Annotated in this window: 63 protein-coding genes and 1 pseudogene (1 of these 64 running past the window's edge); 8 read left to right on the top strand and 56 right to left on the bottom strand. The window is 70.0% G+C overall.

The annotated features are described in order from the left end of the window. Positions 1 to 43: 43 nt before the first annotated feature. On the bottom strand, positions 44 to 904 hold the full coding sequence (locus tag ACZ418_RS05435) for a polysaccharide deacetylase family protein (protein ID WP_468357265.1): 861 nt from the start codon (positions 902 to 904) through the stop codon (positions 44 to 46). Beyond that, complete coding sequence (locus tag ACZ418_RS05430; RefSeq protein WP_468357262.1) at positions 901 to 1,848, bottom strand: polysaccharide deacetylase family protein; 948 nt, start codon at positions 1,846 to 1,848, stop codon at positions 901 to 903. The genes ACZ418_RS05435 and ACZ418_RS05430 overlap by 4 nt, the downstream gene beginning before the upstream one ends. Before the next feature lie 90 nt (positions 1,849 to 1,938). Between ACZ418_RS05430 and ACZ418_RS05425 the strand changes: the two genes are divergently transcribed. Beyond that, entirely contained in the window at positions 1,939 to 3,126 is a 1,188-nt protein-coding gene (locus ACZ418_RS05425) for a THUMP-like domain-containing protein (RefSeq protein ID WP_468357259.1), read from the top strand. Here ACZ418_RS05425 and ACZ418_RS05420 read toward each other — a convergent pair. From ACZ418_RS05420 to ACZ418_RS05395, 6 genes and pseudogenes are all read right to left on the bottom strand, one after another. Further along, positions 3,110 to 5,110, bottom strand: a complete 2,001-nt coding sequence (locus ACZ418_RS05420; RefSeq protein ID WP_468357256.1) for a cell wall-binding repeat-containing protein — start codon at positions 5,108 to 5,110, stop codon at positions 3,110 to 3,112. The two genes, ACZ418_RS05425 and ACZ418_RS05420, sit on opposite strands and share 17 nt — an antisense overlap. Positions 5,111 to 5,199: 89 nt before the next feature. Next, positions 5,200 to 6,477: an RNA polymerase sigma factor gene (locus ACZ418_RS05415; RefSeq protein WP_468357253.1), complete on the bottom strand. Its 1,278-nt coding sequence runs from the start codon at positions 6,475 to 6,477 to the stop codon at positions 5,200 to 5,202. Between the two features lie 42 nt (positions 6,478 to 6,519). Then, positions 6,520 to 6,876, bottom strand: a complete 357-nt coding sequence (locus ACZ418_RS05410; RefSeq protein WP_468357250.1) for a YciI family protein — start codon at positions 6,874 to 6,876, stop codon at positions 6,520 to 6,522. Positions 6,877 to 7,011: 135 nt separating this feature from the next. After that, positions 7,012 to 8,052, bottom strand: a complete 1,041-nt coding sequence (locus ACZ418_RS05405; RefSeq protein ID WP_468358861.1) for an LCP family protein — start codon at positions 8,050 to 8,052, stop codon at positions 7,012 to 7,014. Between the two features lie 76 nt (positions 8,053 to 8,128). Then, positions 8,129 to 8,305, bottom strand: a pseudogene (locus tag ACZ418_RS05400) (cellulose binding domain-containing protein); the annotation flags it as partial. Between the two features lie 121 nt (positions 8,306 to 8,426). Next, positions 8,427 to 9,458, bottom strand: coding sequence for a LacI family DNA-binding transcriptional regulator (locus ACZ418_RS05395; RefSeq protein ID WP_468357246.1), 1,032 nt, complete (start codon positions 9,456 to 9,458; stop codon positions 8,427 to 8,429). A 130-nt stretch (positions 9,459 to 9,588) separates the two neighbouring features. Between ACZ418_RS05395 and ACZ418_RS05390 the strand changes: the two genes are divergently transcribed. Both ACZ418_RS05390 and ACZ418_RS05385 read left to right on the top strand, forming a co-directional pair. Continuing rightward, positions 9,589 to 11,898: a beta-xylosidase/alpha-l-arabinosidase gene (locus tag ACZ418_RS05390; RefSeq protein WP_468357243.1), complete on the top strand. Its 2,310-nt coding sequence runs from the start codon at positions 9,589 to 9,591 to the stop codon at positions 11,896 to 11,898. Positions 11,899 to 12,076: 178 nt separating this feature from the next. Then, positions 12,077 to 12,925: a COG4705 family protein gene (locus ACZ418_RS05385; protein WP_468357241.1), complete on the top strand. Its 849-nt coding sequence runs from the start codon at positions 12,077 to 12,079 to the stop codon at positions 12,923 to 12,925. A 186-nt stretch (positions 12,926 to 13,111) separates the two neighbouring features. On the opposite strand, the gene ACZ418_RS05380 is transcribed toward ACZ418_RS05385, so the two are convergent. From ACZ418_RS05380 to tsaB, 4 genes are read right to left on the bottom strand one after another with little or no spacing between them, the layout of a single operon-like run. Further along, positions 13,112 to 13,369 (bottom strand): hypothetical protein, encoded by a 258-nt coding sequence (locus tag ACZ418_RS05380; RefSeq protein WP_468357238.1) that lies wholly within the window; start codon positions 13,367 to 13,369, stop codon positions 13,112 to 13,114. Beyond that, positions 13,366 to 14,463 (bottom strand): tRNA (adenosine(37)-N6)-threonylcarbamoyltransferase complex transferase subunit TsaD, encoded by a 1,098-nt coding sequence (gene tsaD, locus ACZ418_RS05375; RefSeq protein ID WP_468357235.1) that lies wholly within the window; start codon positions 14,461 to 14,463, stop codon positions 13,366 to 13,368. The genes ACZ418_RS05380 and tsaD overlap by 4 nt, the downstream gene beginning before the upstream one ends. Next, a complete protein-coding gene (gene rimI, locus ACZ418_RS05370) occupies positions 14,456 to 14,941 on the bottom strand; it encodes a ribosomal protein S18-alanine N-acetyltransferase (RefSeq protein ID WP_468358858.1) in 486 nt (161 codons plus the stop codon). Before rimI ends, tsaD begins: the two co-directional genes overlap by 8 nt. A 17-nt stretch (positions 14,942 to 14,958) precedes the next feature. Then, complete coding sequence (gene tsaB, locus ACZ418_RS05365) at positions 14,959 to 15,615, bottom strand: tRNA (adenosine(37)-N6)-threonylcarbamoyltransferase complex dimerization subunit type 1 TsaB (RefSeq protein ID WP_468357232.1); 657 nt, start codon at positions 15,613 to 15,615, stop codon at positions 14,959 to 14,961. A gap of 126 nt (positions 15,616 to 15,741) precedes the next feature. Between tsaB and ACZ418_RS05360 the strand changes: the two genes are divergently transcribed. Further along, positions 15,742 to 16,290 (top strand): hypothetical protein, encoded by a 549-nt coding sequence (locus tag ACZ418_RS05360; protein WP_468357229.1) that lies wholly within the window; start codon positions 15,742 to 15,744, stop codon positions 16,288 to 16,290. 357 nt (positions 16,291 to 16,647) lie between these two features. Here ACZ418_RS05360 and tsaE read toward each other — a convergent pair whose 3' ends face one another. The 6 genes from tsaE to ACZ418_RS05330 form a co-directional block, all read right to left on the bottom strand. Next, complete coding sequence (gene tsaE, locus ACZ418_RS05355) at positions 16,648 to 17,193, bottom strand: tRNA (adenosine(37)-N6)-threonylcarbamoyltransferase complex ATPase subunit type 1 TsaE (RefSeq protein ID WP_468357226.1); 546 nt, start codon at positions 17,191 to 17,193, stop codon at positions 16,648 to 16,650. Continuing rightward, positions 17,159 to 18,418, bottom strand: coding sequence for an alpha/beta fold hydrolase (locus ACZ418_RS05350; RefSeq protein WP_468358855.1), 1,260 nt, complete (start codon positions 18,416 to 18,418; stop codon positions 17,159 to 17,161). The genes tsaE and ACZ418_RS05350 overlap by 35 nt, the downstream gene beginning before the upstream one ends. A 206-nt stretch (positions 18,419 to 18,624) precedes the next feature. Next, complete coding sequence (alr, locus tag ACZ418_RS05345; protein ID WP_468357223.1) at positions 18,625 to 19,788, bottom strand: alanine racemase; 1,164 nt, start codon at positions 19,786 to 19,788, stop codon at positions 18,625 to 18,627. Positions 19,789 to 19,849: 61 nt separating this feature from the next. After that, entirely contained in the window at positions 19,850 to 20,770 is a 921-nt protein-coding gene (locus ACZ418_RS05340; protein WP_468357220.1) for a L,D-transpeptidase family protein, read from the bottom strand. A gap of 163 nt (positions 20,771 to 20,933) precedes the next feature. Then, a complete protein-coding gene (locus tag ACZ418_RS05335; protein WP_468357217.1) occupies positions 20,934 to 22,367 on the bottom strand; it encodes an NAD(P)H-hydrate dehydratase in 1,434 nt (477 codons plus the stop codon). Between the two features lie 45 nt (positions 22,368 to 22,412). Further along, on the bottom strand, positions 22,413 to 22,784 hold the full coding sequence (locus ACZ418_RS05330; protein WP_365580314.1) for a holo-ACP synthase: 372 nt from the start codon (positions 22,782 to 22,784) through the stop codon (positions 22,413 to 22,415). Positions 22,785 to 22,876: 92 nt separating this feature from the next. Between ACZ418_RS05330 and ACZ418_RS05325 the strand changes: the two genes are divergently transcribed. After that, a complete protein-coding gene (locus tag ACZ418_RS05325) occupies positions 22,877 to 23,656 on the top strand; it encodes an SDR family NAD(P)-dependent oxidoreductase (RefSeq protein WP_468357214.1) in 780 nt (259 codons plus the stop codon). A gap of 57 nt (positions 23,657 to 23,713) precedes the next feature. On the opposite strand, the gene glmS is transcribed toward ACZ418_RS05325, so the two are convergent. Beyond that, the gene (gene glmS, locus ACZ418_RS05320) at positions 23,714 to 25,561 is read right to left on the bottom strand and encodes a glutamine--fructose-6-phosphate transaminase (isomerizing) (protein ID WP_468357212.1); all 1,848 of its coding nucleotides are present in this window, start codon (positions 25,559 to 25,561) and stop codon (positions 23,714 to 23,716) included. Between the two features lie 131 nt (positions 25,562 to 25,692). On the opposite strand from glmS, the gene ACZ418_RS05315 reads away from it, so the two are divergent. Both ACZ418_RS05315 and coaA read left to right on the top strand, forming a co-directional pair. After that, positions 25,693 to 26,976 (top strand): hypothetical protein, encoded by a 1,284-nt coding sequence (locus tag ACZ418_RS05315; RefSeq protein ID WP_468357209.1) that lies wholly within the window; start codon positions 25,693 to 25,695, stop codon positions 26,974 to 26,976. An 89-nt stretch (positions 26,977 to 27,065) separates the two neighbouring features. Further along, positions 27,066 to 28,034 carry a type I pantothenate kinase gene (gene coaA, locus ACZ418_RS05310; RefSeq protein WP_468358853.1) on the top strand — a complete coding sequence of 323 codons (969 nt, stop codon included), beginning with the start codon at positions 27,066 to 27,068 and terminating at the stop codon, positions 28,032 to 28,034. A gap of 44 nt (positions 28,035 to 28,078) precedes the next feature. On the opposite strand, the gene glmM is transcribed toward coaA, so the two are convergent. From glmM to rplM, 3 genes are all read right to left on the bottom strand, one after another. Then, entirely contained in the window at positions 28,079 to 29,437 is a 1,359-nt protein-coding gene (glmM, locus tag ACZ418_RS05305; protein WP_468357206.1) for a phosphoglucosamine mutase, read from the bottom strand. 146 nt (positions 29,438 to 29,583) lie between these two features. Next, the gene (gene rpsI, locus ACZ418_RS05300) at positions 29,584 to 30,096 is read right to left on the bottom strand and encodes a 30S ribosomal protein S9 (protein WP_145879486.1); all 513 of its coding nucleotides are present in this window, start codon (positions 30,094 to 30,096) and stop codon (positions 29,584 to 29,586) included. Positions 30,097 to 30,138: 42 nt separating this feature from the next. Then, on the bottom strand, positions 30,139 to 30,582 hold the full coding sequence (gene rplM / locus ACZ418_RS05295; RefSeq protein WP_189978663.1) for a 50S ribosomal protein L13: 444 nt from the start codon (positions 30,580 to 30,582) through the stop codon (positions 30,139 to 30,141). 257 nt (positions 30,583 to 30,839) lie between these two features. Here rplM and ACZ418_RS05290 point away from each other — a divergent pair, with 257 nt between their 5' ends. Beyond that, positions 30,840 to 31,715, top strand: a complete 876-nt coding sequence (locus tag ACZ418_RS05290) for a hypothetical protein (RefSeq protein ID WP_468357203.1) — start codon at positions 30,840 to 30,842, stop codon at positions 31,713 to 31,715. Here the strand turns inward: ACZ418_RS05290 and ACZ418_RS05285 are convergent. The 34 genes from ACZ418_RS05285 to rplW form a co-directional block, all read right to left on the bottom strand. Next, positions 31,660 to 32,226 (bottom strand): GtrA family protein, encoded by a 567-nt coding sequence (locus ACZ418_RS05285; RefSeq protein WP_468357200.1) that lies wholly within the window; start codon positions 32,224 to 32,226, stop codon positions 31,660 to 31,662. The two genes, ACZ418_RS05290 and ACZ418_RS05285, sit on opposite strands and share 56 nt — an antisense overlap. A 7-nt stretch (positions 32,227 to 32,233) precedes the next feature. After that, on the bottom strand, positions 32,234 to 32,989 hold the full coding sequence (locus tag ACZ418_RS05280; RefSeq protein WP_468357197.1) for a polyprenol monophosphomannose synthase: 756 nt from the start codon (positions 32,987 to 32,989) through the stop codon (positions 32,234 to 32,236). Then, positions 32,990 to 34,294: a UDP-glucose dehydrogenase family protein gene (locus ACZ418_RS05275; protein WP_468357194.1), complete on the bottom strand. Its 1,305-nt coding sequence runs from the start codon at positions 34,292 to 34,294 to the stop codon at positions 32,990 to 32,992. Positions 34,295 to 34,333: 39 nt separating this feature from the next. Next, positions 34,334 to 36,106: a glycosyltransferase family 39 protein gene (locus ACZ418_RS05270; protein WP_468357191.1), complete on the bottom strand. Its 1,773-nt coding sequence runs from the start codon at positions 36,104 to 36,106 to the stop codon at positions 34,334 to 34,336. After that, the gene (locus ACZ418_RS05265) at positions 36,103 to 37,125 is read right to left on the bottom strand and encodes a glycoside hydrolase family 26 protein (protein ID WP_468357188.1); all 1,023 of its coding nucleotides are present in this window, start codon (positions 37,123 to 37,125) and stop codon (positions 36,103 to 36,105) included. Before ACZ418_RS05265 ends, ACZ418_RS05270 begins: the two co-directional genes overlap by 4 nt. Further along, the gene (locus tag ACZ418_RS05260) at positions 37,125 to 38,540 is read right to left on the bottom strand and encodes a glycosyltransferase family 2 protein (protein ID WP_468358850.1); all 1,416 of its coding nucleotides are present in this window, start codon (positions 38,538 to 38,540) and stop codon (positions 37,125 to 37,127) included. The genes ACZ418_RS05265 and ACZ418_RS05260 overlap by 1 nt, the downstream gene beginning before the upstream one ends. Positions 38,541 to 38,954: 414 nt before the next feature. Beyond that, positions 38,955 to 39,806 (bottom strand): tRNA pseudouridine(38-40) synthase TruA, encoded by an 852-nt coding sequence (truA, locus tag ACZ418_RS05255; RefSeq protein ID WP_468357185.1) that lies wholly within the window; start codon positions 39,804 to 39,806, stop codon positions 38,955 to 38,957. 74 nt (positions 39,807 to 39,880) lie between these two features. Beyond that, complete coding sequence (gene rplQ / locus ACZ418_RS05250; protein ID WP_468357182.1) at positions 39,881 to 40,375, bottom strand: 50S ribosomal protein L17; 495 nt, start codon at positions 40,373 to 40,375, stop codon at positions 39,881 to 39,883. A 117-nt stretch (positions 40,376 to 40,492) separates the two neighbouring features. Continuing rightward, positions 40,493 to 41,515, bottom strand: a complete 1,023-nt coding sequence (locus ACZ418_RS05245) for a DNA-directed RNA polymerase subunit alpha (protein ID WP_003966937.1) — start codon at positions 41,513 to 41,515, stop codon at positions 40,493 to 40,495. A gap of 151 nt (positions 41,516 to 41,666) precedes the next feature. After that, positions 41,667 to 42,071 carry a 30S ribosomal protein S11 gene (gene rpsK / locus ACZ418_RS05240; protein WP_003956432.1) on the bottom strand — a complete coding sequence of 135 codons (405 nt, stop codon included), beginning with the start codon at positions 42,069 to 42,071 and terminating at the stop codon, positions 41,667 to 41,669. A 65-nt stretch (positions 42,072 to 42,136) separates the two neighbouring features. Then, complete coding sequence (gene rpsM / locus ACZ418_RS05235) at positions 42,137 to 42,517, bottom strand: 30S ribosomal protein S13 (protein WP_009300593.1); 381 nt, start codon at positions 42,515 to 42,517, stop codon at positions 42,137 to 42,139. Positions 42,518 to 42,708: 191 nt separating this feature from the next. Further along, complete coding sequence (gene rpmJ, locus ACZ418_RS05230; protein WP_003998809.1) at positions 42,709 to 42,822, bottom strand: 50S ribosomal protein L36; 114 nt, start codon at positions 42,820 to 42,822, stop codon at positions 42,709 to 42,711. 59 nt (positions 42,823 to 42,881) lie between these two features. After that, complete coding sequence (gene infA / locus ACZ418_RS05225; protein ID WP_003948620.1) at positions 42,882 to 43,103, bottom strand: translation initiation factor IF-1; 222 nt, start codon at positions 43,101 to 43,103, stop codon at positions 42,882 to 42,884. Between the two features lie 147 nt (positions 43,104 to 43,250). After that, positions 43,251 to 44,087, bottom strand: coding sequence for a type I methionyl aminopeptidase (gene map / locus ACZ418_RS05220; protein WP_468357179.1), 837 nt, complete (start codon positions 44,085 to 44,087; stop codon positions 43,251 to 43,253). Between the two features lie 99 nt (positions 44,088 to 44,186). Further along, positions 44,187 to 44,849, bottom strand: a complete 663-nt coding sequence (locus ACZ418_RS05215) for an adenylate kinase (protein ID WP_468357176.1) — start codon at positions 44,847 to 44,849, stop codon at positions 44,187 to 44,189. Then, on the bottom strand, positions 44,849 to 46,162 hold the full coding sequence (gene secY, locus ACZ418_RS05210; RefSeq protein WP_468357173.1) for a preprotein translocase subunit SecY: 1,314 nt from the start codon (positions 46,160 to 46,162) through the stop codon (positions 44,849 to 44,851). Before secY ends, ACZ418_RS05215 begins: the two co-directional genes overlap by 1 nt. Before the next feature lie 243 nt (positions 46,163 to 46,405). Beyond that, positions 46,406 to 46,861, bottom strand: a complete 456-nt coding sequence (gene rplO / locus ACZ418_RS05205) for a 50S ribosomal protein L15 (protein ID WP_468357170.1) — start codon at positions 46,859 to 46,861, stop codon at positions 46,406 to 46,408. A 2-nt stretch (positions 46,862 to 46,863) separates the two neighbouring features. Next, positions 46,864 to 47,046, bottom strand: a complete 183-nt coding sequence (rpmD, locus tag ACZ418_RS05200) for a 50S ribosomal protein L30 (protein WP_003998814.1) — start codon at positions 47,044 to 47,046, stop codon at positions 46,864 to 46,866. 2 nt (positions 47,047 to 47,048) lie between these two features. Next, complete coding sequence (gene rpsE / locus ACZ418_RS05195) at positions 47,049 to 47,654, bottom strand: 30S ribosomal protein S5 (protein ID WP_009190144.1); 606 nt, start codon at positions 47,652 to 47,654, stop codon at positions 47,049 to 47,051. A 36-nt stretch (positions 47,655 to 47,690) separates the two neighbouring features. Continuing rightward, positions 47,691 to 48,074 carry a 50S ribosomal protein L18 gene (rplR, locus tag ACZ418_RS05190; RefSeq protein WP_030641198.1) on the bottom strand — a complete coding sequence of 128 codons (384 nt, stop codon included), beginning with the start codon at positions 48,072 to 48,074 and terminating at the stop codon, positions 47,691 to 47,693. Between the two features lie 3 nt (positions 48,075 to 48,077). Further along, positions 48,078 to 48,617 carry a 50S ribosomal protein L6 gene (gene rplF, locus ACZ418_RS05185; protein WP_468357167.1) on the bottom strand — a complete coding sequence of 180 codons (540 nt, stop codon included), beginning with the start codon at positions 48,615 to 48,617 and terminating at the stop codon, positions 48,078 to 48,080. A gap of 24 nt (positions 48,618 to 48,641) precedes the next feature. Then, positions 48,642 to 49,040, bottom strand: coding sequence for a 30S ribosomal protein S8 (gene rpsH / locus ACZ418_RS05180; RefSeq protein ID WP_014674378.1), 399 nt, complete (start codon positions 49,038 to 49,040; stop codon positions 48,642 to 48,644). A 213-nt stretch (positions 49,041 to 49,253) separates the two neighbouring features. Beyond that, complete coding sequence (locus tag ACZ418_RS05175; RefSeq protein ID WP_003948630.1) at positions 49,254 to 49,439, bottom strand: type Z 30S ribosomal protein S14; 186 nt, start codon at positions 49,437 to 49,439, stop codon at positions 49,254 to 49,256. Positions 49,440 to 49,444: 5 nt separating this feature from the next. Continuing rightward, a complete protein-coding gene (gene rplE, locus ACZ418_RS05170; protein ID WP_061920719.1) occupies positions 49,445 to 50,002 on the bottom strand; it encodes a 50S ribosomal protein L5 in 558 nt (185 codons plus the stop codon). Continuing rightward, positions 50,002 to 50,325: a 50S ribosomal protein L24 gene (gene rplX / locus ACZ418_RS05165; RefSeq protein ID WP_350962687.1), complete on the bottom strand. Its 324-nt coding sequence runs from the start codon at positions 50,323 to 50,325 to the stop codon at positions 50,002 to 50,004. Before rplX ends, rplE begins: the two co-directional genes overlap by 1 nt. A 2-nt stretch (positions 50,326 to 50,327) precedes the next feature. Beyond that, positions 50,328 to 50,696: a 50S ribosomal protein L14 gene (gene rplN / locus ACZ418_RS05160; protein ID WP_003998823.1), complete on the bottom strand. Its 369-nt coding sequence runs from the start codon at positions 50,694 to 50,696 to the stop codon at positions 50,328 to 50,330. Positions 50,697 to 50,796: 100 nt separating this feature from the next. Then, positions 50,797 to 51,084 (bottom strand): 30S ribosomal protein S17, encoded by a 288-nt coding sequence (rpsQ, locus tag ACZ418_RS05155; protein ID WP_055706472.1) that lies wholly within the window; start codon positions 51,082 to 51,084, stop codon positions 50,797 to 50,799. Then, complete coding sequence (gene rpmC / locus ACZ418_RS05150; RefSeq protein WP_007494763.1) at positions 51,084 to 51,308, bottom strand: 50S ribosomal protein L29; 225 nt, start codon at positions 51,306 to 51,308, stop codon at positions 51,084 to 51,086. Before rpmC ends, rpsQ begins: the two co-directional genes overlap by 1 nt. Then, positions 51,308 to 51,727, bottom strand: a complete 420-nt coding sequence (gene rplP, locus ACZ418_RS05145) for a 50S ribosomal protein L16 (RefSeq protein WP_030967307.1) — start codon at positions 51,725 to 51,727, stop codon at positions 51,308 to 51,310. The genes rpmC and rplP overlap by 1 nt, the downstream gene beginning before the upstream one ends. Positions 51,728 to 51,732: 5 nt before the next feature. Next, positions 51,733 to 52,551: a 30S ribosomal protein S3 gene (gene rpsC / locus ACZ418_RS05140; protein WP_055706471.1), complete on the bottom strand. Its 819-nt coding sequence runs from the start codon at positions 52,549 to 52,551 to the stop codon at positions 51,733 to 51,735. Beyond that, positions 52,551 to 52,898, bottom strand: a complete 348-nt coding sequence (rplV, locus tag ACZ418_RS05135; protein ID WP_351143382.1) for a 50S ribosomal protein L22 — start codon at positions 52,896 to 52,898, stop codon at positions 52,551 to 52,553. The genes rpsC and rplV overlap by 1 nt, the downstream gene beginning before the upstream one ends. 45 nt (positions 52,899 to 52,943) lie before the next feature. Next, positions 52,944 to 53,225: a 30S ribosomal protein S19 gene (gene rpsS / locus ACZ418_RS05130; protein ID WP_009190133.1), complete on the bottom strand. Its 282-nt coding sequence runs from the start codon at positions 53,223 to 53,225 to the stop codon at positions 52,944 to 52,946. 12 nt (positions 53,226 to 53,237) lie between these two features. Further along, positions 53,238 to 54,074: a 50S ribosomal protein L2 gene (gene rplB, locus ACZ418_RS05125; RefSeq protein WP_070026315.1), complete on the bottom strand. Its 837-nt coding sequence runs from the start codon at positions 54,072 to 54,074 to the stop codon at positions 53,238 to 53,240. Positions 54,075 to 54,112: 38 nt separating this feature from the next. Next, positions 54,113 to 54,253 carry the 3' portion of a 50S ribosomal protein L23 gene (rplW, locus tag ACZ418_RS05120; protein ID WP_103812796.1) on the bottom strand. The gene runs 279 nt beyond the window's last position, so only the last 141 of its 420 coding nucleotides appear in the window; its start codon lies beyond the right edge, outside the window — the gene reads right to left on this strand; the stop codon is at positions 54,113 to 54,115.

The raw sequence follows: 54,253 nt of genomic DNA, 5'->3' as shown, positions 1-54,253 counted from the left end.
GCCGGGTTACTGGTGTGCCGGTGTCGCGCCGCCGTCCTGGGGGCTACAGGTAGTCCTCCAACCGTCCCACCGTCAGCCCCCTCTGCTGCACCCTCCGCAGCACCCGCGCCGTGCGCTCCCGCAGGCTCGGCCCCGTCGTCTCGTCCGGGCCGACCAGGATGATGTCGCCGGGGCGCAGGTGGTGTTCGCCGTGGGTGTAGACGAGGTCGGTCGGGGTCATCGCGGCGCGCCAGAGGACGACCGTGGAGATGCCGCAGCCGGCCGCCGCGCGCAGGGTGGCGGTGTCGTACGAGCCGTACGGCGGGCGGAAGAGGCGGGGGGTGAGGCCGAGGCGGGCCCTGAGCCGGTCCTGCTGGCCGCAGATCTCGGCGCGCTGTCCGGCGTACGGCAGTCCGGCGAGCGCACGATGGTCGAGGGTGTGGTTCTGGATGCCGGCGCCGAGCCGGTGCAGACGGGCGAAGTGGCCGTAGGCGGGGCCGGCGATGCTGTCGGTGAGGAACATGCTGACCGGCAGCCGGAGTTCGCGGACCATGTCGACGAAGCGGGGGTCCTTCTCGGCGCCGTCGTCGTAGGTGAGGAACACGACCCGGTCGCGGGTGGGGACGTGGTCCACGACGCCGGGCAGGGCACCGCCCCCGGCCTGCGGGGTGAGGACGAGGGGGCGGGCGGCGGGCCTCGGTGGGCGGGCGAGGGGCTCCGTCAGGCCCCAGCGGCGGTAGGTCTGGTCGGGGCCCGGCCCGCGCGGGCGCACTCCTTCGGCGGCCTTCTTGCCGAGGCGTTCGATGGGGTCGACGGACTGGGCGCAGCCGGTGAGGAGCAGGGCCGTGGCGAGGAGCGCGACGGAGTACCGGCCCGGGCGGCGCCGCCGGGAGCCGGCTCTCCGGTACCCCGCCCCCGGCCTCACAGGTAGTCCTCCAGGCGAGCCACGGCGTAGCCCTCGCGGGTGACCTTGTTCAGGAAGCGGCGCATGTCGTCGACCATCGTGCCGTTCCAGTCGGAGCGGCCGCGGAAGTGGGTGAGGACGATGTCGCCGCGGCGCATCTTCTGGTCGTCCTCGCGGTACTCCCAGTGGTCGACGTAGACCTCCTCGTTCCAGATCGGGGCGTACTTGATGCCGCAGGCCTTGGCGGCGCGCAGGGTGTCCTGGTCGTAGTTGCCGTAAGGGGGCCGGAAGACCGTCGGGCGCCTGCCGAACTGCTTCTCCATGATGTCCTGCATGCCGCAGATCTCGGCCTTCTGGTCCTCGTAGGACAGACCTGGCAGATAGGGGTGGTGCAGGGTGTGGTTGTCGAGGGTGTGCCCGTAGGACTGCATCCTGCGGAAGTAGCCGTAGTCGTCCTTGACCAGGTAGTCGCTGAGGAAGGCGGTGTACGGGATCTTCAGGTCCTCCATCATCCGCAGGAATCCGGGGTCCTTCTCGGAGCCGTCGTCGATGGTGAGGAAGACGATCTTCTGCTCGGTGGGGATCGTGGTGAAGACCGGGGGCAGGTCCCAGTCCTCCTGGTGGCTCACCTCGAAGCCGGCCCGCGCGGTGATCTCCGGTTTCGTCCCGGGTGGCGGTGGTGGCGTCAGCGGGGCCTCCGCCAGCCCCCAGCGTCTGGCCGCCGCGACCAGGCGGGCGTGTTCGGCCGCCTGGCGGGCCTGGGGGCTCAGGGCCTGTGCGGGGCCGCCCCGGCCGGACGCGGGGCGGGCCGCGTCGGGGCCGGCCTGGCTGGACGGGGAGCGGGTCGTCTCGGGCCCGGCGCAGCTGGACAGAACGGCGGAACAGGCCAGCGCGGCGGCTGCGCAGCCGAGGACCAGACGTCCACGACAGGCCTGATTCTTATCGTTTTGTACGACGGCTCCCATGGTGTCGGATCCTTCCAGGCCGGCATCCGGAGCCCGGGCCGACACCGCCGCCGGAGGCGCACGATCCACCGCCTGGCCCACAATGACCCGGTGAACGACCTCGCTCTTCTCCTCACCCCCGAAGGCCGTGCCCTCCTCGACGAGGTCCGCGACACCGCGTCGGCCGACGAACTCGCCGTCGCCACCCGGCTGCGCCGCGACCACCCCGCCGAGCTGGTGTCGGCCGCGCTCGGCCAGGCCCGGCTGCGGCAGCGGGCGGCGGCGAAGTTCGGGGCGGCGGACGCGGGGCGGATGTTCTTCACGCCGAACGGGGTCGAGCAGTCGACCCGGGCCGGCGTCGCCGCCTACCGGGCCGAGCGGTTCACGAAGCTGGGCGTGACCTCGGTCGCCGACCTGTGCTGCGGGATCGGCGGGGACGCGATCGCGTTCGCCCGGGCGGGGATCCGGGTGCTCGCCGTGGACCGGGATCCGGTGACCGCCGCCGTGGCGCGGGCGAACGCCGAGGCGCTGGGGCTGGGCGAGCTGATCGAGGTCCGCGAGGCGGACGTCACCGAGGTGGACACGGGCGGCTACGACGCCGTGTTCGTGGACCCCGCCAGGCGGGGCGGGCGCGGCAGGATCTTCGACCCGGAGGTCTACTCCCCGCCCCTCTCCTGGGCGATCGAGGCCGCCCGCACGGCACCCCGCGCGGCGCTGAAGGTGGCGCCCGGCATTCCGCACGAGGCGGTGCCCACCGATGCCGAGGCCGAGTGGATCTCGGACGGCGGGGACGTCAAGGAGGCGGTGGTGTGGTTCGGCACCGAGCCGGGCGCGGTGCGCGCCACCCTGCTGCCCGGCCCGCGCACCCTCCTCGGCAAGGGGCTGCCCGACCCGGCGGTCCGGCCGGTGGGGCGCTATCTGTACGAGCCCGACGGCGCCGTCATCCGCGCCCATCTGGTCGCCGAGGTGGCCGAGCACCTGGACGGCGGGCTGATCGACCCCACCATCGCCTATGTCACCGCCGACGAACTGCGCCCCACGGCGTACGCCTGCGCCTACGAGATCACCGACCAGCTCCCGTTCAACGTCAAGAAGTTGAAGGCCCTGCTGCGCGAGCGCGAGGTCGGCACGCTGACCGTGAAGAAGCGCGGGTCGGCCGTAGAGCCGGAGGAACTGCGCAGGAAGGTCAAGCCGCAGGGGCCGAACGCGGCGACCGTGTTCCTCACCCGGGTCGCGGGGGCGCCGACCATGCTGATCGGGGCCCCCGCGACACCGCCCGCGGCTACTGCGCTGCCGTAGTGCGCAGCGCGCCGAGGTCGGGCGAGACCGTGGTCGCCCGCTGCGGGGTGGCCGGCGAACTCGTCGCCGGCTCCAGGCCGTTGTAGTACGGCGTGTACGTCCACTGGCTGCTGCTCGCGCTGACCGCGGTGCCCGCGGAGTTCAGCGCCGCGGTGGACACCGAGCCGGTGCCGCCGAAGGCCGCCACGCCGTTGATGTTCGCGGCGCCCTTGACCAGGTAGGACTTGGTGTCGGCGGACAGCGAGTCCACGGACGTCCACAGCAGCGGGCCGAAGACGTTCATCGCCGAGGCGGCCGTGGTGCCACCGCGCCAGCTGTCGGTGGAGGCGAGGGCCACATTGCTCGGGCCGGCCCACCAGAAGCGGGCGAGGGCGGCGGCGGTGCCCTCGTTGGTGCTCGCCGTGACCGGGTAGTAGGTGTACGTCGACGGCCAGTTGGAGAAGTACGTGTGCGTGAGCGCGTACTTCGCCGAGGCACCGACCGGGATCATGTAGGTGTTCCGCGGGTCCAGACCGTCGAGGTACGACTTCACGGACGAGGTCAGCGAGTTGCCGTCGTTGAGCACGACGACCGCCTTGCTGCTCGTGCCGTCCGCGCCGGCGGCCGACGCGGCGGCGAGCGCCGAGTGGTAGTCGGTGCCGGTGGCGATGAAGACGTAGTCCGGGGTACTGGTGACCGACTTGGCGACCGCGACCGACGTCGAGTAGCGGGAGGTGCCCGCCAGCCGCTTCGGGGTGAAGCCGAGCGAGCTGACCTTGGAGGCGACGGTGCTGCTCAGGATCGACGTGCCGCCGATCAGATAGACGCTCGCACCCGGCTTGAGGATCCGCTTGAGCTCGGTCTGCACCGACGAGTCCAGCGCGCTGCCGGAGGTCATGAGGACCGGGCCGTGCTTCTTGCCCGCGAGGGCGGGCGCGGTCAGCGCGTACGCCTGGCTGTCCTTGGAGACCAGGACGGCGGAGGAGGCGTTCATCAGGCCCGGCTCGCTCTGGCCGAGGGTGTTCCAGGTCCAGCGGGAGGCGGCGATGTTGGTGCCGTAGACATCGGCGCCCCAGACCCGGCCGACGGCGTTCTTGCGCAGGGGCTGCCAGGCGAGGTCCCACTTGGCGGTGGTCGGCGAGTCGTAGAGGACCTTGGTGGTGTTCGAGGCCAGGTCCAGGACCTGGTCCTGCAGCGAGCCCGAGGTCGTCGTCAGCTCGTACGCCAGCCGGGTGCCGTCGGGCGACCAGGCGGGCTTGGCGATGGTGCCGGTCTCGTCGGGCAGCAGCGCGGTGACCGTGCCGTCGGCCACGTTCACCGTGTACAGCTTGCCGCCGACGGTGTAGGCGACCTTGGTGCCGTCCGGGGAGATGGCCGGGGCGTTCGCCTTTCCGGTGACCAGCTGCTTGAGGCCGCCGGTCGTGCCGTCGTACAGCCACACGGCGCCGAAGCGGGTGTCGCCGCTGCACGTGCTGCCCGAGCGGATGAACGCCAGCTTGCCGTCGAGGGCGCCGCTGGGCTGGCTGTCGCAGCCCTCCTGCGCGCTGGCGAACAGGTGCTGCTGGGTGCGGCTGCCGTCGGACGGGGCGACCCGCAGCCGCCCGCTGAGCGTGAAGACGACCTCGCTGCCACCCCACCAGAAGGTCGGGTCGTCGGCGAGGATCGAGTTGGTGGTGTTGACCGGCAGCTCCACCGGCCCGGTGAAGTCGTGGCCGACGACGTTGACGCGGCCGGTCGACTGGTTGACGTAGGCCATGCGGCTGCCGTCGGGCGACCAGGCGGGCTTCATGGCGTTCTTCACCCGGACCACGGGCGCGGTGCCGTCCTCGTACAGCTGCGAGACGGTGCCGTCCATGTCGGCGGTCAGGATGCCGTCGGTCGCGGTCCAGCCGGAGGCACCGGCCGACGCGCCCGGGGCCAGCGCCACGGCGGTGCCGGCGGCCAGCGCCGTGGCGACGGAGAGCGCGACGACTCTGCGCCGCGCGGAGGAACTGAGATACGACAAAGGGTGTACCCCCCACAGGTAGTGGATGATGCTGCCCGCCTGCGGAAGGTGACACGCAGGTTGCGTGGCAGCCGCGTAACTGTAAACCCTCAGTGATCAGGAAGGGAATGCGCTTTCGCGAGCAACAGCTGCCGCTCGCGTTCGTTGCGCGTGAGGGACACGGCCCGCTCGAACTCCGTCCGGGCCTCCGCCGTACGACCGAGGCGGGCCAGCAGGTCGCCGCGGACGCTGGGCAGCAGGTGGTAGTCGCGCAGGGCGGGTTCGGCGGTCAGGGCGTCCACCAGTTTCAGGCCCTCGGCCGGGCCGTCGGCCATCGACACGGCGACCGCGCGGTTCAGCTCGACGACCGGGGACGGGGCGCGGGCGGCCAGCAGGCCGTACAGGGTGGCGATGGCCCGCCAGTCGGTCTCCGCGTAGTGGTAGGCGTGCGCGTGGCAGGCGGCGATGGCCGCCTGGAGGGCGTACGGGCCCGGGGCGCCGGTCGCGGTGGCGCCGGCCCGGTCCAGGGCGCGGATGCCGCGGGCGATGAGCATGCGGTTCCAGCGCCGGCGGTTCTGGTCCTTGAGGAGGACGGGTGCGCCGTCGGGGCCGGTACGGGCGGCCGTGCGGGACGCCTGGAACTCCAGCAGCGCGGTCAGCCCGTGCACCTCCGGCTCCTTGGGCATGAGCGCGGACAGCACGCGGGCCAGGCGCAGCGCGTCCTCGCACAGGCCGGGGCGGAGCAGGTCGTCACCGGCGGTGGCCGCGTACCCCTCGTTGAAGATCAGGTAGATGACGTCCAGGACGGAGCCGAGGCGGGCCTCGCGGTCGGGGCCGTAGGGCACCTCGAAGGCGACGTTCTTCTTCGCCAGGGTGCGCTTGGCGCGCACGATGCGCTGGGCGATCGTCGGCTCCGGCACGAGGTAGGCGCGGGCGATCTCGGCCGTGCTCAGGCCGCCGAGCAGGCGCAGGGTGAGCGCGATGCGGGCCTCGGGCGACAGCACCGGGTGGCAGGCGGTGAAGACGAGCCGGAGCAGGTCGTCGTCGATGTCGTCCGGGTCGGCGGGCTCGTCGTAAGCCGGCGGGGTCGTCCGGAGGTCGTGGCCGATCTCGGCGAGCTTGCGGGCGTAGGTCTCGCGGCGCCGGATCAGATCGACCGCGCGGTGCCGGGCGGTCGCCATGAGCCAGGCGCCGGGGTTGTCGGGCACGCCGTCGCGGGGCCACTGCTCCAGGGCGGCGACCAGCGCGTCCTGCGCCAGTTCCTCGGCGATGCCGACGTCCCGGACGATCCGGGCGACACCGGCGATGACCCGGGGCGACTCCAGGCGGAAGACGGTCTCGATGGCATGGGCGGTGCCGGGCTGTGCCGGGGTGGGCTGTGGTTCCACAGCCCACCATGCAACACCGCCGTAGGACACGGCGCCAGGCACTCAGCCCTCGGCGATCTCCCGCACCTCACAGGTCACGGTCCAGAAGTCCTCGTGCACCTGCAGGAACCGCTTGGCCCACTCCAGGGCCTCGGCCTTGTCCTTGCACTGCATGATCGCGTAGCCGCCGATGGCCTCCTTGGTCTCGGTGAACGGCCCGTCGGTGACGGAGATCTTGCCGCCCTCCCAGCGCACCCGGGTGCCCTGGGCGGACGGGGTGAGCCCGGCGGTGTCGAGCATGACGCCGGCCTTGGTGACCTCCTCGATCAGCTCGCCCATCCGCTGCATGAGTTCGGGGCTGGGGCCCTCGGCGGGGGCGGAGGACTCGTCGATACGCACGAGCGACAGATAGCGGGGCATGGTGGCTCCTCCGGTCGGGCGGCGGGGCCTCTCCCCGCCGCTCACCCATGCGTCGAACGGCAGACACCCGGATCGACACACTCACCGAAGATTTTTCCGAGGGACCTTCCCGCTCGTCGTCAGGGCCGTACCGGCTCAGCGCAGGGACGCCCACAGCCTGCTTGCCGCCGGCTCGTTCGCGATCACCCGGTTGTGGTCGGAGGGGGCGGCGACCACCGGCATCATCACCGTCCTGACGTGGTCGGCCGTGAGGCCCTTCAGGCTCTGGCCGAGCCGCGTCAGCTCGCCCAGGGAGTCCAGGCCGGTGTCCGTGGTGAGGCTCGCGGTCACCGCGTCGGCGACCCGGTACAGCCTGGCCGGGTCGGTGAGCAGGTTCGTGCCGGCCATCTGCTCCAACAGGGCCTTGACCAGCATCTGTTGCAGCCCTATGCGGCCGAGGTCGCTGCCGTCGCCTATGCCGTGCCGGGTACGGGCGAGCGCGAGGGCCTGCTTGCCGTCGAGGTGGTGGGGGCCGGCCTTCAGGTGGAGATGGCTCTGGTCGTCGTCGATGTTCTGTGTCGTGGTCACGTCGACGCCGCCGAGCGCGTCGACCAGCTTGGCGAAGCCGGAGAAGTCGATCTCGATGTAGTGGTCCATGCGGACGTTCGTGATCGACTCGACGGTCTTCACCGCGCACACCGGCCCGCCCACCGCGTAGGCGCTGTTGAACATCGCGCCGTGGGCCACCGCCGTCGAGCCGCCGGAGGCGAGCGGGCAGGACGGGCGGGTGACGAGGGTGTCGCGCGGGATGCTGACCACGGTGGCCTTCGTACGGCCCGCGTCGAGGTGCACGACCATCGCCGTGTCCGAGCGGGCGCCGGAGCTGTGGCCGCCGCCGAGCTCCTGGTCGGCCTTGCCGCTGCGCGAGTCCGAGCCGAGGACCAGGATGTTCAGGGAGCCGGTCGGCAGCGGGGAGGCGGTGGCCGCGGGGGCGATCACGGCCTTCGCGGGCCGGTCGTCGCCGAGCGCGCTGTCGATGTCGACGCTTTTGATGTTGTGGTTGAGGTGCCAGTAGGCCCAGCCCACCGCGGCCGTGCCCAGCACCAGGGCGCCCGCCAGGGTGAGGCCGACGATCTTCAGCGCCCTTGACCGCCGGCCCACCGGTCTGCCCGCGTCGCCGTGCTCCTCGTGTCGCATCACGCGAGGAACGTAAGTCCGAATTATTAGGGGACTGTTAGCGGAAGCCGTGAGAATCGGCTTTCTTCGGAAATTCTCATCCCAGCGTCACCGTGGGTGCTGGATCGCTGTCGCTCCAGGACGCGTTGAAGCCGAGCGTCACCGAACCGCCCTCCGGCACCGGCCCGTTGTACGAGGCGTTGGTGCACGACACCGTCGCGCCCGACTGGGCGCAGGTGGCGTTCCAGGCCTGGGCGATCTGCTGGCCCACCCCGTCGATCGGGACGCCCTGCACCTAGGCCACTCCGAAAGTTTCGATCCAGCAAGCGATTGGCTTCGGAGGAGTGTGGGGGCGCCCACCCACCCGTCAATACGTCAGCTTCCGGCCAACGCCGTCACACGGTCGGCGGCGCGGCCGTGCTGCTGCGCACGACGAGGCTGGTCGCCAGTTCCACCCGGGTCGCCGCCCGCTCCTCCGGCGCGCGCCCCAGCTCCAGCACCAGCCGGGCGGCGGCCTCGGCCATCTCGGTCAGCGGCTGCCGTACGGTCGTCAGCGGCGGGCCGACCCAGCGGGCCACCGGCAGGTCGTCGAAGCCGACCACACTGAGGTCCTCCGGGATGCGCAGGCCCAGCTCACGGGCGGCCTCGTACAGGCCGAGCGCCTGCAGGTCGTTGCCCGCGAACACGGCCGTCGGCCGGTCGGGGCGGCGCAGCAGCTCCAGGCCCAGCCGGTAGCCCGCGTCGTGGTGGAAGTCGCCGGCCACGATCAGCGAGGGGTCGACGGGCAGGCCGGCCGTCTCCAGGGCGGCGCGGTAGCCGTCGAGGCGGGCCCGGCTGCACATCATCCTCGACGGGCCGCTGATCGCACCGATCCGGGTGTGGCCGAACTCGACCAGGTGGCGCGTGGCGGCGAGCCCGCCCTGCCAGTTGGTGGCGCCGATGGACGGCACGTCCGGGCCCGGGTCACCGGCCGGGTCCATCACCACGAACGGGATGGAACGGCTGGTCAGCAGCGCCCGCTGGGACTCGTCCAGCCCGGACAGCACCAGCACCACCCCGTGCGGACGGCGCGCGGCCACCTGGTCGGCCCAGGTCCGGCCCGGGGTGAGCCGGCCGGCCGACTCGGACAGCACGACGCTCAGCCCGGCGTCCCGGGCCACGTTCTCCACGCCCCGGATCACCTCCAGCGCCCAGGCGCTCTCCAGCTCGTGGAAGACCAGGTCGATCAGCGGGGAGCGGGACGCCTCGGCGCGGCGGCGCCGGTAGCCGTAGGCGCGCAGCAGTTCCTCGACCCGGGTGCGGGTCGCGGGGGCGACATCGGCGCGGCCGTTGAGCACCTTCGAAACAGTCGGAGCCGACACCCCGGCCTCACGGGCGATCTCGGCGAGGGTCGCCGTCTGCGTTTCTGTGGGCTTCGAAGGCTTCATGCCCGCGATCGTATCGTCGCGGCCCCCCTTGACGAAGGCCTGCGCGCGCCATAGGTTCCCGGAACATTCGATGTCTTCTTCGAAACATTCGGGAACATTCGTGAGCGACAGTCAGAGTGACGGGAGTTCCATGACCACCGCTCCTTGGCGTGACCCCGCCCTGCCCGCCGACGCCCGCGTGAGCGACCTGCTCTCCCGGATGACCCTTCAGGAGAAGGCCGCCCAGCTGTACGGCGTGTGGGTGGGCGCCGCTGCGGACGGCGACGGGGTCGCCCCGCTGCAGCGCGAGATGACCGCCGACTTCGACTGGGACGAGCTGATCGCCCACGGTCTCGGCCAGCTGACCCGCTCCTTCGGCACCGCCCCCGTGGACCCGCCGCTCGGTGCGCAGGCCCTGGCCCGCGCCCAGCGCCGGATCGCCGCCGCCGGCCGCTTCGGCATCCCGGCCGTCGCCCACGAGGAGTGCCTGGCCGGCTTCACCGCCTGGCGTGCGACGGCGTACCCGGTGCCGCTCGCCTGGGGCGCGGCCTTCGACCCCGACCTGGTGGCGGAGATGGGCCGGCGCATCGGCCGCGACCTGCGCGCCTGCGGCGTCCACCAGGGCCTCGCCCCCGTCCTGGACGTGGTCCGCGACCCCCGCTGGGGCCGGGTGGAGGAGACGATCGGCGAGGACCCGTACCTGGTCGGCACGATCGGCACGGCCTATGTCCGCGGCCTGGAGTCGGCCGGGGTCGTCGCCACCCTCAAGCACTTCGCCGGGTACGCGTCCTCGGCGGGCGCCCGGAACCTGGCGCCGGTCCGGGCGGGCGTCCGGGAGTTCGCGGACGTCACCCTGCCCCCCTTCGAGATGGCGCTGCGCGAGGGCGGGGCCCGCTCGGTGATGGCGGCCTACACCGAGACCGACGGCGTGCCCGCCTCCGCCGACCGGCGCCTGCTGACCGAGCTGCTGCGCGAGGAGTGGGGGTTCACCGGCACGGTGGTCGCCGACTACTTCGGCATCGGGTTCCTTGAGACCCTGCACCGGGTCGCGGCGGACGAGGCGGAGGCGGCGCACCGGGCGCTGGCCGCGGGCATCGACGTCGAGCTGCCGACCCTGAAGTGCTACGGCACCCCGCTCGTCACCGCCGTACGCGAGGGCCGCATCCCGGAGTCGCTGGTGGACCGGGCGGCCCGGCGGGTGCTGCTGCAGAAGTGCGAGCTGGGCCTGCTGGACCCGGACTGGCGGCCGGAGCCGCAGGGCCCGGTGGACCTGGACTCGGCGGAGAACCGGGCCGTGGCCCGGCGGCTGGCCGAGGAGTCGGTGGTGCTGCTGGACAACCCCGGCGGACTGCTGCCGCTGGCCCCCGACACCCGGATCGCGGTGGTCGGCCCGCGCGCGGCGGACGCGCTCGCCATGCTCGGCTGCTACTCCTTCCCCGCCCACGTCCTCACCCACCACCCCGACGTGCCGCTCGGCATCGAGATCCCCACGGTCCTGGACGCCCTGCGCACCGAACTCCCGGATGCCAAGGTCACGTTCGCCGAAGGCTGCGAGGTCTCCGACCCGGACACGGCCGGCTTCGCGGAGGCGGTGGCGCGGGCGGCGGAGGCGGACGTGTGCGTGGCGGTGCTCGGCGACCGGGCGGGCCTGTTCGGCCGGGGCACCTCGGGCGAGGGCTGCGATGTGACCGATCTCCAACTGCCAGGAGTCCAAGCCGAGTTGCTGGACCGTCTGGTGGCGACGGGCGTCCCGGTGGTGCTGGTCCTGCTGACCGGGCGGCCGTACGCCCTGGGCCGCTGGCACGGCCGGCTCGGCGCGGTCGTCCAGGCCTTCTTCCCCGGCGAGGAGGGAGGGCCTGCGGTGGCCGGGGTGCTGTCCGGCCGGGTGAACCCCTCCGGGCGCCTCCCGGTGAGCGTGCCGCGCGTGCCCGGCGGCCAGCCCTGGACCTATCTCCAGCCCCCGCTGGGCCTGGCCGGCGAGGTCAGCAGCCTGGACCCGACCCCGCTGTACCCCTTCGGTCACGGCCGCTCGTACACGACGTTCGCCTGGGAGGACGTGCACGCCCCCGAGGCCGAGATCCCGACGGACGGCGCCTACGACCTCTCCGTCACCGTCCGCAACACCGGCGGCCGCTTTGGCGCCGAGGTGGTCCAGCTGTATCTGCACGACCCGGTGGCGAGCGTGACCCGGCCCGACGTACGCCTGATCGGGTACCGGCGGATGGAGCTGCCGCCTGGCGCGTCCCGTCGGCTGACCTTCCGCTTCCACGCCGACCTGTCCTCGTTCACGGACCGCACGGGGGCACGGGTGGTGGAGCCGGGCGCGCTGGAGCTGCGGCTGGCCGCGTCGAGCACGGATGTACGGCACACGGCCCGGATCCGGCTGACCGGGCCGGTCCGGGTGGTCGGGCCCGAGCGGCGACTGCGGTGCGATGTGGTGGTGTCCCGGGGAACTGATTGAACCTCAGGGGCCGGGTGGAACGTATTGAGTCGCGGCGGAAGCACAGTGACCGCGCTTCCACAAGACCCCTGACACGGGCTTTCAGGATGCTTTCAGGTTGCCCCTGACAGGGTCGTTGATCACCTGACACCCCCTCACAGGAGCAATCTTGACGACGTCCTCGACGACGAAATCCGTCATGAAGAAACTGCCCGAGGTCACCCTCGCGTTCTGGGTCATGAAGATCGCGGCGACGACCCTGGGCGAGACCGCCGGCGACCTGTTCGCCCAGACGCTCAAACTCGGCTACTTCCTCACCACCATCGCCCTGTTCCTGGTCTTCGTGGTGACGCTGGTGGTCCAGCTGCGCTCCGCGCGCTACAACCCGTTCTTCTACTGGACCGTGATCCTGTCGACCTCCATGGCCGGCACCACCATGTCCGACTTCATGAACCGGGACGCCAGCGAGAAGTACCTCTCCAACGGCGCGACACGCCTCGGCTGGGGCCCGCAGGGGCTGGGCCTCGGCTACCCGGAGGGCGCCGCGATCCTGATCTCGATCCTGCTGCTGATCTTCCTCGGCTGGAAGCTGAGCGGGATGACCTTCCAGATCACCGAGATCGTCACCTTCCGGGGCGAGGCTCTGTTCTGGTCGGCGATCCTGGTCTCCAACACCCTCGGCACCTCGATGGGCGACTTCCTGTCCGACAGCTCGGGCCTGGGCTATCTGGGCGGCGCGGCCCTGGTGACCGGCGTGCTGCTCGTCCTGGTCGCCCTGATGAAGGTCCCCGCCGTGCCGAACGTCCTGCTGTTCTGGATCGCGTTCGTGCTGACCCGCCCGCTCGGTGCCACGGCCGGCGACCTGCTGACCAAGCCGGTCGCCAAGGGCGGCCTCGACCTCGGTACGGCCGGTTCCTCTGCGGTGCTGCTCGCGGTGCTGTTCGGCCTGATGGGATACGCGCATCTGCAGGAACGGCGGGCCACCGCCCCGGAGTTCGCAGGCCCCGAGGGGGAAGCGGTCAAGCCGCAGGAGGCCGGGCGCCGATAACGCGAAACCCCGCCCCGGGAGTACCGGGGCGGGGTTCGTCTGGAGCGCCGGGCAGGCCTTGCACCTGCATTTCCCCGCAGGAAGCGGGGCGTCTTTCCTTGGACCACCAACGCACTGCGTCCGGGCCGTTCTTCCGGCCGTTCGCTGTGTGATGATCATAGCGCAGGTCGGGGGGACCTTGGCAACTCAGGCCTCGGCCACCGACTCGAACCGCCACCGGTGCACCGGCCGGGTCACCCACTCGGGCGCGGGCTCCGGCAGTTCGGGGATCCCGGCGTCGTACGGCGCGTCCCACCAGGTGACGACCAGCACCCGGTCCTCGGGCGCGCGGAAGGTCTCCCGGCGCAACGGCTCCGGGGCCAGCGGCTGTTCAAGCACCCAGGCCAGCAGTTCCTCGCCCCGGCCTGCGACGGCCCGGGCCTCCCACATCAGCGCGACGGTCACGAGTACAGGTTCTCCTTGCTGACCTCGTGCACATGGTCGTGGTTGCCCGGGACGTGCGCCTCCGTGACCGGCAGCGAGGAGTCTGCCGACAGGTCCAGGCTGGAGGCGACCCGGTTACGGGCGACCATCTCGGCGCCGAGCGCGGCCACCATCGCACCGTTGTCCGTGCACAGCTTGGGGCGGGGCACCCGCAGCCGGATGCCGGCCTTCTCGCAGCGCTCCTGGGCGAGGGCGCGCAGCCGGGAGTTGGCCGCGACACCGCCGCCGATCATCAGGTGGTCGACGCCCTCGTCCTTGCAGGCGCGGACGGCCTTGCGGGTCAGGACGTCGACGACGGCCTCCTGGAAGGAGGCGGCCACATCGCGGACCGGGACCTCCTCGCCGACCGCGCGCCTGGCCTCGATCCAGCGGGCCACGGCCGTCTTCAGACCGGAGAAGGAGAAGTCGTACGCCGGGTCGCGCGGGCCGGTCAGGCCGCGCGGGAAGGCGATCGCCTCCGGGTCGCCCTCGCGCGCGTACCGGTCGATGACCGGGCCGCCCGGGAAGCCCAGGTTCAGCACCCGGGCGATCTTGTCGAAGGCCTCGCCGGCCGCGTCGTCGATGGTCGCGCCCATCGGGCGGACGTCGGAGGTGATGTCCTCCGACAGCAGCAGCGAGGAGTGGCCGCCGGAGACCAGCAGGGCCATGGTCGGCTCGGGCAGCGGGCCGTGCTCCAGCTGGTCGACGCAGATGTGCGAGGCGAGGTGGTTGACGCCGTACAGGGGCTTGCCGAGGGCGTAGGCGTACGCCTTGGCCGCCGAGACGCCGACGAGCAGGGCGCCCGCGAGGCCGGGCCCCGCGGTCACGGCGATGCCGTCGAGGTCCCTGGCGGAGACACCGGCCTCCTTCAGCGCGCGGTCGATCGTCGGGACCATCGCCTCCAGGTGCGCCCGGGACGCCACCTCGGGGACGACACCGCCGAAGCGGGCGTGCTCGTCGACGCTGGAGGCGACGGCGTCCGCCAGCAGGGTGGTGCCGCGGACGATGCCGACGCCGGTCTCGTCGCAGGAGGTCTCGATGCCGAGTACGAGAGGCTCGTCGCGTGAGTCAGTCATTGCTCTCGGTTTCCTGTACTGGTGAACGTACTGATGAAGAAGGGTCGCTCAGGCGCATCACCAGGGCGTCCACGTTGCCCGGCTGGTAGTAGCCGCGGCGGAAGCCGATCGGCTCGAAGCCGAAGCGCTCGTAGAGCTTCTGCGCGCGGACGTTGTCGACCCGGCATTCGAGCATCACCTCGTGACACTCGAAGGCGGTGGCCGCGCGCAGCAACTCGGTCAGCAGCCGGGCACCGAGGCCGGTGCCCTGCTGGTCGCGGGCCACGGCGATGGTCTGGATGTCGCCCTGATCACCGGCGGCGACCAGCCCGGCGTAGCCGACGATACGGCCGTCGGTCTCGGCCACGAGATAGCGCCGGGTCGCCTCGGCGCCCCGGGAGTGGGCCAGCTCGGACCAGAACATGCCCCGGGACCAGGCGTCCTCGGGGAACAGGTCCTTCTCCAGCTCCAGGACCGGGTCGATGTCCCACCAGCGCATCTCGCGCAGTCGTACGGTCACTTCGGGGTGACCACCTTGTAGTTCTTGGGAACCTGGGCGTCCGGGCGGCGCAGATACAGCGGCCGGGGTGCCGGCAGCTCCTCACCGGCGGCCAGTTTCTCCACGGCGAGCGAGGCGAGGGCCGCGGCCGAGACGTGCTCGGGCTCGTGGGCGCTCGGGAACGTGTCCGGGTAGAGCAGCGCGCCCGCGCCGACCGCCGGGAGCCCGGCGACCTGCTCGGCGATGTCGCCGGGACGGTCCACGGCCGGTTCGGTCAGCCGGGTCCGCGAGTCGGCGTACGTCGCCCAGTAGACCTCCTTGCGCCGGGCGTCGGTCGCCACGACGAAGGGGCCCTTCTCCATGTCGGCGGCGTAGGCGAGGCCGTCCAGCGTGCACACGCCGTGGACGGGGACGCCGAGCGCCAGACCGAAGGTGTCGGCGGTCATGAGGCCGACGCGCAGGCCGGTGTAGGGGCCGGGGCCGATGCCGACGACGATGCCGGTGACGGCGTCCAGCCCGAGCCCGGTCTCGGCGAGCACACGGTCCACGGCCGGCAGCAGCAGCTCTCCGTGCCGGCGCGCGTCCACCTGGCTCGACGAGGCGACGACGTCCGTGCCGTCGTGCAGCGCGACGGTGACGGCGGGTGTTGCGGTATCCAGAGCGAGCAAGAGCACGCGAACAGCCTACGGCGCCCGCGCCGCATGCATCGCCGTCCTGGGCGTACGGTCACCGGCTGCTACGGTCTGTACGAAGTACGACATATCGCGCGAGGCGTATCGCAGGGCAGAGGTGGGGCGCACGTGGCAGGGACCAGCTCGGTGATCGTGGCCGGCCTGACCGCGGCGGCCCTCGGCGCCGTCGGCCTCCTCGCCTGCCAGGCCCAGGCGAACGCGCCGGCGAGCCTGAGCGGCAGGCCCGGCCCGAACGCCGCCCCCTCGGCGAGCGCCGGCCAGGCCGCCCGGCACAGCCCGACCGCGGTGCCGGGCGGGTCCGGCACGGGTGAACGGGTCGTGTACTCGGTGGACGACGACCGGGTCTGGCTGGTCGACCGCGGGAACCGGATGGAGCGCAGCTTCAAGGTCGACCCCGGCACGGTCGACCCGCTGCCGGGCTCCTACTGGGTCACGTCCCGGTCGAGCGCGACCACCGGCACGGACGGTGTCCCGGTCGAGCACGTGGTCCGGTTCACCACCGTGGACGGGTTGACCATCGGATTCAGCGCGGCGGTCGCTCCGCGGGCGGCTGCCGGCCCGAATGTGCGGACCGGGGGGATTCGGGAGACCCGGGTCGACGGGGATGCGATGTGGATGTTCGCGACGATCGGCATGAAGGTCGTGGTGATTCGCTGAGCGCCGTGCCGCCTTGTGTCATCCGGCGTCTGCGGGTTCGTTGCGGCTGGTCGCGTTCGTTGTGGCTGGTCGCGCCCGCCCGCCGGGAGCCGCATGGTCGACACGGTCCCGCGCCCCTTCGGGGCGCTCCTCAGGGGCCCGGGGTGGACAGGAAACCGCCCTCGCCGCCTCGCATGATGCCAGGAGGTCGCGCATGGACACGGCGATGGGACCGGACTCGGTCACGGGGCGCCTCCTGACGTACGGGCGCGCGTGGTTAGGCACGCCTAACCACGGGCTGGATACCATGTGACCACGCCCGGGACGTCCTGCGCAACATGTTGCCGACGGCTTGTCGGAATCCCGGCGGGGCGCAGCTCAGGCCGTGAGTGTCTCCAGGCCCGCGTCCGCCCAGCGCTCCCCCAGCCCCGTCAGGGTGACGTGCCGTACCTCGTCCGTGCCCGGGGGTTCGGGGGTGTCCCCCGGAAATGTCGCAGCGCCGACGGCGCGGTGGATGACGACCTGGAGCCGGTCCTCGGTCAGCTCCTCGACCTTGCCCTCGCCCCACTCCACGACGATCACCGAGTCGGGCAGGCTGACGTCGAGGTCCAGGTCCTCCATCTCGTCCAGGCCGCCGCCGAGCCGGTAGGCGTCCACGTGGACGAGCGGCGGGCCGTCGCCCAGGGAGGGGTGCACCCGGGCGATCACGAAGGTCGGCGAGGTGACCGCGCCGCGCACGCCGAGTCCCTCGCCCAGCCCGCGGGTCAGCGTGGTCTTGCCCGCGCCCAGCTCGCCGCTCAGCATCACCAGATCGCCCGCCCGCAGCAGCTTGGCCAGCCTGCGGCCCAGCTCCCGCATCTGCTCGGGCGAGGTGATCGTCAGCCGGGTCTCAGCGGGGTCCTGCGCTGCTGCTGGTGCTTCCATAGCCCATAACCGTAACCCCTGCGGGCACCGCACCCGCGCGGGTGAGCAGGTCGGCGAGGCGGTCGGTGACCACTTCCGGGTGTTCCAGCATCACCAGGTGCCCGGCGTCCGGGACCAGCACCAGTTCGGCGTCGGGCAGCAGGTCGGCTATGGCCTCGCTGTGCTCGCTGGGCGTGACCAGATCCTGGACCCCGGCCAGGACCAGCACCGGCATGTCCCGGAAGCAGGCGAGCGCCTCGGTCTTGTCGTGGTCGGTGAAGGCCGGGTAGAACTCGGCGACCACGTCGATCGGCGTGGACTCGATCATCCGCTCCGCGAACCGCTCGACGGCCGGGTCGACGTCCCGCCCCGCGAACGAGTACCGCTTGATGATCCCGGCGAACAGCTCGGCGGTGGCCCGGCGCCCCTTCTCCACCAGCTCCGCCTGCTGCCCGAGCGCCTTCAGCACTCCGGGCAGGATCCGGCGCACCGCGTTGACGCCGGCGACCGGCAGCCCGAAGTTGACCTCGCCGAGCCGCCCGGACGAGGTACCGACGAAGGCGGTGGCGACGACCCGTTCGCGGATCAGCTCCGGATACTCGGAGGCGAGCGCCATCACGGTCATCCCGCCCATCGAATGGCCGACCAGCACGATCGGGCCCTCCGGTACGGCGGCGTCCAGGACGGCCTTCAGATCGCGGCCGAGCTGGTCGATGGTGAGCGGCACCCGGTCCCGGGTCTGGGCCATGCCCCGCCCGGAGCGGCCGTGGCTGCGCTGGTCCCAGTGCACGGTCCGGACGACCCCGCGCAGGGCCGCGCGCTGGAAGTGCCAGGAGTCCTGGCTGAGGCAGTAGCCGTGGCAGAAGACCACGGTGACCGGGGCGGGGGCCTTACGGCCGAACAGCCGGCGCCGGCGCGGGGAGACGTGCGGACCCGGGTCGGGCTCGGCCTCGTCGATCTCGTAGTACAGCTCGGTGCCGTCGTCCGCGATCGCCTTGCCCGGGATGCCGCGCAGGGTGCCGTAGGGGCCCGCGGAGTCCAGCGCCAGCCGGGCCTTCCTGCGCACCCCGCGGCCCACCGTCATCCGCTCGATGGCGACGCCGGCCGCCGCGCCCGCGGCGAGCACACCTATCGCGGCACCGGCGATGCCGGTCGCCCTGCGCCAGCTCCCGGCCGCCCCCGCGGCGGAGGCGGCGGCCGCCGAGGCGACGACGTCCGCCACGGCCTCCGCACTGCTCTCGCTCACGTACCGCTCCTCTTCGCCGTACTGCAGTTCGCTCATGGGTGCGACCGATGGTGCCTGTGCTGCCGCCGTAACAGGTATGACCGGTGTTACACGTGATCCAGGTCGCGTCTCCCGAACGGGATATCCGAGTCCTTCCCGTTCACATGTACACGGTCACATGACCGTGTGGCACGGCGCGTTGACACAGAGGCTCTGCACAGAGGCATTTATTCGGAGGCATTTACATAGACGCGCGGAACCCGGGTTCCGATCCGCGTGACGATCTCGTACGCGATCGTGCCGCAGGCCTGCGCCCAGTCCTCGGCGGTCGGCTCGCCTCGGTCGCCGGGTCCGAACAGCACGGCCTCGCTGCCCACCGGGGGCTCGTCGCCGCCGAGGTCCACCACGAACTGGTCCATGGCCACCCGGCCGGCGGCCGTGCGCCACTTGCCGTCGACCAGCACCGGACCGGTGCCGGAGGCATGCCGGGGGACGCCGTCGCCGTAGCCGATCGGGATGAGGCCGAGGGTGGTCTCACCGGGGGTGACGTAATGGTGACCGTAACTGACCCCGTGCCCACCCGGCACGCGCTTGACCAGCGCCAGCGAGGCGCTGAGCGTCATCACCGGGCGCAGCCCGAAGTCGGCCGGGGTGCCGATCTCCGGGCTGGGCGAGATGCCGTACATGGCGATGCCGGGGCGGACGAGGTCGAAGTGGGTCTCGGGGAGGGTGAGCGTGGCCGGGGAGTTGGCGATGTGCCGCACCTCGGGGCGCACACCCTGCTCCTCGGCGTACGCCAGCATCTCCCGGAAGCGGGCGAGCTGGGCGGCGATGGAGGGATGGCCGGGCTCGTCGGCGCAGGCGAAGTGGGACCACAGCCCGGTGACCCGGACGAGCCCGTCGGCTTCGGCGCGCAGGGCCGCACGGACCAGCTCGGCCCAGTCGTCCCCCGGCTGGCAGCCGTTGCGGCCGAGCCCGGTGTCGGCCTTGAGTTGCACGCGCGCGGTGCGCCCGGCCTCGCGGGCGGCCGCGACGGCCTCCCGCAGCGCCCACATGCCGCTCACCGACACGTCGATGTCGGCCTCGACCGCCTGCCGCCAGGGGCCGCCCGGCACCCACAGCCAGCACAGGATGCGGCCCGGCAGTCCGGCGGCGCGCAGCGCGAGGGCCTCCTCGGGCGTGGCCGTGCCGAGCCAGGTCGCGCCCGCCGCGAGGGCCTCGCGGGCGCACGGCAGCGCCCCGTGGCCGTAGGCGTCGGACTTGACGACGGCCATCAGGGCCGCGTTCGGCGTCCGGGCACGCAGAGCACGCACATTGGCCCGCAGGGCGCCCAGATCGATCTCGGCGCGGGCGCGCAGGGGGGCGGTCGGCACAGTCGCAGTCTCACTCATCGCGCCCCCAGTCTCTCAGAGGGCCGTTCGGGCCCCGGCCGCAGTCTCGACTACCCGGGTCTCAGGTACCCGGCCGCCGCCCCCACACGTAGACGCGGTCACCCTTCTTCAGCAGGCCCCACAGGGTACGCGCGTCGCCGAGCTTCAGATTGACGCAGCCGTAGGAGCCGACGGTGGTGTAGATGCTGCCGTAGACGGCGTGGAACGCCTCGCCGCCGTCGAAGAACTGGGCGTACGGCATGGGCTGGTTGTAGAGGGTCGACCAGTGGTTCTTGTGCCGCCAGTAGATGCTGTGCCAGCCCGTGCGGGTGACATGCCCCTTGCGTCCGCTCCGCATGGGCACCGGGCCGAACACCACCTTGGAGCCCTTCTGCACCCAGGTGAGCTGACGGTCCAGATCGACGCAGGCGACCTTGTACGACCGGACGGGGCACTTCTTGGCGGCGTTCGGGTTCTTCCTCGCCGAGACGAGCATCATGGTCGACCAGGTGACGGGGCCGGCGAATCCGATGGCGGGCTTGATCTTGTACTTGACCTGGAACGCCCGGATGGCCCTGCAGTCGGCGGACGACTGCTTCCCGTCGACCGTCAGCTTCAGCCACCGCTCGACCTGCCGCTGATAGGGCCCGGGCTGCTTGCTGCAGGTCACCCTGGTGACGGCGTCGGCGAGCGGCACGTACTCGATGAGGTCGTACGTCCCCGGCGCCGCGGCCTTGGGTTCCACGGCGTCCTCTTGGGCGGTGGGCGTGTACACCCTCGGCGGCAACGCCTGGTCGGGCGTGTCGATCTGCCAGGGCTGCCCGGGCCGGGGCGCGACACCGGGGACGAGTTCGGGAGCGGGGGGCACGGGGGCGCCGGCCGCGCGGCCGGCCGTGGGGGCGCCGGCGGCTGGGTATGCCACGGCGGTGCCGGCCGCCGACAGGGCCGTCGCGGTGGCGAGCAGCACCGCGACACCTCGGGGCGCGATTCGTCTGCTGATCATGCGATCAGCCAAGCGTGGGGCTCCGCCGGATCGGGGGTGCCGCGCGGGAGGGTCACCCGGGGGGGTGGACCTGGATACGGCGGTCGTCGGCCGGGTGCGGGTGTGCGGGGGCTTGTCGCGCAGTTCCCCGCCCCTCTTCGGGGCACTGCCGCGCAGCCTGCGGCTACAGCACGTGCACGTCCCGCCATGCCTCCGGGATCCGGTCGGACACGTCGTGTGCGCCCACCGGTGCCCCGTCCGCCGCGAACCTTCCGGCCAGGCCGTGGAGATACGCCGCCGTGCTCCCGGCGTCCAGAGCCGAGAGCCCCGCCGCCAGCAGCGACCCGGCGAGCCCCGACAGCACGTCCCCGCTCCCGGCCGTAGCCAGCCACGACGTCCCCGTGGCGTTCACCCGCACCGCCCCTCCCCCGGTCTCGGCGACCAAGGTCGTGGACCCCTTCAGCAGCACCGTCGCCCGGTACAACGCCGCAAGCTCCCGCACCGCGGCCAGGCGAGCCCCTTCGACCTCCTCCCGGCGCACGCCCAGGAGCGCGGCCGCCTCTCCGGCATGGGGTGTCATCAGGGTCGGCGCCGTACGCCCGCGCACCGCGGCCCGCTCGGCCAGCCGCAGCCCGTCCGCGTCGATCAGCACCGGCACGTCCGCCCCGAGCACCTCGACCACGGTCGCCGCGTCCTCCCCGGCCCCCGGCCCGACCACCCAGGCCTGCACGCGCCCCGCCTTCGCCGGCCCCTGGTCGGACACCAGCGTCTCCGGGAAGCGGGAGATGACCGCGTCCCCGGCCGGCCCGACGTACCGTACGGCCCCCGCCCCGCCCCGCAGCGCGCCGGAGACGGCGAGCACGGCGGCGCCCGGATAGCGCGCGGACCCGGCGGCGATCCCGACGACCCCGCGCCGGTACTTGTCGCTCTCCGCGGCCGGCACCGGCAACAGCCGTGCCACATCGGCGTGTTGGAGGGCCCGCAGCTCGGGCTGGGCGGGCAGTTCCAGGCCGATGTCGACCAGCCGCACCACCCCGGCGTACTCCCGCCCCGGATCGATCAGCAGCCCCGGCTTGTACGTCCCGAAGGTCACCGTCAGATCGGCCCGGATCGCGGCCCCCCGCACCTCCCCGGTGTCCGCCTCGATCCCGCTCGGCAGGTCCACGGCCACCACCGCGGCCCGGGACCGCGCGGCGACCCCGGCCAGGACCTCGGCCTCGGGCCGCAGCCCGCCCTTGCCGCCGATCCCGACGATCCCGTCCACGACGAGGTCGGCCCGCTCGATCAGTCCCTCGGCGGAACCGGCCGCGGCGACCGTGCCTCCCGCCCGCCGCAGGGCGGCCAACCCGCCCGTGTGCGCCCGCTCGGGCGTCAGGAGCACGGCCGTGACCCCGGCGCCGCGCCGGGCCAGCCGCGCCCCCGCGTACAACGCGTCCCCGCCGTTGTCGCCGCTGCCGACGAGCAGCACCACCCGGCTGCCGTACACCCGTCCGAGCAACTCGGCGCAGGCGGCGGCCAGCCCCGCGGCGGCCCGCTGCATCAGCGCACCCTCCGGCAGCCGCGCCATCAGCGCCCGTTCGGCCGCCCTTACCGTCTCCACGCTGTACGCACTCCGCATGGCACCGAGTCTGCCCCGGAACGGCCCTCGCCCACACCCGGGCGCTCAGCCCTCGGCGACCACCACGGCCGAGGCGACGCCCGCGTCATGGCTGAGCGACACATGCCAGGACCGCACGCCCAGCTCCGCGGCTCGCGCGGCCACGCTGCCCGTCACCCGCAGCCGGGGCTGTCCGCTGTCCTCGACATACACCTCGGCATCGGTCCAGTGCAGCCCGGGCGGCGCCCCCAGCGCCTTCGCCAGGGCCTCCTTCGCGGCGAACCGGACAGCGAGCGAGGCGATCCCGCGCCGCTCCCCGCTGGGCAGCAGCAGCTCCCGCTCCACGAACAGCCGATCGGCCAGCCCGGGCGTCCGCTCCAACGACGCGCGAAACCGGTCGATCTCGGCGACGTCGATCCCCACTCCGATGATGCTCATGCCGGGCAGCCTACGATCGCGGACCCGGCAGCTCCCGCCCACCTGCCGAAATCCAACTGCCGCGCCGGGCGCGTGCCGTCTACGCTCCGTCCATGACGACCCAGGCCCATCTCTCCCGACTCTTCTCGCTGGACGGCCGTGTCGCCGTGGTGACCGGAGGCAGTTCCGGCATCGGCCGGGCCATCGCCGGGGCGCTGGCCCGGGCCGGCGCGAGCGTGGTGGTCGTGGCCCGCACCGAGGAGCAACTGGAGGAAACCGTCGGTGAGTTGAAGGCCGACGGTTGCCGGGCCGGCTGGATCGCGGCGGACCTGAGCACCCGTGACGGTGTGCGGGCGGCGGCCGAGGAGGCGGCCGGCGTGTTCGGTGAGCCCGACATCCTCGTCAACTCCGCCGGGATCAACCTGCGCCCGCCGATGGGCGAGCTGGGCGAGGACGTGTGGGACACCACCATGGCCGTGAACCTGGAGGCGCCTTTCCTGCTGGGGCAGCGGTTCGGGCCCGGCATGGCGCAGCGCGGCTTCGGCCGGATCATCCACATCACCTCCCAGCAGGCCCACCGCGCCTTCGTGCAGAGCGGGGCGTACGGCGTCTCCAAGGGCGCGCTGGAGTCGCTGGCCCGCTCGCAGGCCGAGGCCTGGTCGCCGTACGGCGTCACCGTCAACACCCTGGTGCCGGGGTTCGTGATGACTGCCCTCAACCGGCGGCTGTCGTCCGACCCGCAGCAGGTGGCCGCCCTGGCCGCCCGCACGATGACCGGCCGCAACGGCCTCGCCGAGGACTTCGAGGGCGCGGCCGTCTTCCTGGCAAGCCGCGCCTCCGCGTACGTCACAGGCCAGTCGATCTTCATCGACGGCGGCCTGTCGGTCCATTGAGCAGCGCCCCGCAGGGGCGCGGGGAACTGCGCGAACTCTCCTGACCTGCGGGCGGTGCTACTCCACCGTGACCGACTTGGCCAGGTTGCGCGGCTGGTCCACCTCGTTGCCGCGGGCGGTGGCCAGTTCGCAGGCGAAGACCTGGAGGGGGACGGTGGCCACCAGCGGCTGGAGCAGGGTGGGGGTGGCCGGGATGCGGATCAGGTGGTCGGCGTACGGGACCACCGCCTCGTCGCCCTCCTCCGCGATCACGATCGTGCGCGCCCCACGCGCCCGGATCTCCTGGATGTTGGAGACGATCTTGTCGTGCAGGACCGAGCGGCCGCGCGGCGAGGGGACGACGACCACGACCGGCACGTCCTCCTCGATCAGCGCGATCGGACCGTGCTTCAGCTCGCCCGCCGCGAAGCCCTCGGCGTGCATGTAGGCGAGTTCCTTGAGCTTGAGCGCGCCCTCCAGCGCGACCGGGTAGCCCACGTGCCGGCCCAGGAACAGCACCGTGTTCTTCGACGCCAGGCTGCGGGCCAGCTCGCGCACCGGCTCCATCGTCTCCAGGACCCGCTCGACCTCCACCGAGATCCGGGACAGGTCCTTGATCACCGCCTGGATCTCGTCGCCCCACTTGGTGCCGCGCACCTGGCCCAGGTAGAGCGCCACCAGGTAGCAGGCCACCAGCTGGGTCAGGAACGCCTTCGTGGAGGCGACGGCGACCTCCGGCCCGGCGTGCGTGTACAGCACCGCGTCCGACTCGCGCGGGATCGTCGAGCCGTTGGTGTTGCAGATCGCCAGCACCTTGGAGCCCTGCTCGCGGGCGTGCCGCAGCGCCATCAGGGTGTCCATGGTCTCGCCGGACTGCGAGATGGCGATGACCAGGGAGCGGCCGTCCAGGATCGGGTCCCGGTACCGGAACTCGCTGGCCAGCTCCACCTCGCAGGGGATGCGCGTCCAGTGCTCGATCGCGTACTTGGCGATCAGGCCGGCGTGGAAGGCCGTACCGCACGCGACGATGACGACCTTGTCGATCTCCCGCAGCTCGGAGGGCGAGATACGGACCTCGTCCAGCGTCAGTGAACCCGACGGGTCGATACGGCCCAGCAGCGTGTCGGCGACCGCCTTGGGCTGCTCGGCGATCTCCTTGAGCATGAAGTAGTCATAACCCCCCTTTTCCGCGGCCGACGCGTCCCAGTCCACGTGATAGCTGCGGACCTCGGCCGGGCGGCCGTCGAAGCCCGTCACCGCCACGCCGTCGCGGCGCAGCTCCACCACCTGGTCCTGGCCCAGCTCGATCGCCGACCGCGTGTGGGCGATGAACGCGGCGACGTCCGAGGCCAGAAACGCCTCACCCTCTCCAACGCCCACCACCAGCGGCGAGTTCCGCCGCGCACCGACGACCACGTCCGGCTCGTCGGCGTGCACCGCGACCAGGGTGAACGCGCCCTCCAGCCGCCGGCACACCAGCCGCATGGCCTCCGCGAGGTCCGCGCAGGCGGAGAACTCCTCGGCGAGCAGGTGGGCGACGACCTCGGTGTCCGTCTCGGACGTCAGTTCGTGGCCGCGCTCGGCGAGTTCGGCCCGCAGGACCGCGAAGTTCTCGATGATGCCGTTGTGGACGACGGCGACGCGCCCCGCGTTGTCGAGATGCGGATGGGCATTGGCGTCGGTCGGCCCGCCGTGGGTGGCCCAGCGGGTGTGCCCGATGGCCGTCACGCCCGTCGGCAGCGGCCGTTCGACCAGTTCCTTCTCCAGATTGACCAGTTTCCCGGCCTTCTTCGCCGCGGCCAGCCCGCCGTCGGCCAGCACGGCGACACCCGCCGAGTCGTAACCCCGGTACTCCAGCCGCTTCAGCCCCGTCATGACGACATCGAGCGCCGACTGTGACCCTACGTATCCAACGATTCCGCACATGAGCGGCAGCCTACGACCCGGGAACGGCCCGAACTGGCCTCCTGCTGCCCGAAATCGGAAATTCCCACCGTCGTACGAAGGCCGCACCGTGATCAAATGGCCGTCGGCGATGACCGACAGGGGGGACCTCGGTGAGCGAGCCGTACCGCGAGGTGTACTACTACGACTTCGAGGAGGACTTCGGACTCAGCGGACTTACGGGGACCGTGCGTTCCGGCGCCGACCCGCAGTCCGTGCTGGCGCACGCGGCGCAGGCCGCCGCGGAGGACGAGGACTACCGGCTCGGCACCGACGTACGCCTCCTGCTGGACTCCCCGCACCCGGACGACGCGCTCGGCGCCCTCTGGGCCGCGCTCACAGCAGGGCACTTCGATCCTTCCGGCCACGGCATCGCCCCGCGCGCCTGGCTGCGCCTGCTGGCCGAGGCGTGCCCGGCCCGCACGCCGGTCCGGTCCCCGGTGACGCTGGAGGTCCTGGACGAGAGTCGCCCGGTGATCACGGAGGAGGAAGTGCGCGCGGCCGTACGCGCCGAGCTGCCGTCGGCCGCCTCCGCTCCCGTGCCACCGGACATCGCCCGTACGCTCCGCCGGATCGTCGACGACGTCGACGCCGACCTCGGCCTCCGGCTGCTGCTGCGCGTCCTCAAGGCGTACGCCGTACCGGTGGAGAAGGAACAGTACGACCGGCTGGTGGATCTCGGCGACCGGCTGGCTTACCCCGGCGCCGCCGTGTTCGAGGGCCTCACCGTGCGCTGGCCGCCGCTCGACGCAGGCGAACGGGACTTCGCGCCCCGCTTCGGGCTGCCGTTCCTCGCCTCGACGTTCCATGGGGAGTACGACGACTGGCGCTGGTCCGGGACGGGCACGCCCCGGGAACACATCGCCCGGCTGGTCCGCGCGGACGCCGGCATCGCCCCCGGCGCGCAGGCCGCCGTCCTCCTCCAGGACACCCGGCGCCTGCTGGATTCGGCGCTGCACGACGCGGCGGTCACCGCCCTGTGGCGCACGGCCTCGGCACGCCGGTACGCCACCGAGACCTTCGACGCCGACGGGCGGACGTGGCTGCGGAAGATCGCCGGAGTGTGCGCCGAGCGCCTGGCAGAGGTCGCCCCCGGCTACACCCCGACCGTGTCACCGCCGCGGAACGACGTCATGGACCAGGTGCTGCACGAGGTCGGCGAGATCCGCTCCCTGCTCGACCGCAGCACGCGCGGCGCGATCGCGGACCTGGTCCGGGAGACGGTGACGTCGGTCGACCCCGACCTGGGCCTCCGCTTCCTCCACCAGATGCTCGGCGCGCACGACGTACCGGTGACACCCGCCCAGTACGCCCGTCACCAGGACCTCTGCGCCCGCCTCGGCTACCACCCCGAGTACGTCACGGACCGGCTGGAGCGACTGCTGCAACCGGAGTGACCGCAGGGGCCGGGGGGGCGTGACACACCCCACCCGCCGCCTCGTTCAAACTCCGTTAACAATGGACTGTGATCTCACCGGTCTCCTCGATGCCCCGGAGCGCCCACCGGCACAGGCCGGAGGCGACTCCCTACGTCGACCTCACCCGCGCCGAGTGGAGCGCGCTGCGCGACAAGACGCCGCTGCCGCTCACCGCCGAGGAGGTGGAGAAGCTGCGCGGTCTGGGCGATGTGATCGACCTGGACGAGGTGCGGGACATCTACCTCCCACTCTCCCGGCTGCTCAACCTCTACGTCGGCGCCACGGACGGACTCAGAGGGGCCCTGAACACCTTCCTCGGCGAGCAGGGCTCCCAGTCCGGCACCCCGTTCGTCATAGGTGTCGCCGGCTCGGTGGCCTGCGGCAAGTCCACCGTCTCCCGCCTGCTGCAGGCCCTGCTCTCCCGCTGGCCCGAGCATCCGCGCGTGGAGCTGGTCACCACGGACGGCTTCCTGCTGCCCACCCGGGAACTGGAGGCCCGCGGCCTGATGTCGCGGAAGGGTTTCCCCGAGTCCTACGACCGCCGCGCCCTGACCCGTTTCGTCGCCGACATCAAGGCGGGCAAGGACGAGGTCACCGCGCCCGTCTACTCCCACCTCATCTACGACATCGTCCCGGACCAGAGGCTCACGGTCCGCCGCCCCGACATCCTGATCGTCGAGGGCCTGAACGTCCTGCAGCCCGCCCTGCCCGGCAAGGACGGCCGCACCCGGGTCGGCCTCGCCGACTACTTCGACTTCAGCGTGTACGTCGACGCGAGCGCCGAGGACATCGAGCGCTGGTACCTCAACCGCTTCAAGAAACTGCGCCAGACGGCGTTCCAGAACCCCGACTCGTACTTCCGCAAGTACACCCAGGTCTCCGAGGAGGAGGCCCTCGACTACGCCCGCACCCTGTGGCGGACGATCAACAAGCCCAACCTGGTGGAGAACATCGCCCCCACCCGCGGCCGGGCCACCCTTGTGGTCCGCAAGGGCCCGGACCACAAGGTGCAGCGACTGAGACTGCGCAAGCTGTAGTCGGACGGCGGCCGCAGGACATTGCCACTCCGTGCGGCCCCGGGTCAGCCCAGCGCAGATTTCACGGCGTCGGCCAACCGCCCGGCGACGGACCGGGCCTGATCGATGTCCGCGGCCTCGACCATCACCCGCACCAGCGGCTCGGTCCCGGAAGGCCGCAGCAACACCCGTCCCGTCTCACCGAGTTCGCGCTCGGCCTCGGTCACCGCCGCAGCGAGCTCCGCCGATGTCTTCACCCGCGACTTGTCCACGTCCGGCACATTGATCAGCACCTGCGGCAGCCGCTCCATCACGGACGCCAGCTCCCGCAGCGTGCGGCCGGTCTCGGCGACCCGCGCCGCCAGCAGCAGCCCGGTCAGCGTGCCGTCTCCGGTGGTCGCGTGGTCGAGGATGATGACGTGCCCGGACTGCTCGCCGCCGAGGGCGTACCCGTGCTCCTTCATCTCCTCCAGGACGTACCGGTCGCCGACGGCCGTCTGCACCAGGCGGATCCCGGCCTTCTCCATCGCCAGCTTGAAGCCCAGGTTGGACATCACGGTGGCGACGACCGTGTCGGCCCGCAGCGCGGAGCGCTCCCGCATGGCGAGCGCCAGCACGGAGAGGATCTGGTCGCCGTCGACCTCCTCGCCGGTGTGGTCCACGGCCAGGCACCGGTCGGCGTCGCCGTCGTGCGCGATGCCGAGGTCGGCGCCGTGCTCGACCACCGCGGCCTTGAGCTGGTCCAAGTGGGTCGAGCCGCAGCCGTCGTTGATGTTCAGACCGTCCGGCTCGGCGCCGATCGTGATGACCTGGGCACCGGCCCGTGCGAACGCCTCCGGCGAGACCCCCGAGGCCGCGCCGTGCGCTTCGTCCAGGACGATCTTCAGTCCGTCGAACCGGTTCGGGAGGACGGACAGCAGGTGGCCGACGTACTGCTCGAAGCCCTCGTCGTACGACCGCACCCGGCCCACGCCCGCACCCGTCGGCCGCTCCCACGGCTCTCCGTGCCGGTGGGAGTCGTACACCGCCTCGATCCGGTCCTCCAGCTCGTCGGCGAGTTTGTGGCCGCCGCGGGCGAAGAACTTGATGCCGTTGTCCGGCATGGCGTTGTGACTGGCGGAGAGCATCACGCCCAGGTCGGCGCCGAGCGCACCGGTCAGATACGCCACCGCGGGCGTCGGCAGCACACCGACACGCAGCACGTCCACGCCGGCGCTGGCCAGGCCCGCGACCACGGCCGCCTCCAGGAACTCCCCGGACGCCCGCGGGTCCCGACCGACCACCGCCGTCGGCTTGTGGCCTTCGAAGGTGCCCGCCTCGGCCAGCACGTGGGCCGCCGCAACGGACAGGCCGAGCGCCATCTCGGCCGTCAGGTCCGCGTTGGCGACACCGCGTACGCCGTCCGTGCCGAAGAGTCGTCCCACTTGTCCTCCTGAGGAAACTGCGATCACACAAGCCGTTGAGCGGCTGAGCGTCTCGTGTCGTTATACGCCCTTGCCTGGGATAAACGAACGCCCCGACGGCACATGTGGCGTGCCGCCGGGGCGTTCGGAGTACGAGCAGGCGACGCTTAGCGCTTGCTGTACTGCGGAGCCTTGCGGGCCTTCTTCAGACCGGCCTTCTTCCGCTCGACCGCGCGGTCGTCGCGGCGCAGGAAGCCGGCCTTCTTCAGCGGGCCGCGGTTGTTGTCGACGTCGGCCTCGTTCAGGGCACGGGCGACACCGAGGCGCAGGGCACCGGCCTGACCGGAGACACCGCCACCCGCGATGCGGGCGATGACGTCGTAACGGCCCTCGAGCTCGAGCACCTTGAAGGGCTCGTTGACTTCCTGCTGGTGCACCTTGTTCGGGAAGTAGTCCTCGAGGGTGCGACCGTTGATCTTCCACTTGCCGGTGCCCGGGACGATCCGGACGCGGGCAATGGCGTTCTTGCGGCGGCCCAGGCCGGCGGCCGGCTGGGGCTCGCCGAAGCGGGAGGCCAGGGACTCCGAGGTGTACTCGCCCTCGACGGGGACCTCGGACTCGGTGGTGTAGCTCTCGATGTCGATCTCTTCGATCGGCTGCTCGGCAGTGGTCTCGGCCACGATTCTCCTCAGATTCTCTTCAGTCTTAGGGGGTGGCCGGACTTACTGCGCGACCTGGGTGATCTCGAACGGCACCGGCTGCTGGGCAGCGTGCGGGTGCTGGTCGCCCGAGTAGACCTTCAGCTTCGTGAGCATCTGACGGCCCAGGGTGTTCTTGGGAAGCATGCCCTTGACGGCCTTCTCGATGGCCTTCTCGGGGTTCTTCGCGAGCAGCTCGTCGTAACGGACGGAGCGCAGACCACCCGGGTAGCCGGAGTGGCGGTACGCCATCTTCTGGGTCCGCTTGTTGCCGGACAGGTGCACCTTGTCGGCGTTGATGATGATGACGAAGTCACCAGCGTCGACGTGCGGCGCGTAGATCGGCTTGTGCTTGCCCCTCAGAAGGGTCGCTGCGGTGGTGGCGAGACGGCCCAGGACAACGTCCTGAGCGTCGATGACGTGCCACTGGCGCGTCACATCGCCGGGCTTGGGGCTGTACGTACGCACGGTTCGTAGCCTTCGCTTCGAGTGAATGGTCCTGAACAGGTCACCGAAACGATCACGACAGCCTTGACCGCACGGCGGCGACGCAAACCGCGTACGTGGGGTCGCTGGTCATCGGCCCGGTGGACCGGTGTAAGGGCCCGTCCCGTGAGAATGAGCAAGCCAATACACAACGAACAAGCAGAATACCGGGGTCATCGGTGAGGGTCAAAACGAGCGATCGGCGTGCTCACCCTCGCCCCCCGTCTAAGATGCGCCCCATGAGTTACGGGCAGGGGGGACCCCAGTCTCAATGGGATCCCTGGAAACCGCATTCCCAGCAGTCCTGGAGCAGCGGCGGTGACGACGGGACCCCGGACTGGGCGGCGCTCGCCGAGGCCTCGGAGACCCGCAACAAGCGCCGCAAGCTGCTGTTCATAGGCGCCGGCGCCGTCGCCACGATAGCCGTCGGCACCGCCGTGGCCATGGCCGTCGTCTCCGCGAACAGCGGCACCGACGCCTCCGGCGGTCCCACCGGCCTGCCCGCCAGCGCCTCCGTGCCCAGCGGCTCGGCCACGCCGTCCTTCGCGTCCACCAGCGCCCCGCCGCCGCTGGACCCGAGAGACTTCATAGCCAGCGCCAAGAAGGACACCGCCCCGCTCAGCGCCGACACCCTCTTCCCGGGCACCCAGCTGACCATGGGCGAGACCGTGTACAAGAAGGGCGCCACGGCCGACACCACGAACTGCGCCTCCGCCGCCGGCGGCAATCTGCCGAAGATCCTCACCGCGGGCGGCTGCACCCGCCTGATCCGTGCGACCTACACCAACGGCGGCGTCGCGATCACCGTCGGCGTCGCCGTCTTCGACGACCAGGCGCAGGCCACGAAGGTCAGGAAGCAGGCCGCCAAGAAGGCCGTGGTGCGCTCCCTGCCCGGCAAGGGCGTCAAGAACTTCTGCGACGCCGCGATCTGCCTGACGACCACGAACTCCGTGGGCCGCTACGCCTACTTCACGACCGGCGGCTTCCTCAACGGCAAGAACGTCACCAACAAGGACACGGCGGTCTTCCGCGCCGGCACCGACCTGCAGCAGTTCGTCTTCAACCAGATCTACCGCCGCGGCCAGGCCCAGGCGTCGGCGGCAGCGAACCAGTGAGCCAGGACTCCCCCGCCGCTGAGGCGGGGGCTCGGCCGCGCGAGACCACTGCCGTGCGTTCCGGCCGGCGGCGCGCCGTCCTGAAGACCCACGTCCGGTAGGACCAGAAGCGGAACAGGGTCGCGATGCCGATGCCGAAGAACTTGCAGACGTTGTTGGCGAGCGTGCCGTCCCAGCCGAATCCGTAGGTGGTCAGGTAGAGGACCGAGTTCTCGATGACCAGGCCGATCCCGCTGAAGAAGAGGAAGAGGCCCAGCTCCTTCCTCCGGCCGGTCCGGTCGTCCTGGCCGCGGTCCCGGTACGCGAAGTACCGGAGGCCGAGGTAGTTGCCCATGATGGCGACAGCCGTCGCCACGACACTCGCCCTGACCGGCTGCCAGTGGGCAACGCTCCGGATGATGTTGAAGACCGCGAGGTTGAGCACGAATCCCGAGAGCCCCACCAGGCCGAACTTCGCGATCTCGCGGTACAGCTTCCCCAGCCGCGAGGGAACCGCGTGCCGTCCGCCCATGGTGACGTCAGCTCCGTCGGTTGCGCAGCCGCAGTCGCAGCGGCACCAGCGCCGACTCGATCTGCGTCGCGAGGTTCATCTTGGACACGCCCTCCGTGCGCTCCTCGAACCGGATCGGGATCTCGACGGCGCTGTGACCTGCACGGACGGCCTTGTACTTCAGCTCCACCTGGAAGCTGTAGCCGGCGCTGTCCAGGGTGGCCAGGTCGACATCCCGGAGGGTCGGCGCGGACCACAGGTTGAAGCCGGCGGTGATGTCCCGGATCTTGGTGCCGAGCACGGCGCGGGCGTAGCGGTTGGCGAAGCGGGACAGCAGCACCCGGTGCCTGCCCCACTCCTCGTCGAGCGCACCGCCCTCGACGTACCGGCTGCCGATCACCAGGCCGACGCCGGAGGCGACGGCCGTACCGAGCATCCGCGGCACCGCCTCCACCGGGTGGCTGCCGTCGGCGTCCATCTGGACGACGTACTGGGCGCCCTCCTCCAGCGCGGCGCTCATGCCCGCCACGTAGGCACGTCCCAGCCCGTCCTTCTCGGTGCGGTGCAGCACGCTCATCCGCCGCCGGCCGTCCCAGTCGTACTTCTCGGCCAGCTCCTCGGCGATCCGCCCGGTGCCGTCCGGGCTGGAGTCGTCGACGATCTTCAGGTGCAGGCCGTCGAGCGGCAGCCCGAGGACCGCCTCGGCCATACGCGGCAGATTGGCCGCCTCGTTGTACGTGGGCATGACCACGGTGACCCGTGCGGCCCGGTACGACTCGTCCATTCAGTCTCCCTCCCCTGCCGGCACCGGCCTGCCCAGTGCCAGGAACCGCCAGCCGGCCGCGGTCCACCTCTCCGCGTCGAGCGCCCCCCGCCCGTCCACGATCCGCGGACGGGAAACCAGCGACCGGGCCTGCACCGGGTCGATCTCCCGGAACTGTGGCCACTCGGTCAGATGCAGCACGAGATCGGCCCCGAGCAACGCCTCCTCGGCCGACAACGCGTATCCGAGGAGGGGGAAGGACTTGCGGGCGTTGTCCATCGCCTCCGGGTCATGGACCGTGACATCGGCGCCGTCGAGGTGCAGGCGCGCGGCCACGTTCAGCGCGGGCGAGTCGCGGATGTCGTCCGAGTCCGGCTTGAACGCCGCACCCAGTACGGCGACCCGTGCGCCGAGAACGTCTCCCCCGCACAGCTCGCGGGCCAGCTCGACCACCCGGTCGCGGCGCCGCATGTTGATCGCGTCGACCTCGCGGAGGAACGCGAGCCGGACCCCCAGCTCGTCGGCGCGGTGAGCGAAGGCGCGGATGTCCTTGGGCAGGCAGCCCCCGCCGAAGCCGACCCCGGCCCGCAGGAACTTCCGGCCGATCCGGTCGTCGTGTCCCAGGGCCTCGGCAAGGACCCCGACGTCACCGCCCGCGGCCTCGCACACCTCGGCCATCGCGTTGATGAAGGAGATCTTGGTGGCGAGGAAGGCGTTGGCGGCCGTCTTGACCAGCTCGGCGGTCGGGAAGTCAGCGGTGACGAGCGGCGTCCCGACGGCCAGGACGGGTGCGTACACCTCGCGCAGGACCGCTTCGGCCCGGGCGGAGGCCACCCCGAAGACCAGCCGGTCGGGCCGCAGCGTGTCCTCGACGGCGAAGCCCTCCCGGAGGAACTCCGGGTTCCAGGCGACCTCGGTGCCGTGCGTGTCCGCCAGCCGCTGCGCCGTCCCCACGGGCACGGTCGACTTGCCGACCAGCAGCGCGTCCTCGGCCGCGTGCGCGGCGATCGCCGCGAAGGCCGCGTCGACGTACGTCAGGTCGGCGGCATCGGAGCCCGCCCGCTGCGGGGTGCCGACGCACACGAAGTGCACCTCACCGAAGGCACCGGCCTCCTCGTACGAGGTGGTGAAGCGCAGCCGCCCGCTCGCCGTGTGCCGCGCGATCAACTCGGGCAGCCCCGGCTCGTGGAACGGTACGCGCCCGGACCGCAGCGCGGCGATCTTGTCCGGGTCGACGTCGACCCCGAGCACCTCGTGCCCGAGCTCCGCCATGCAGGCGGCGTGGGTGGCACCCAGGTAGCCGGTGCCGATGACGGTGAGCCGCATGGGGACGGCCTTTCGTGTACAGGGTGGAAGGGGGCGGAGTCAGGAGGTTCTGACCCAGATCCGGTACGCGCCGGTGCCGCCGGAGCTGAGCCGGAAGGGGATCTTGCCGACCAGCCGGTAGTGGCCGCTCTCGGTGACCTGCCGCTCGATGTAGGCGTCCTGTGCCGGGGTGCCGACACCGTCCAGGAGGACGAGGTCGAAGTAGCCGTCCCGCAGAGCGAGGCGGTACCCCTCGTTGCCGTGGTGGACGACGCCCTTCTTGTCCGGGTAGCCGATGCCGTAGGTGGAGGTCCACTGGGAGTGGTTCGTCTTGTCCCGGAGGTAGTAGACGGGCACCTCGTAGGTCTCGCCGAGATAGTGGCCCCTGGGACTCATGTGCGGCTCGATCGCCTTGACCATGGCCGTGGAGTCGGGCCACAGCCCGTAGCGCCACTCGGACTGCGCCACGCCGAGGCACAGCGCGGTGACCCAGAGCATGACGCCGAGCTGCGGATACCGGAAGTGCTTGCCGACCAGGCGGATCACGCCGATGCCCGCCATGGGCGCGGCGAACAGCAGACCGAAGTCGAGGTGCTTGTAGAGCGAGACGGAGGTGTGCAGATAGATCTGGTACGCCGGTGCCAGCAGCGCGCTGCCGGTCAGTGTGAGGCCGAGCAGTGTGCGCCAGCGCCGGCCCGGGCCGTCCAGTCCGTAGGAGCGCGGTGACTCGTTCATCCGGCCGCGCACCGCGTACGCGACGGCGCCCGCGACGGCGGTGACGAACATCAGGCCGCCCCATTCCAGGGACTTCTCCAGCAGCGCGGTGGCCATCTCGGTGCCGTGGGCGCGGTTGGTGGTGGTCTGCCGCACGCCGGCGAGCACGTCGGTGTAGACGAGGCCGAGCCCGGCGAGGCCGACGGTGCCGACACCCAGCAGGAGCGCACGCGGCAGGCAGCGCCAGCCGCGGTGATGCCAGGCGGTGAGCGCCGCGAGGACGACCAGTGTGGGCACATACAGGGCGGAGGCGTACTTCACCGCGACCGCCAGCACCATGACCGGTGCGGCGAGCAGCACCGCGACCACGGGGGCACGGCCGGTGCGGACGATGATCCACGCGGACAGCGCGAGCAGGAAGATCGCCGGGGCGTCGTAGGTCGCGAACCAGCCGAGCACGATCGTCGGCTGGGTCACCGCGAACAGCGCGGCCGCAACCAGCGCGACCCGCTCGTTGAACAGGTGCCGGGTGAAGGAGTACAGCAGCACGGTGGCCGCCAGCAGGCACAGCAGGCTGAGCGCCCGGGCCCCGGACAGGCCGAGGTGGCCGTCCACGAAGGCCGCCAGCACCGGGTACAGCATCGGTGAGCCGGAGAAGTAGGAGTCGTAGCCGCTGTGCAGCGGGGTGCCGTGCGCCCAGTGATCGATGATGTTGTGCCCGGCCGCCAGGTACAGCGCCTCGTCCTGGAAGGCGGTGTTGGACAGCCGCAGCGACAGCAGCGCCTGGATCAGGAGCAGGACGGCGAGCAGAGCGCGGCTCACCCAGGCCCGGCGGCGGCTCGGAGTGTCGTCCCAGCCCGCGTCCGGCGTCTGCGGAACGTGGTACTCCGGCTCCGCCGCCGTCTCCGGTACCGGCACCGTGCGCAGGGCGACCGTCTGCTGATCCGCCGGCTGCTGGTACGGGTAGGTCCGGGAGTCGTAGTCGTACGTCTCGGGGATGTCGTAGCCCTGCGGCTGCCGCGGGATGTACCCGTCGGAGTTGAACCAGCCGCCCTGCGCCTCTTCCTCGGCGTACGGGTCGTACGGCTGGGGCGTGTAGTGATCGGGTCGAGAGGTCATGACGGCTTCCGTACGTCGAAGCCGAAACGGTCGTCGGCAGCCAGGCGCCTGAACTCCTTCAGCGCCAGCGGGCTCGCCTCCAGCCGCCAGTCGGCGCGCTTCTTGTAGTCGAACCAGATGAAGCCGATCATGTCGTCGTCCGCCTCGACGCCCGCGAACAGGTTGCGGACGTCGGCGCGGCGCCGCTCGCCGGGCATGGCGGCGGTCTCCAGCAGGAGCATGGGCTTCTTGGTGAAGGTGCGGATCTGGTCGCGGGTGGGCCCGAAGACACTGTCGAAGGCGTTGTCCTGGCCGAGGGTGAAGTACCCGATCAGTCCGACCCAGTCGACGTAGGCGTCACCGGGGTAGTAGGGCTTCAGTTTCACGTTCCGGACCGGGTTGACGATGTTGGGCGACCAGGCCCAGATGACATTGGTGGCGCCGGCGTCGACGAACGTGTCGTGGATGTGCCGCCAGGCGGCCACGTACTGGGCGGGGGTCACATGGTCCGTGCCCCACTTCTCCCATTGACCGTTGAACTCGTCTGCGAAGTCGATCACCACGGGCAGGTTCAGCCTGCGCACCGCGGTCGCGTACTCCGTGAGGTAAGCGTCCGACTTGCCGGACGCGATGTCGCCGACCGTGGTGTCGAAGGGCTCCCAGGACATCAGCGTCAGCGCGCCCTCGGCCCAGGCGTTGCGTACGCCGGTGGCGTCGAAGCCGTCGCCCCAGCCGGCGTAGTACTCGATCAGGTTCGGCTGCTTGCCGGTCGCCCTCGTGTACGCATCGACGTTCTTCATGGAGGTGGGGGCGTCCGGCACGGCCGCCCCGAAGTACTTCTTCGCCGGCTTCAGCAGCGGTGTGGCGTCGTAGGGGACGTCCTTGCCGTCCGTGGAGTGCTGCGAGGACGCCGTGCCGTCGGACGGTGACGCGTCGCCGGAGTCGTCGCCGAGCAGCGAGCAGCCGCTGAGGGCGAGGACGCCGACCAGACAGCCGGTCAGGGCCGCACGCACGGTGCAGAATCGTTCCTTCAGTCGCATCAGGCGGCCGCCTCCGCGCGCGGTTGGACCAGCACCCGGCCCACCACCAGCGCGTAGAACAACCCGGATGACAGGATCAGGGCGAAGTCCGGGGCGTTCATGGTGAACGTGCGGTACACCGCCGCGGTGACCCAGACCAGCGCCGTGCCGCCGCTCCACACCCACATGCCGATCCAGAAGCGCCGCGTCTTGTTCTTCTTGGCACCGGAGGAACCGGTCGGCTGCCAGCCCATGCGGTTCCTGCGCAGGATGTCCCAGATGGCGAAAACATGCGCCCAGCCGTACATCATGCGCGCCGCCCAGGCCTCCAGGCGGTAGGGCGCCCGGTGCCACATGGGGAAGATGATCGTGGTGTAGAGGACGCTGGGCAGCACCAGGAGCAGATGCTCGACCTTGAGCTTCTCCGGCATCAACAGCAGCAGCACGATCGGGACGACCGGCGCCGCGAAGGTGAACAGCGCGGTGTGGATGTAGTAGAAGAACCCGGACATGTAGCACAGGCGGCTGGAGAGCCTGATTCTCGCCTTCCAGAACTTGCTGCTGCCGAGCAGGCTCATCGAGCCCGAGCACCAGCGGTACTGCTGATTGAAGAAGGCGCCCGCGCTGTCCGGGCACACGCCGGTGGACACCGCGACCGGCACATACCGCAGGTCCCAGCCGAGCCCCCGCAGGTCAAAACCGGTGTGCACGTCCTCGGAGTGCTCGATCAGCGTCGTACCGCCGTTGGTCTCCAGGGCCGCCCGTCGGTAGATCGCGCAGGAGCCCACGCAGATCGCGCCGTCGCTGCCCTGCCGGGACACCTGGACGGAGCGGTAGAACAGCTCCTGTACCGCGCCCGCCCCGCGCTCGATCCAGTTCTGCGAGTCGAGCACGCGGAAGTACTGCGGGGACTGGACGATGCCGATGCGCGGGTCGGCGGCCATGTACGGCAGCAGCTCCTCCAGCAGATCCGCCCGCGGGGTGAAGTCCGCGTCCAGGATGAGGATGAACTCGCCGTCGGACCGCTCGAAGCCGAAGTGGAGATTGCCGGCCTTCTTGAACCAGCCGCGGTTCTCCCTCGTGCCGTAGCGGAACCCGAAGTCCCGGGCCATTGCCGCCAGTTCGGGACTCGCGCCGTCGTCCAGCACGAACGGCACGCATTCCCCGGGGTACCGGTCGGCCATCGCCCGCACGTGCCGCCAGGTGTTGTGCAGCACCTCGATGGGCTCCCCGCACACCGGCAGGAACACGTCGACCGAGGGGTAGACCTCGGGCCGCCAGTTCTGCACCAGCCGCCGGTGGTGGGCGATGTCGAAGTCACGGGTGAAGCCGTTCACCCGCAACGACACCAGGTAGTAGATCACCGTGAACACCAGCAGCGGCGTGTAGATCCACAGCACCGGTGTCGACTGCGCCAGCTTGAACTGGCTGACCACCAGGCAGCAGAAGCTGACCAGCGAACTGATCGTCAGGATCCACAGATGCCGGCGGGCATAGGAGTACTTCTCCCTGTCCGTCGGCGGCACCGGCAGCAATCCCAGCGAGGCGCTGTCGTTCCGACCGGCTCTCCGCCGCCCGCCGCCCTGACGCGCGACAGCCCTGCGCCCCCCGGTGCGCGCAGCACCAACTGATGTCATGAAAAATCCACCCCTGGACCGAGAACGGCCCGTCGACCCCCACCCGTGCCCGGCCGCCCCTTTCGAATCAGCGACCGAACGACGCGAGAATATATGAAAGGTGTGAATCTTGTAAGTGATCAGTGAGGGACTTGCGTACGCTACGCCCGGAAAGCGTGATATCTACCTGTAACACACAGGTAAATTACCGGTTCCGTCCGGCCGCGCGGTCGCTCAGCAGCACCCCGCCGACGGGAGCGAGCGCTTGTTCCGCGCCTCCTTGCTGCGCGCGGCCAGCAGCTCGTCGGCGGGGTAACCGACCTCCTCCAGGGTCAGCCCGTGCGGCCGTACGACATGCACGGCGGAGTCCCGCACCCCGGCCGCCAGCACCTTCCCGGGCCACTCCGGCCCGCGGTGCCCGTCCCCGACGAACAGCAGCGCGCCGATCAGCGAGCGCACCATGTTGTGGCAGAAAGCGTCGGCCCGGACGGTGGCGGTGATGATCCCGTCGGAGCCGCGCACCAGACTCAGCTCCTGAAGGGTCCGAATGGTCGTGGCCCCTTCCCGCTTCTTGCAGTACGCGGCGAAGTCGTGCTCGCCGAGCAGCGCCCGCGCGGCCTCGTTCATGGCGTCCACGTCGAGCGGCCAGTCGTGCCAGAGGACATGGCCCCGCAGCAGGGGGTCCACTCCCCCGGGGTTGTCCGTCACCCGGTACGCATAGCGCCGCCAGATCGCCGCGAACCGGGCGTCGAAACCACTGGGCGCCTCCCTGAGCGCCCATACCCGCACGTCCTTCGGCAGCCGTCCGGCGAGCCGCTTGAGCAGCTTCTCGTGATGCTCCCGCCAGACGCCCTCGGGCAGATCGACGTGCGCCACCTGCCCACGCGCATGCACCCCGGCGTCGGTGCGTCCGGCGACGGTCAGCTCGAACGTCTCCCGGGAGCGGGTGACGGTCCGCAGCGCGTCCTCGATCTCCCCCTGCACGGTCCGTCTGCCGCCGGCCTGCTTGGCCCAGCCGTGGAAGTCGGTGCCGTCGTAGGAGAGGTCGAGGCGGATACGGACATGACCGGGCTGTACTTCACTCACCCTTGGATCCTCTCAGGTACGCAAAAGCGGGCCCGCCCGGTGAAGGGCGGACCCGCTCAGCTCAAGGCAGAGCCTCAGGCCTCCGTCGACTCTTCGGCGGGAGCCTCGGCGGCGTCCTCGGCCTTGGTCTCCTCGACCTTGGCCTCCTCGGCCTCCTTGACCGCACGCTTGGTGGCGGCCTCGGCCTCGCCCACGGCCTTCTGCTGCACCGTCAGCGCCTCGACCAGCTCGATGACGGCCATGGGCGCGTTGTCGCCACGGCGGTTACCGATCTTGGTGATGCGGGTGTAGCCACCGGGACGGTTCTCGTAGCGCGGGCCGATCTCGGTGAAGAGCGTGTGGACGACGCTCTTGTCCGTGATGACCTGGAGCACCTGACGGCGGTTGTGAAGGTCGCCCTTCTTCGCCTTGGTGATCAGACGCTCCGCGTACGGGCGCAGGCGGCGGGCCTTCGCCTCGGTGGTGGTGATACGGCCGTGCTCGAAGAGGCTCTTCGCCAGGTTCGCGAGGAGCAGCTTCTCGTGCGCGGCGCTGCCGCCCAGACGGGCACCCTTGGTGGGCTTCGGCATTGTTCTTCTCCTGTGTGTCTGCCCCGGCCGTGTCAGGTACCGGGGTCAGTATCTGAGCAGACGGTTGTCTGTCAGAGATCCGGGGTCCGCTGACGCGAACCCCGGAGGCTGTGGAGATCAGTACTGCTCGGTCTCCACGAAACCCGCGTCCGCGTCGTCGTCGGCGCCGAAGGCGTCGGCAGCGGCCGTGGGGTCGAATCCGGGCGGGCTGTCCTTCAGGGCCAGGCCCATGCCGGCCAGCTTCGCCTTGACCTCGTCGATCGACTTCGCACCGAAGTTGCGGATGTCGAGGAGGTCGGCCTCGGAGCGCGCGACCAGCTCACCCACCGAGTGGATGCCCTCACGCTTGAGGCAGTTGTAGGAGCGGACCGTGAGCTCCAGCTCCTCGATCGGCAGCGCGAGGTCGGCGGCCAGGGCGGCGTCCGTGGGGGACGGGCCCATGTCGATGCCCTCGGCGTCGATGTTCAGCTCGCGGGCGAGACCGAACAGCTCGACCAGGGTCTTACCGGCCGACGCCATGGCGTCACGCGGACGCATCGCCTGCTTGGTCTCGACGTCGACGATCAGCTTGTCGAAGTCGGTGCGCTGCTCGACACGCGTGGCCTCGACCTTGTACGTGACCTTGAGCACCGGCGAGTAGATCGAGTCGACCGGGATACGGCCGATCTCCTGGCCCACCTGCTTGTTCTGCACGGCGGAGACATAGCCGCGGCCGCGCTCGACCGTCAGCTCCATCTCCAGCTTGCCCTTGCCGTTGAGCGTGGCGAGGACGAGGTCGGGGTTGTGCACCTCGACACCGGCCGGGGGCGCGATGTCGGCGGCGGTGACCAGACCCGGGCCCTGCTTGCGCAGGTACATCACGACCGGCTCGTCGTGCTCCGAGGAGACGACCAGCTGCTTGATGTTGAGGATCAGGTCGGTGACGTCCTCCTTGACGCCCGGCACGGTGGTGAACTCGTGCAGGACGCCGTCGATGCGGATGCTGGTGACAGCAGCGCCGGGGATCGACGACAGGAGGGTACGGCGGAGGGAGTTGCCGAGGGTGTAGCCGAAGCCCGGCTCCAGCGGCTCGATCACGAACCGGGAGCGGAACTCGTCGACGACCTCTTCGGTCAACGAGGGACGCTGAGCGATCAGCATGTGTGGATCAGATCCTTCATTCGTGGACGCCCGCTATTTGACGTCCGACGGAAACCGCACCCGTGAAAAGTGCGGGTACTGCAAGGGTACGGGCGGTACGACCCTTACGGTGCCGTACCGCCCGAATCCTGAGCCAGACGAAGGCCGTGCGTCAGACGCGGCGGCGCTTCGGCGGACGGCAGCCGTTGTGCGGGGTCGGGGTGACGTCCTGGATGGAGCCGACCTCGAGGCCCGTGGCCTGCAGGGAGCGGATCGCGGTCTCACGACCGGAGCCCGGGCCCTTGACGAACACGTCGACCTTGCGCATGCCGTGCTCCTGGGCGCGGCGGGCGGCCGACTCGGCGGCCATCTGCGCGGCGAACGGCGTGGACTTCCGGGAGCCCTTGAAGCCGACGTGGCCGGCGGAGGCCCAGGAGATCACGTTGCCGGACGGGTCCGTGATCGAGACGATCGTGTTGTTGAACGTGCTCTTGATGTGCGCGTGGCCGTGAGCGACGTTCTTCTTTTCCTTGCGGCGCACCTTCTTGGCAGCGCCCTGACGTCCCTTGGGGGGCATCTACTAACTCCTACGGGAGGTGGTCGGTCCTACAGCGAAGACCGTGGACAGGTGTCCGCTGCGGACTACTTCTTGCCCGGCTTCTTCTTGCCGGCGATGGCGCGACGCGGGCCCTTGCGAGTGCGGGCGTTGGTGCTGGTGCGCTGACCGCGGACGGGCAGACCGCGACGGTGACGCAGACCCTGGTAGCAGCCGATCTCCACCTTGCGGCGGATGTCGGCCTGGATCTCGCGACGGAGGTCACCCTCGGTCTTGATGTTGTTGTCGACGTACTCACGAATCGCGACGAGCTGCTCCTCGGAGAGGTCGCGAACGCGGGTGTTCGGGTCGACGCCGGTCGCAGCCAGCGTCTCCTTCGAGAGGGTCCGGCCGATGCCGAACACGTAGGTGAGGGCGACCTCCACGCGCTTTTCGCGCGGGATGTCAACACCGGAAACGCGTGCCATTCAATGGCTCCTGGTGATCTTCGGAGGTCTTCCGCAGAACCGGCTCCCAGTCGCCGTATCAGGTACGAACTGGGTCCCCGGCCTCCGAACCGGGGGTGTCGAGCTGGTGGGCTCGGGTTCTGCGTATGAACATATTCAGCTCGCGTCGCGCGAATCTCTGCGATAGAGGTGCAGAGGGTTACGGTCGTGCGTCAGCCCTGGCGCTGCTTGTGGCGCGGGTTCTCGCAGATGACCATGACCCGACCGTGACGGCGGATCACCCTGCACTTGTCGCAGATCTTCTTGACGCTCGGCTTGACCTTCATTGGATTGAGGTTCTCCGGGTCAGTGCCACCACCCCGCGGGAGCGGGATGCGGGCAAGATCTACTTGTAGCGGTAGACGATCCGGCCACGCGTCAGGTCGTACGGAGACAGCTCCACCACGACCCGGTCGTCAGGGAGGATGCGGATGTAGTGCATACGCATCTTGCCGCTGATGTGTGCCAGGACCTGGTGGCCGTTCTGGAGCTCGACCTTGAACATCGCGTTCGGAAGAGACTCGACGACAGTGCCCTCGATCTCGATGGCACCTTGCTTCTTGGCCACGCTTCGCCCTTCGAATCGACTACCTTGTTCGACTCACGTCGCAGTCTCACGCTTGCAGGCATGAGGGTGCACGAGAGCCGACGAGTCAGTCTACGTCGGCGCACCGGGAAAGGCGAATCGAGACAGTCTGCCCCAGGCGGGAGATCACTAACCGAGCGGATCGGGGGCAGCGGTGATGCCGTACTCCGCCAGCTTGGCCTTGCCGCCGTCCGGGGCGGTGAGGACCAGGGGGCCCTCCGTGGTCAGGGCGACCGAGTGTTCCCAGTGCGAGGACCAGGTGCCGTCCGTCGTGATGACCGTCCAGTCGTCCGACAGGACCTCCGTGCGCGGGGTGCCGAGGGAGACCATCGGCTCGATCGCCAGGCAGAAACCCGGGACCAGCTTGGGGCCCTTGCCGCGGCGCCGGTCGACGTAGTTCAGCAGATGCGGGTCCATGTGCATCTCGGTGCCGATGCCGTGGCCGCCGTAGTCCTCGATGATCCCGTACTTGCCGCCGCCCGGCTTCGGCTGCCGGCGGATGTACGTCTCGATCGCCCGGGAGACGTCGACCAGCCGGTTGCCCTGCTTCATGGCCGCGATGCCGGCCCACATCGACTCCTCCGTCACCCGGGAGAGCTCGATCAGCTCCGGAGCGTGACCGGAGCCCACGAACGCCGTGTAGGCCGCGTCACCGTGCCAGCCGTCGACGATCGCGCCGCAGTCGATGGAGATGATGTCGCCGTCCTTGAGGACGACCTCGTCGGAGGGGATGCCGTGGACGACGACGTCGTTCACGGACGTGCAGATGGTGGCGGGGAAACCGCCGTACCCCAGGAAGTTCGACTTGGCGCCGTGCTCGGCGAGGACCTTGCGGGCGACCTCGTCCAGGTCCTTGGTGGTGGCGCCGGGCACCGCGGCCTCGCGGGTGGCCGCGTGGATGGCGGCGACGACCAGGCCCGCCGCACGCATCTTCGCGATCTGCTCGGGCGTCTTGATCTGCACCATGGGGGCCTGCGCTCTCCGTCACTCACATCGACTGGGATATCTGTACAACAGTACGGCCGCGGCACCCGGGAGGGCGCCGCGGCCGTAGGAGCCGGGATCTCAGCTCTCGGCCTTCTCGCGCTTGAGGGCCTCCAGGGCCCGCTGCGTGATCTCGTCCACGGGACCCAGCGCGGAGATCGTCACGACCAGGCCCTGCGCCTTGTAGTAGTCGATGATCGGCTCGGTCTGCGTGTGGTAGACCTCCAGCCGCTTGCGGACGGTGTCCTCGGAGTCGTCGTCGCGCTGGTACAGCTCACCGCCGCAGACGTCGCACACGCCCTCCTTCTTCGGCGGGCTGTACGTCACGTGGAAGACGTGCGAGGACTCGTTGCGGCAGATACGACGGCCGGCGATCCGCTTGACGACCTCGTCCTCCGGGACCTCCAGGTCCAGGACGGCGTCCAGCTTGATGCCCTCGGTCTCCAGCAGCTGGTCCAGCGCCTCGGCCTGCGACACATTGCGCGGGAAGCCGTCCAGCAGGAAGCCCTCCTCGGCGTCCGGCTGCTCCATGCGGTCCTTGGCCATCGCGATGGTGACCTCGTCGGGGACGAGGTTGCCGGCGTCCATGTAGGACTTCGCGAGCTTGCCCAGCTCGGTCTGCTGGCTGATGTTGGCCCGGAACAGGTCGCCCGTGGAGATGTGCGGAATGGCCAGCTTTTCGGCGAGGCGGACGGCTTGCGTTCCCTTACCGGCACCCGGCGGCCCGACGAGGACGATACGCATCAGCGGAGGAACCCTTCGTAATTGCGCTGCTGGAGCTGGCTCTCGATCTGCTTCACCGTCTCGAGACCGACACCCACGATGATCAGGATGCTGGTTCCACCGAACGGGAAGTTGTTCGTCGCCCCGAACCCGACCAACGCCATTGTTGGCACGAGAGCAATCAGACCCAGATACAGCGAACCCGGCCAGGTGATCCGGTTGAGCACGTAGCTGAGGTACTCAGCGGTCGGTCGGCCAGCCCGGATGCCCGGGATGAAGCCACCATACTTCTTCATGTTGTCGGCGACTTCCTCGGGGTTGAAGGAGATCGCCACGTAGAAGAACGCGAAGAAAACGATGAGCAAGAAGTACAGAGTGATGTAAATCGGGTGGTCGCCCTTGGTCAGGTTGTTCTGGATCCAGTTCTTCCAGCCCGAGTTGCCCCCCGCGAACTGCGCCACGAGCGCCGGGATGTAGAGCAGCGAGGAGGCGAAGATGACCGGAATCACACCCGCCTGGTTCACCTTGAGCGGGATGTACGTGGACGTACCACCGTAGGAACGACGGCCGATCATGCGCTTCGCGTACTGCACCGGGATGCGGCGCTGGGCCTGCTCGACGAAGACGACGAGCGCGACCATGACCAGGCCGACCAGGATGACGGTGCCGAACTCGATCCAGCCGCCGGCCAGGGTGCCCTGCTTCTTGATGGCCCACAGCGCGGACGGGAAGGTCGCGGCGATCGAGATGAACATCAGGATCGACATGCCGTTGCCGATGCCGCGGTCGGTGATCAGCTCACCGAGCCACATCACCACGGCCGTACCGGCGGTCATGCAGACGACCATCGTGATGGTCGTGAAGATCGCCTGGTCCGGGACGATGCTCGTGGCGACCGAGCAGCCGTTGAAGAGCCGGCCGGTGCGGGCGGTGGCGACCAGGCCGGTGCCCTGCAGGATGGCGAGCGCCACGGTCAGGTACCGGGTGTACTGCGTGATCTTCGCCGTACCGGCCTGGCCCTCCTTCTTGAGGGCTTCCAGACGCGGGATGACCACGGTCAGCAGCTGAAGGATGATGCTGGCCGTGATGTAGGGCATGATGCCGAGCGCGAAGACCGTGATCTGCAGCAGCGCACCGCCGCTGAACATGTTCACGAGGCCGAAGAGGCCCTGGTTGGCCCCGGCCTCGGTCACACACTGCTGGACGGCCTTGTAGTTGACGCCGGGGATCGGGATGTGGGTACCGACCCGGTAGACCACGATGATGGCCAGCGTGAAGAGCAGCTTCTTGCGCAGGTCGGGCGTCCTGAACGCCCGGGCGAACGCGGTGAGCACGGTGCCTCCTGCGACCCCCGCGCAACTGCGTCAAGGGTGACGGTCTTGAGGTTCGACGGATACAGACGAATAGCTAACGGTCAACTGCCGCTCAGGGTGCCCCATGGGAGCAGCCAGAAAAAGTAGGCAGTGCTGGCCACCTTACCGGCGAGAGCACCCCCCTTGGAACGACCAACCGGGGATACCCCTTTTGTGGAGTATCCCCGGTCGGGATCGTTCACGTCATCGAGGGACCTGAGGAACTCAGACCAGCTCGGTGACCGTACCGCCGGCGGCGGTGATCTTCTCCTTGGCGGAGTCGGAGACGGCGTCGACCGTCACCTGCAGCGCCACGGAGACCTCGCCCTGGCCGAGGACCTTGACGAGGCTGTTCTTGCGAACGGCACCCTTGGCCACCAGACCCTCGACGGTGACCTCGCCACCCTCGGGGTAGAGGGCGGCCAGCTTGTCGAGGTTCACGACCTGGTACTCGGTCTTGAACGGGTTCTTGAAGCCCTTCAGCTTCGGGAGGCGCATGTGCAGCGGCATCTGGCCGCCCTCGAAGCGCTCCGGAACCTGGTAGCGGGCCTTGGTGCCCTTGGTACCACGACCGGCCGTCTTACCCTTCGACGCCTCACCACGACCGACACGGGTCTTGGCGGTCTTGGCGCCCGGGGCGGGACGGAGGTTGTGGATCTTCAGCGGGTTCTGCTCCGCCATGATCAGTCGACCTCCTCGACCGTCACGAGGTGGCGGACGGTGTGCACCATGCCGCGGAACTCGGGGCGGTCCTCCTTGACGACCACGGTGTTGATCCCCTTGAGACCAAGCGACCGCAGGGTGTCACGGTGGTTCTGCTTGCTGCCGATGTAGGACTTGACCTGCGTGATCTTGAGCTGCGCCATGATTACGCACCCGCCCCGGCACGCGCACGAAGCAGAGCCGCGGGAGCGACGTCCTCGAGCGGCAGACCACGGCGGGCCGCGATCTCCTCGGGACGCTGCAGGCCCTTCAGGGCCTCCACGGTCGCGTGCACGATGTTGATGGCGTTGTCGGAGCCGAGCGACTTCGACAGCACGTCGTGGATACCGGCGCACTCGAGCACGGCGCGCACCGGACCACCGGCGATAACACCGGTACCCGGGGACGCGGGCTTGAGCAGCACGACGCCGGCAGCCTTCTCACCCTGGATGGGGTGGGGGATGGTGCCCTGGATCCGGGGGACCTTGAAGAAGTGCTTCTTGGCCTCCTCAACACCCTTGGCGATGGCGGCCGGCACCTCCTTGGCCTTGCCGTATCCGACACCCACGGTGCCGTCACCGTCGCCCACCACGACCAGCGCGGTGAAGCTGAAGCGACGACCACCCTTCACAACCTTGGCGACGCGGTTGATCGCGACAACGCGCTCAACGTACGCGGTCTTCTCGGCGGCAGCAGCGCCGCCGTCACGGCCCTTCCGGTCCCGCCGCTCGCCGCCACCGGCACCGCCACCGCGGCGCTGGGGTCCAGCCATTGGATTACCTCTCTCTTTCCGCTAGCTACAAGCGGCTCAGAACTTGAGCCCGGCCTCGCGGGCGGCGTCCGCCAGGGCGGCGATGCGCCCGGCGTACTGGTTACCACCACGGTCGAACACGACGGCCTCGACACCGGCGGCCTTGGCACGCTCGGCGACCAGGGCGCCGACCTGCTTGGCCTGCGCGGACTTGTCGGCCTCGCCACCACGGATCGACGCGTCCAGGGTGGACGCCGACGCCAGGGTGTGACCCTTCAGGTCGTCGATCACCTGCGCCACGATGTGGCGGTTGGAGCGGGTCACGACCAGACGGGGGCGCTCCGCCGTACCGGCGATCCGCTTGCGGATCCGGATGTGACGGCGCTTGATCGCGGCGCGCTTGTAGGCGTCGCCCTTGAGGATCTTCTGCCCGTATGCCATGGCTTACTTACCCGCCTTTCCGACCTTGCGGCGGATGACTTCGCCCTCGTACTTGACGCCCTTGGCCTTGTACGGGTCGGGCTTGCGCAGCTTGCGGATGTTGGCCGCAACCTCGCCGACCTTCTGCTTGTCGATGCCCTCGACCGAGAAACGGGTCGGGGTCTCCACCTTGAAGGTGATGCCCTCGGGGGCCTCGACGAGGATCGGGTGGCTGTAACCGAGAGCGAACTCCAGGTTCGAACCCTTGGCGGTCACTCGGTAACCGACACCGCTGATCTCGAGCTTCTTCACGTAACCCTGGGTCACGCCGGTGATCATGTTCGCCACCAGCGTGCGGGAGAGGCCGTGCAGGGCCTTGCTCTGACGCTCGTCGTTCGGGCGGGTCACCTGCAGGGTGCCGTCCTCGCCCTTAGCGATGTCGATCGGAGCCGCGACGGTGTGGGACAGCGAGCCCTTGGGGCCCTTGACCGAGACCGTACGGCCGTCGATGGTGACGTCCACGCCGGCGGGAACCGCGATGGGGAGCTTGCCGATGCGCGACATAGCTGTTTCCTCCGTTCCCTTCTGCTACCAGACGTAGGCGAGGACTTCCCCACCCACGCCCTTCTTGCCGGCCTGCTTGTCGGTGAGGAGCCCGTGGGACGTGGAGATGATCGCCACGCCCAGGCCGCCGAGCACCTTCGGCAGGTTGGTGGACTTCGCGTACACCCGGAGACCGGGCTTGGAGATCCGCTTGATGCCCGCGATGGAGCGCTCACGGTTGGGGCCGAACTTCAGCTCCAGGACGAGGTTCTTGCCGACCTCGGCGTCCTCGACCTTCCAGCCCGTGATGAAGCCCTCCTGCTGGAGGATCTCCGCGATGTGCGACTTGATCTTGGAGTGCGGCATCGACACCGAGTCGTGGTACGCCGAGTTCGCGTTCCGCAGACGCGTCAGCATGTCTGCGATCGGATCAGTCATGGTCATGAATTGGCCTTCGGCCTCTCTCGCCGGGGTTTCCTGGTGCGCCATCCCTCTCCCCGATCCGAGACGGGACGGGTGCGGCGCGGTGGACCTACGGCGTAGTAAGTCGTACGGGCGGCGACAGACGCCCAACCCCACAAGCCTAAGGCATGCGGGCTGGGCGTCTGACCGCCCTATCTACTTACCGAGAGCCTTGGTGATCCCGAATTACCGGGACTACCAGGAGCTCTTGGTCACGCCCGGCAGCTCGCCACGGTGAGCCATCTCACGAAGGCACACGCGGCACAGGCCGAACTTGCGGTACACGGAGTGCGGACGGCCGCAGCGCTGGCAGCGCGTGTAGCCACGCACACCGAACTTGGGCTTGCGAGCAGCCTTGGCAATCAGAGCCTTCTTCGCCATCTCGCTCACGCCTCCTTGAACGGGAAGCCGAGGTGACGAAGGAGCGCGCGGCCCTCAGCGTCGTTGGTCGCCGTGGTGACCACGGTGATGTCCATGCCCCGGGTACGGTCGATCTTGTCCTGGTCGATCTCGTGGAACATGACCTGCTCCGTGAGACCGAAGGTGTAGTTGCCACGGCCGTCGAACTGCTTGGGGGACAGGCCGCGGAAGTCGCGGATGCGCGGCAGCGCGAGCGACAGGGTGCGGTCCAGGAACTCCCACATGCGGTCGCCACGGAGCGTGACGTGGGCACCGATCGGCTGGCCCTCGCGCAGCTTGAACTGCGCGATGGACTTGCGGGCCTTGGTGACGGCCGGCTTCTGACCGGTGATGGTGGTCAGGTCGCGGATCGCGCCCTCGATCAGCTTCGAGTCACGGGCGGCGTCGCCGACACCCATGTTGACCACGATCTTGACGAGGCCGGGAACCTGCATGACGTTCTCGTACTTGAACTCGTCACGCAGCTTGCCCGCGATCTCCTCGCGGTACTTCTGCTTCAGACGCGGAGTGGTGGTGGTAGCCATCAGATGTCCTCACCCGTCCGCTTGGCAACGCGGATCTTGTTGCCCTCTTCGTCGAAGCGGTAGCCGACACGCGTGACGACCTTCTTGCCGTCCTTCTCCACGACCAGCTGGACGTTGGAGACGTGGATCGGCGCCTCGGTGGTCACGATGCCGCCGGCCTGGGAACCGCGAGCGGTCGGACCGGCCTTGGTGTGCTTCTTGACCCGGTTGACACCCTCGACCAGGACCCGGTCCTCGCGGGGGTAGGCCGCGATGACCTTGCCCTGCTTGCCCTTGTCCTTACCGGTGATGACCTGGACCAGGTCGCCCTTCTTGATCTTCATGCTTACAGCACCTCCGGCGCGAGCGAGATGATCTTCATGAACTTCTTCTCGCGCAGCTCACGGCCGACCGGGCCGAAGATGCGGGTGCCGCGAGGGTCGCCGTCGTTCTTCAGAATGACGGCGGCGTTCTCGTCGAAGCGGATGTACGAGCCGTCCGGACGACGGCGCTCCTTGACGGTGCGAACGATGACCGCCTTGACGACGTCACCCTTCTTCACGTTGCCACCGGGGATCGCGTCCTTGACGGTGGCGACGATGACGTCACCGATGCCCGCGTAGCGGCGACCGGAGCCACCGAGCACACGGATGCAAAGGATCTCCTTCGCACCAGTGTTGTCGGCGACACGCAGTCGCGACTCCTGCTGGATCACGTCTATCTCCTGTTTGTCTGCCGGTTCCCGGCAGGGGCTTCAGTTACGAGAGCCCCTGCCGAGCCTGGCGGAACTGACCTGCGGGTTTGCCCCGCAGGAATTACTTGGCCTTCTCGAGGATCTCGACGACGCGCCAGCGCTTCGTCGCGGACAGCGGCCGGGTCTCCATGAGGAGGACGCGGTCGCCGACACCCGCGGCGTTCTGCTCGTCGTGCGCCTTGAGCTTGTTGGTACGGCGGATGACCTTGCCGTACAGCGCGTGCTTGACGCGGTCCTCGACGGCGACGACGACGGTCTTGTCCATCTTGTCGCTGACGACGAGGCCCTCACGGGTCTTGCGGAAACCGCGCGCCTCAGTGTTCTGCTCAGTCACGTTCTTCTCGCTCATCAGGCGTTCTCCACCGTCTCGATGCCGAGCTCACGCTCACGCATGAGGGTGTAGATCCGGGCGATGTCCTTGCGGACCGCCTTGAGACGGCCATGGTTCTCGAGCTGGCCCGTCGCCGCCTGGAAGCGGAGGTTGAACAGCTCTTCCTTGGCCTCGCGGAGCTTCGCCAGAAGCTCCTCGTTGCCCAGCTCGCGCAGCTCGGACGCCTTGGTACCGGCCGACATCACGCTTCACCTGCCTCGCGCTTGACGATCCGGCACTTCATCGGCAGCTTGTGGGCCGCACGGGTCAGCGCCTCACGGGCGATCTTCTCGTTGGGGTACGACAGCTCGAACATCACGCGTCCGGGCTTGACGTTGGCGATCCACCACTCCGGAGAACCCTTACCGGAACCCATGCGGGTCTCGGCCGGCTTCTTGGTGAGGGGACGGTCCGGGTAGATGTTGATCCAGACCTTGCCACCACGCTTGATGTGACGCGTCATGGCGATACGAGCGGCCTCGATCTGACGGTTCGTCACGTACGCCGGGGTGAGCGCCTGGATGCCGTACTCGCCGAACGCAACCGTCGTGCCACCCTTGGCAGCGCCGCTGCGCTTCGGGTGGTGCTGCTTGCGGTGCTTGACCCTACGGGGGATCAGCATGTCGGTCAGGCCTCCGTTCCGGTGCTCTCAGCCGGAGCGGCGGGGGCCTCGGCCTTGGGGGCCTCGGCGCCGGCAGCCTGCTGCGGCTTGCGACCACGCCGCTCGCCACCGCGGCCACCACGGGCCGGGCGGTCGGCGCCACCGCGGGCCGGGCGGTTACCCGCACGGGCGGCAGCGTTCTCGGCGCGGACCTCGGCGATGTTCTTGACGTCGCCCTTGTAGATCCAGACCTTCACACCGATGCGGCCGAAGGTCGTCTTGGCCTCGAAGAAGCCGTAGTCCACGTTCGCACGGAGCGTGTGCAGGGGCACACGGCCCTCGCGGTAGAACTCCGAGCGGGACATCTCGGCGCCGCCGAGACGGCCACCGCACTGGATCTTGATGCCCTTGGCGCCGGCCTTCATCGCCGACTGCATGCTCTTGCGCATGGCACGGCGGAAGGAGACGCGGGAGGACAGCTGCTCGGCGACGGCCTGGGCCACCAGCTGAGCGTCCGTCTCCGGGTTCTTGACCTCGAGGATGTTCAGCTGGACCTGCTTGCCGGTCAGCTTCTCCAGGTCACCGCGGATGCGGTCGGCCTCGGCGCCGCGGCGGCCGATGACGATGCCCGGGCGAGCGGTGTGGATGTCCACACGGACGCGGTCACGGGTGCGCTCGATCTCAACCTTCGAGATACCGGCGCGCTCCATGCCGGACGTCATCATCCGACGGATGGCGACGTCTTCCTTGACGTAGTCCTTGTACAGCTTGTCGGCGTACCACCGGGACTTGAAGTCCGTGGTGACACCGAGCCGGAACCCATGCGGGTTAACCTTCTGGCCCATTACCGGGTTCCTTCCTTGCTGCTGACGACCACGGTGATGTGGCTGGTCCGCTTGCGGATCCGGTAGGCACGGCCCTGGGCACGCGGACGGAACCGCTTCAGGGTCGGGCCCTCGTCGACGAAGGCCTCGGAAACGAAGAGGCTGTCGACATCGGTGTGGTCGTAGTTGTGCGCGGCGTTGGCAATGGCGCTGTCGAGCACCTTGCCGACCGGTACCGAGGCTGCCTGCGGAGCGAATCGCAGAACAGCCTGGGCCTCCGTGGCGTCCATGCCACGGATGAGGTCCACCACACGGCGGGCCTTCATGGGCGTGACGCGGATGTACCGCGCCTGGGCCCTGGCTTCCATGGTTGTCCCTTCAGAGTTACTTACGTGTCTGAATGCGATCCGCTACTAGCGGCGCTTCGACTTCCGGTCTTCCTTGACGTGGCCCCGGAAGGTGCGCGTCGGCGAGAACTCGCCGAGCTTGTGGCCGACCATCGACTCGGTGACGAACACCGGGATGTGGGTCTTGCCGTTGTGCACCGCGATCGTGTGGCCGAGCATGGCCGGGACGATCATCGAGCGACGGGACCAGGTCTTGATGACGTTCTTGGTACCGGCTTCGTTCTGGACGTCCACCTTCTTGATCAGGTGGTCGTCGACGAAGGGTCCCTTCTTCAAGCTACGAGGCATCTCAACCCGTCCTTAGCGCTTCTTGTTCGTCTTGCGGCGGCGGACGATGTACTTGTTCGACGCCTTCTTGGGCGAACGAGTACGGCCTTCCTTCTTGCCCCACGGGGACACAGGGTGGCGACCACCGGAGGTCCGGCCCTCACCACCACCGTGCGGGTGGTCAACCGGGTTCATCACGACACCACGGACGGTCGGGCGGACGCCCAGCCACCGCTTACGGCCGGCCTTACCCCAGTTGATGTTGCTCTGCTCGGCGTTGCCGACCTCGCCGACGGTGGCGCGGCAGCGGACGTCGACCAGGCGGATCTCACCGGACGGCATGCGCAGGTGGGCCATGGAGCCCTCCTTCGCGAGCAGCTGCACGGAGGCACCGGCCGAGCGGGCGAACTTGGCGCCGCCGCCCGGACGCAGCTCGATGGCGTGCAGGGTCGTACCGACCGGGATGTTGCGCAGGGCGAGGTTGTTGCCCGGCTTGATGTCGGCCCCGGGACCGTTCTCGACGCGGTCGCCCTGGCTGAGGCCACGCGGCGCGAGGATGTAGCGCTTCTCGCCGTCCGCGTAGTGCAGGAGCGCGATGCGCGCGGTGCGGTTGGGGTCGTACTCGATGTGCGCGACCTTCGCCGGCACGCCGTCCTTGTCGTGACGACGGAAGTCGATCACGCGGTAGGCGCGCTTGTGTCCGCCACCCTGGTGGCGAACGGTCACACGACCGGCGTTGTTACGGCCGCCCTTGCTGTGCAGGGGGCGGACCAGCGACTTCTCCGGCGTGGACCGCGTGACCTCGACGAAGTCGGCAACGCTGGCGCCACGACGGCCCGGCGTAGTCGGCTTGTACTTGCGGATTCCCATTTCTCAGTCCTCGTCCGATATCGGACGATCCGACCCGCTTACGCGGTCGGACCGCCGAAGATGTCGATACGGTCGCCCTCGGCGAGGGTCACGATCGCGCGCTTGGTGCCCGCGCGCTGGCCGAAGCCGGTGCGGGTCCGCTTGCGCTTGCCCTGGCGGTTGATCGTGTTGACCCCGGT

It is taken from the genome of Streptomyces sp. NPDC030820 (genome assembly GCF_055572075.1).
Note: the sequence above shows the minus strand (reverse complement) of the source record. Positions and strands in the feature narration are given on the sequence as shown.

Bases quoted from the DNA above. Each gene is read 5' to 3' on its own strand.
- ACZ418_RS05275 (WP_468357194.1), bottom strand. From the start codon at position 34,294: ATGCGGCTCACCGTCATCGGCACCGGCTACCTGGGTGCCACCCACGCC.
- alr (WP_468357223.1), bottom strand. From the start codon at position 19,788: ATGAGTGAGACTGCGACTGTGCCGACCGCCCCCCTGCGCGCCCGCGCC.
- rimI (WP_468358858.1), bottom strand. From the start codon at position 14,941: ATGCGCTGGTGGGACATCGACCCGGTCCTGGAGCTGGAGAAGGACCTG.
- glmS (WP_468357212.1), bottom strand. From the start codon at position 25,561: ATGTGCGGAATCGTTGGATACGTAGGGTCACAGTCGGCGCTCGATGTC.
- rpmC (WP_007494763.1), bottom strand. From the start codon at position 51,308: ATGTCGGCCGGTACCAAGGCGTCCGAGCTGCGCGAGCTGGGCAACGAG.
- rpsM (WP_009300593.1), bottom strand. From the start codon at position 42,517: ATGGCACGCGTTTCCGGTGTTGACATCCCGCGCGAAAAGCGCGTGGAG.
- rplB (WP_070026315.1), bottom strand. From the start codon at position 54,074: ATGGGAATCCGCAAGTACAAGCCGACTACGCCGGGCCGTCGTGGCGCC.
- rplE (WP_061920719.1), bottom strand. From the start codon at position 50,002: ATGGCTACCACCACCACTCCGCGTCTGAAGCAGAAGTACCGCGAGGAG.
- ACZ418_RS05335 (WP_468357217.1), bottom strand. From the start codon at position 22,367: ATGCGGAGTGCGTACAGCGTGGAGACGGTAAGGGCGGCCGAACGGGCG.
- ACZ418_RS05285 (WP_468357200.1), bottom strand. From the start codon at position 32,226: ATGGGCGGACGGCACGCGGTTCCCTCGCGGCTGGGGAAGCTGTACCGC.
- ACZ418_RS05430 (WP_468357262.1), bottom strand. From the start codon at position 1,848: ATGGGAGCCGTCGTACAAAACGATAAGAATCAGGCCTGTCGTGGACGT.
- rplP (WP_030967307.1), bottom strand. From the start codon at position 51,727: ATGCTGATCCCCCGTAGGGTCAAGCACCGCAAGCAGCACCACCCGAAG.
- rplQ (WP_468357182.1), bottom strand. From the start codon at position 40,375: ATGCCGAAGCCCACCAAGGGTGCCCGTCTGGGCGGCAGCGCCGCGCAC.
- rpmJ (WP_003998809.1), bottom strand. From the start codon at position 42,822: ATGAAGGTCAAGCCGAGCGTCAAGAAGATCTGCGACAAGTGCAGGGTG.
- rplX (WP_350962687.1), bottom strand. From the start codon at position 50,325: ATGAAGATCAAGAAGGGCGACCTGGTCCAGGTCATCACCGGTAAGGAC.
- rpsS (WP_009190133.1), bottom strand. From the start codon at position 53,225: ATGCCTCGTAGCTTGAAGAAGGGACCCTTCGTCGACGACCACCTGATC.
- ACZ418_RS05325 (WP_468357214.1), top strand. From the start codon at position 22,877: ATGACGACCCAGGCCCATCTCTCCCGACTCTTCTCGCTGGACGGCCGT.
- ACZ418_RS05395 (WP_468357246.1), bottom strand. From the start codon at position 9,458: ATGAAGCCTTCGAAGCCCACAGAAACGCAGACGGCGACCCTCGCCGAG.
- ACZ418_RS05270 (WP_468357191.1), bottom strand. From the start codon at position 36,106: ATGACCTCTCGACCCGATCACTACACGCCCCAGCCGTACGACCCGTAC.
- map (WP_468357179.1), bottom strand. From the start codon at position 44,087: ATGGTGCAGATCAAGACGCCCGAGCAGATCGCGAAGATGCGTGCGGCG.
- rpsH (WP_014674378.1), bottom strand. From the start codon at position 49,040: ATGACCATGACTGATCCGATCGCAGACATGCTGACGCGTCTGCGGAAC.
- ACZ418_RS05215 (WP_468357176.1), bottom strand. From the start codon at position 44,849: ATGCGTATCGTCCTCGTCGGGCCGCCGGGTGCCGGTAAGGGAACGCAA.
- ACZ418_RS05245 (WP_003966937.1), bottom strand. From the start codon at position 41,515: ATGCTGATCGCTCAGCGTCCCTCGTTGACCGAAGAGGTCGTCGACGAG.
- rpsC (WP_055706471.1), bottom strand. From the start codon at position 52,551: ATGGGCCAGAAGGTTAACCCGCATGGGTTCCGGCTCGGTGTCACCACG.
- rpsQ (WP_055706472.1), bottom strand. From the start codon at position 51,084: ATGAGCGAGAAGAACGTGACTGAGCAGAACACTGAGGCGCGCGGTTTC.
- ACZ418_RS05340 (WP_468357220.1), bottom strand. From the start codon at position 20,770: ATGATCAGCAGACGAATCGCGCCCCGAGGTGTCGCGGTGCTGCTCGCC.
- rplR (WP_030641198.1), bottom strand. From the start codon at position 48,074: ATGGCATACGGGCAGAAGATCCTCAAGGGCGACGCCTACAAGCGCGCC.
- ACZ418_RS05290 (WP_468357203.1), top strand. From the start codon at position 30,840: ATGAGTTACGGGCAGGGGGGACCCCAGTCTCAATGGGATCCCTGGAAA.
- rpmD (WP_003998814.1), bottom strand. From the start codon at position 47,046: ATGGCGCAGCTCAAGATCACGCAGGTCAAGTCCTACATCGGCAGCAAG.
- ACZ418_RS05330 (WP_365580314.1), bottom strand. From the start codon at position 22,784: ATGAGCATCATCGGAGTGGGGATCGACGTCGCCGAGATCGACCGGTTT.
- coaA (WP_468358853.1), top strand. From the start codon at position 27,066: ATGCCCCGGAGCGCCCACCGGCACAGGCCGGAGGCGACTCCCTACGTC.
- ACZ418_RS05410 (WP_468357250.1), bottom strand. From the start codon at position 6,876: ATGCCCCGCTATCTGTCGCTCGTGCGTATCGACGAGTCCTCCGCCCCC.
- rpsK (WP_003956432.1), bottom strand. From the start codon at position 42,071: ATGCCCCCCAAGGGACGTCAGGGCGCTGCCAAGAAGGTGCGCCGCAAG.
- rpsE (WP_009190144.1), bottom strand. From the start codon at position 47,654: ATGGCTGGACCCCAGCGCCGCGGTGGCGGTGCCGGTGGCGGCGAGCGG.
- ACZ418_RS05405 (WP_468358861.1), bottom strand. From the start codon at position 8,052: ATGCGACACGAGGAGCACGGCGACGCGGGCAGACCGGTGGGCCGGCGG.
- ACZ418_RS05390 (WP_468357243.1), top strand. From the start codon at position 9,589: ATGACCACCGCTCCTTGGCGTGACCCCGCCCTGCCCGCCGACGCCCGC.
- ACZ418_RS05265 (WP_468357188.1), bottom strand. From the start codon at position 37,125: ATGCGACTGAAGGAACGATTCTGCACCGTGCGTGCGGCCCTGACCGGC.
- ACZ418_RS05175 (WP_003948630.1), bottom strand. From the start codon at position 49,439: ATGGCGAAGAAGGCTCTGATTGCCAAGGCTGCTCGCAAGCCCAAGTTC.
- ACZ418_RS05385 (WP_468357241.1), top strand. From the start codon at position 12,077: ATGAAGAAACTGCCCGAGGTCACCCTCGCGTTCTGGGTCATGAAGATC.
- ACZ418_RS05280 (WP_468357197.1), bottom strand. From the start codon at position 32,989: ATGGACGAGTCGTACCGGGCCGCACGGGTCACCGTGGTCATGCCCACG.
- tsaD (WP_468357235.1), bottom strand. From the start codon at position 14,463: ATGACTGACTCACGCGACGAGCCTCTCGTACTCGGCATCGAGACCTCC.
- rplV (WP_351143382.1), bottom strand. From the start codon at position 52,898: ATGGAAGCCAGGGCCCAGGCGCGGTACATCCGCGTCACGCCCATGAAG.
- rplO (WP_468357170.1), bottom strand. From the start codon at position 46,861: ATGGCGGAGCAGAACCCGCTGAAGATCCACAACCTCCGTCCCGCCCCG.
- rplF (WP_468357167.1), bottom strand. From the start codon at position 48,617: ATGTCGCGCATCGGCAAGCTCCCCATCGCGGTTCCCGCCGGCGTGGAC.
- tsaE (WP_468357226.1), bottom strand. From the start codon at position 17,193: ATGGAAGCACCAGCAGCAGCGCAGGACCCCGCTGAGACCCGGCTGACG.